This is a genomic window from Dietzia sp. NPDC055877 (genome assembly GCF_053615975.1).
Window position 1 is genome coordinate 57,672 of the sequence record NZ_JBSHCV010000004.1, and the last position, 57,230, is coordinate 114,901.

At 71.2% G+C, this 57,230-nt stretch carries 51 protein-coding genes and 1 tRNA gene (1 of these 52 only partly in view); 38 read left to right on the top strand and 14 right to left on the bottom strand.

Going from position 1 to position 57,230, the window contains the following annotated elements; genetic code table 11:
* From ACWGLC_RS06465 to ACWGLC_RS06480, 4 genes are all read left to right on the top strand, one after another.
* On the top strand, positions 1-498 hold the 3' portion of the coding sequence (locus ACWGLC_RS06465; RefSeq protein ID WP_295649165.1) for a hypothetical protein. It extends 63 nt beyond the left edge of the window; only the last 498 of its 561 coding nucleotides appear in the window; its start codon lies off the left edge, out of view; it ends in the stop codon at positions 496-498.
* 211 nt (positions 499-709) lie between these two features.
* Positions 710-2,140 carry an aldehyde dehydrogenase family protein gene (locus tag ACWGLC_RS06470; protein WP_452099121.1) on the top strand — a complete coding sequence of 477 codons (1,431 nt, stop codon included), beginning with the start codon at positions 710-712 and terminating at the stop codon, positions 2,138-2,140.
* Positions 2,141-2,255: 115 nt separating this feature from the next.
* Positions 2,256-3,371, top strand: a complete 1,116-nt coding sequence (locus ACWGLC_RS06475; RefSeq protein WP_452099122.1) for an NDMA-dependent alcohol dehydrogenase — start codon at positions 2,256-2,258, stop codon at positions 3,369-3,371.
* Between the two features lie 79 nt (positions 3,372-3,450).
* Positions 3,451-4,413 carry a tyrosine-protein phosphatase gene (locus ACWGLC_RS06480; protein ID WP_452099123.1) on the top strand — a complete coding sequence of 321 codons (963 nt, stop codon included), beginning with the start codon at positions 3,451-3,453 and terminating at the stop codon, positions 4,411-4,413.
* A gap of 27 nt (positions 4,414-4,440) precedes the next feature.
* On the opposite strand, the gene ACWGLC_RS06485 is transcribed toward ACWGLC_RS06480, so the two are convergent.
* Both ACWGLC_RS06485 and ACWGLC_RS06490 read right to left on the bottom strand, forming a co-directional pair.
* Positions 4,441-4,944 (bottom strand): hypothetical protein, encoded by a 504-nt coding sequence (locus ACWGLC_RS06485; protein WP_452099124.1) that lies wholly within the window; start codon positions 4,942-4,944, stop codon positions 4,441-4,443.
* A 57-nt stretch (positions 4,945-5,001) separates the two neighbouring features.
* The gene (locus tag ACWGLC_RS06490; protein ID WP_452099125.1) at positions 5,002-6,630 is read right to left on the bottom strand and encodes an NAD-dependent epimerase/dehydratase family protein; all 1,629 of its coding nucleotides are present in this window, start codon (positions 6,628-6,630) and stop codon (positions 5,002-5,004) included.
* Between the two features lie 239 nt (positions 6,631-6,869).
* On the opposite strand from ACWGLC_RS06490, the gene ACWGLC_RS06495 reads away from it, so the two are divergent.
* The 5 genes from ACWGLC_RS06495 to ACWGLC_RS06515 all read left to right on the top strand — a co-directional run bounded on the left by ACWGLC_RS06495 (position 6,870) and on the right by ACWGLC_RS06515 (position 9,827).
* Entirely contained in the window at positions 6,870-7,349 is a 480-nt protein-coding gene (locus ACWGLC_RS06495) for a cupin domain-containing protein (RefSeq protein ID WP_452099126.1), read from the top strand.
* 23 nt (positions 7,350-7,372) lie between these two features.
* Entirely contained in the window at positions 7,373-8,209 is an 837-nt protein-coding gene (locus ACWGLC_RS06500) for a YncE family protein (RefSeq protein ID WP_452099127.1), read from the top strand.
* Positions 8,203-8,442, top strand: a complete 240-nt coding sequence (locus ACWGLC_RS06505) for a hypothetical protein (protein ID WP_452099128.1) — start codon at positions 8,203-8,205, stop codon at positions 8,440-8,442. The genes ACWGLC_RS06500 and ACWGLC_RS06505 overlap by 7 nt, the downstream gene beginning before the upstream one ends.
* Positions 8,443-8,568: 126 nt before the next feature.
* Positions 8,569-9,288 carry an alpha/beta fold hydrolase gene (locus ACWGLC_RS06510; RefSeq protein WP_452099129.1) on the top strand — a complete coding sequence of 240 codons (720 nt, stop codon included), beginning with the start codon at positions 8,569-8,571 and terminating at the stop codon, positions 9,286-9,288.
* A 113-nt stretch (positions 9,289-9,401) separates the two neighbouring features.
* Positions 9,402-9,827 (top strand): organic hydroperoxide resistance protein, encoded by a 426-nt coding sequence (locus ACWGLC_RS06515; protein WP_452099131.1) that lies wholly within the window; start codon positions 9,402-9,404, stop codon positions 9,825-9,827.
* A gap of 6 nt (positions 9,828-9,833) precedes the next feature.
* On the opposite strand, the gene ACWGLC_RS06520 is transcribed toward ACWGLC_RS06515, so the two are convergent.
* Both ACWGLC_RS06520 and ACWGLC_RS06525 read right to left on the bottom strand, forming a co-directional pair.
* A complete protein-coding gene (locus ACWGLC_RS06520) occupies positions 9,834-11,309 on the bottom strand; it encodes an alpha-L-fucosidase (protein ID WP_452099132.1) in 1,476 nt (491 codons plus the stop codon).
* The gene (locus ACWGLC_RS06525) at positions 11,306-11,737 is read right to left on the bottom strand and encodes a hypothetical protein (protein ID WP_452099133.1); all 432 of its coding nucleotides are present in this window, start codon (positions 11,735-11,737) and stop codon (positions 11,306-11,308) included. The genes ACWGLC_RS06520 and ACWGLC_RS06525 overlap by 4 nt, the downstream gene beginning before the upstream one ends.
* A 158-nt stretch (positions 11,738-11,895) precedes the next feature.
* On the opposite strand from ACWGLC_RS06525, the gene ACWGLC_RS06530 reads away from it, so the two are divergent.
* Positions 11,896-14,427 (top strand): LuxR C-terminal-related transcriptional regulator, encoded by a 2,532-nt coding sequence (locus tag ACWGLC_RS06530; RefSeq protein ID WP_452099134.1) that lies wholly within the window; start codon positions 11,896-11,898, stop codon positions 14,425-14,427.
* 46 nt (positions 14,428-14,473) lie between these two features.
* Here ACWGLC_RS06530 and ACWGLC_RS06535 read toward each other — a convergent pair.
* Positions 14,474-14,546: transfer RNA gene (locus ACWGLC_RS06535), tRNA-Arg, on the bottom strand.
* Positions 14,547-14,746: 200 nt separating this feature from the next.
* Between ACWGLC_RS06535 and rplM the strand changes: the two genes are divergently transcribed.
* The 3 genes from rplM to glmM all read left to right on the top strand — a co-directional run bounded on the left by rplM (position 14,747) and on the right by glmM (position 17,312).
* A complete protein-coding gene (gene rplM, locus ACWGLC_RS06540) occupies positions 14,747-15,190 on the top strand; it encodes a 50S ribosomal protein L13 (protein ID WP_230930147.1) in 444 nt (147 codons plus the stop codon).
* Entirely contained in the window at positions 15,187-15,720 is a 534-nt protein-coding gene (rpsI, locus tag ACWGLC_RS06545) for a 30S ribosomal protein S9 (RefSeq protein ID WP_344987783.1), read from the top strand. The genes rplM and rpsI overlap by 4 nt, the downstream gene beginning before the upstream one ends.
* Before the next feature lie 221 nt (positions 15,721-15,941).
* Positions 15,942-17,312: a phosphoglucosamine mutase gene (gene glmM / locus ACWGLC_RS06550; protein WP_452099135.1), complete on the top strand. Its 1,371-nt coding sequence runs from the start codon at positions 15,942-15,944 to the stop codon at positions 17,310-17,312.
* 183 nt (positions 17,313-17,495) lie between these two features.
* Here the strand turns inward: glmM and ACWGLC_RS06555 are convergent, their stop codons facing one another.
* The gene (locus ACWGLC_RS06555; RefSeq protein ID WP_452099136.1) at positions 17,496-18,368 is read right to left on the bottom strand and encodes an alpha/beta fold hydrolase; all 873 of its coding nucleotides are present in this window, start codon (positions 18,366-18,368) and stop codon (positions 17,496-17,498) included.
* A 74-nt stretch (positions 18,369-18,442) separates the two neighbouring features.
* On the opposite strand from ACWGLC_RS06555, the gene glmS reads away from it, so the two are divergent.
* From glmS to ACWGLC_RS06615, 12 genes are all read left to right on the top strand, one after another.
* Positions 18,443-20,302: a glutamine--fructose-6-phosphate transaminase (isomerizing) gene (glmS, locus tag ACWGLC_RS06560; protein WP_452099137.1), complete on the top strand. Its 1,860-nt coding sequence runs from the start codon at positions 18,443-18,445 to the stop codon at positions 20,300-20,302.
* A 49-nt stretch (positions 20,303-20,351) separates the two neighbouring features.
* A complete protein-coding gene (locus ACWGLC_RS06565; protein ID WP_452099138.1) occupies positions 20,352-21,965 on the top strand; it encodes a bifunctional ADP-dependent NAD(P)H-hydrate dehydratase/NAD(P)H-hydrate epimerase in 1,614 nt (537 codons plus the stop codon).
* Between the two features lie 259 nt (positions 21,966-22,224).
* Positions 22,225-23,403: an alanine racemase gene (gene alr / locus ACWGLC_RS06570; protein WP_452099139.1), complete on the top strand. Its 1,179-nt coding sequence runs from the start codon at positions 22,225-22,227 to the stop codon at positions 23,401-23,403.
* Positions 23,400-24,752, top strand: a complete 1,353-nt coding sequence (locus ACWGLC_RS06575; protein ID WP_452099140.1) for an alpha/beta fold hydrolase — start codon at positions 23,400-23,402, stop codon at positions 24,750-24,752. Before alr ends, ACWGLC_RS06575 begins: the two co-directional genes overlap by 4 nt.
* Positions 24,749-25,258 carry a tRNA (adenosine(37)-N6)-threonylcarbamoyltransferase complex ATPase subunit type 1 TsaE gene (gene tsaE / locus ACWGLC_RS06580; protein ID WP_452099141.1) on the top strand — a complete coding sequence of 170 codons (510 nt, stop codon included), beginning with the start codon at positions 24,749-24,751 and terminating at the stop codon, positions 25,256-25,258. The genes ACWGLC_RS06575 and tsaE overlap by 4 nt, the downstream gene beginning before the upstream one ends.
* A 4-nt stretch (positions 25,259-25,262) precedes the next feature.
* On the top strand, positions 25,263-26,057 hold the full coding sequence (gene tsaB / locus ACWGLC_RS06585; RefSeq protein WP_452099142.1) for a tRNA (adenosine(37)-N6)-threonylcarbamoyltransferase complex dimerization subunit type 1 TsaB: 795 nt from the start codon (positions 25,263-25,265) through the stop codon (positions 26,055-26,057).
* Positions 26,058-26,143: 86 nt separating this feature from the next.
* The gene (rimI, locus tag ACWGLC_RS06590; RefSeq protein ID WP_452099319.1) at positions 26,144-26,662 is read left to right on the top strand and encodes a ribosomal protein S18-alanine N-acetyltransferase; all 519 of its coding nucleotides are present in this window, start codon (positions 26,144-26,146) and stop codon (positions 26,660-26,662) included.
* An 8-nt stretch (positions 26,663-26,670) separates the two neighbouring features.
* A complete protein-coding gene (gene tsaD / locus ACWGLC_RS06595; RefSeq protein WP_452099321.1) occupies positions 26,671-27,696 on the top strand; it encodes a tRNA (adenosine(37)-N6)-threonylcarbamoyltransferase complex transferase subunit TsaD in 1,026 nt (341 codons plus the stop codon).
* Between the two features lie 196 nt (positions 27,697-27,892).
* Positions 27,893-28,180 carry a co-chaperone GroES gene (gene groES, locus ACWGLC_RS06600; protein WP_017837219.1) on the top strand — a complete coding sequence of 96 codons (288 nt, stop codon included), beginning with the start codon at positions 27,893-27,895 and terminating at the stop codon, positions 28,178-28,180.
* Between the two features lie 122 nt (positions 28,181-28,302).
* Positions 28,303-29,925, top strand: a complete 1,623-nt coding sequence (gene groL / locus ACWGLC_RS06605) for a chaperonin GroEL (RefSeq protein ID WP_295649210.1) — start codon at positions 28,303-28,305, stop codon at positions 29,923-29,925.
* Positions 29,926-30,234: 309 nt separating this feature from the next.
* Positions 30,235-30,816, top strand: a complete 582-nt coding sequence (locus ACWGLC_RS06610; RefSeq protein ID WP_344987803.1) for a sigma-70 family RNA polymerase sigma factor — start codon at positions 30,235-30,237, stop codon at positions 30,814-30,816.
* Complete coding sequence (locus ACWGLC_RS06615; RefSeq protein WP_452099143.1) at positions 30,813-31,841, top strand: hypothetical protein; 1,029 nt, start codon at positions 30,813-30,815, stop codon at positions 31,839-31,841. Before ACWGLC_RS06610 ends, ACWGLC_RS06615 begins: the two co-directional genes overlap by 4 nt.
* Positions 31,842-31,988: 147 nt before the next feature.
* Here the strand turns inward: ACWGLC_RS06615 and ACWGLC_RS06620 are convergent, their stop codons facing one another.
* The gene (locus tag ACWGLC_RS06620; protein ID WP_452099144.1) at positions 31,989-32,414 is read right to left on the bottom strand and encodes a DUF5319 domain-containing protein; all 426 of its coding nucleotides are present in this window, start codon (positions 32,412-32,414) and stop codon (positions 31,989-31,991) included.
* Between the two features lie 134 nt (positions 32,415-32,548).
* On the opposite strand from ACWGLC_RS06620, the gene guaB reads away from it, so the two are divergent.
* From guaB to guaA, 4 genes are all read left to right on the top strand, one after another.
* The gene (gene guaB, locus ACWGLC_RS06625) at positions 32,549-34,084 is read left to right on the top strand and encodes an IMP dehydrogenase (protein WP_452099145.1); all 1,536 of its coding nucleotides are present in this window, start codon (positions 32,549-32,551) and stop codon (positions 34,082-34,084) included.
* 7 nt (positions 34,085-34,091) lie between these two features.
* Positions 34,092-35,231, top strand: coding sequence for a GuaB3 family IMP dehydrogenase-related protein (locus ACWGLC_RS06630; protein ID WP_452099146.1), 1,140 nt, complete (start codon positions 34,092-34,094; stop codon positions 35,229-35,231).
* A gap of 207 nt (positions 35,232-35,438) precedes the next feature.
* Positions 35,439-37,202, top strand: a complete 1,764-nt coding sequence (locus ACWGLC_RS06635) for an FAD-dependent oxidoreductase (RefSeq protein ID WP_452099322.1) — start codon at positions 35,439-35,441, stop codon at positions 37,200-37,202.
* A gap of 76 nt (positions 37,203-37,278) precedes the next feature.
* Positions 37,279-38,883 (top strand): glutamine-hydrolyzing GMP synthase, encoded by a 1,605-nt coding sequence (gene guaA / locus ACWGLC_RS06640; RefSeq protein ID WP_452099147.1) that lies wholly within the window; start codon positions 37,279-37,281, stop codon positions 38,881-38,883.
* A gap of 1 nt (position 38,884) precedes the next feature.
* Here the strand turns inward: guaA and ACWGLC_RS06645 are convergent, their stop codons facing one another.
* From ACWGLC_RS06645 to ACWGLC_RS06655, 3 genes are read right to left on the bottom strand one after another with little or no spacing between them, the layout of a single operon-like run.
* The gene (locus tag ACWGLC_RS06645; protein WP_452099148.1) at positions 38,885-39,697 is read right to left on the bottom strand and encodes a hypothetical protein; all 813 of its coding nucleotides are present in this window, start codon (positions 39,695-39,697) and stop codon (positions 38,885-38,887) included.
* Between the two features lie 59 nt (positions 39,698-39,756).
* Entirely contained in the window at positions 39,757-40,119 is a 363-nt protein-coding gene (locus tag ACWGLC_RS06650) for a hypothetical protein (protein WP_452099149.1), read from the bottom strand.
* Positions 40,116-41,354 (bottom strand): PspC domain-containing protein, encoded by a 1,239-nt coding sequence (locus tag ACWGLC_RS06655; protein ID WP_452099150.1) that lies wholly within the window; start codon positions 41,352-41,354, stop codon positions 40,116-40,118. The genes ACWGLC_RS06650 and ACWGLC_RS06655 overlap by 4 nt, the downstream gene beginning before the upstream one ends.
* A 123-nt stretch (positions 41,355-41,477) precedes the next feature.
* Between ACWGLC_RS06655 and ACWGLC_RS06660 the strand changes: the two genes are divergently transcribed.
* From ACWGLC_RS06660 to ACWGLC_RS06670, 3 genes are all read left to right on the top strand, one after another.
* On the top strand, positions 41,478-42,818 hold the full coding sequence (locus tag ACWGLC_RS06660) for an ATP-binding protein (RefSeq protein WP_452099151.1): 1,341 nt from the start codon (positions 41,478-41,480) through the stop codon (positions 42,816-42,818).
* Positions 42,819-42,963: 145 nt separating this feature from the next.
* The gene (locus tag ACWGLC_RS06665; RefSeq protein WP_452099323.1) at positions 42,964-43,698 is read left to right on the top strand and encodes a LuxR C-terminal-related transcriptional regulator; all 735 of its coding nucleotides are present in this window, start codon (positions 42,964-42,966) and stop codon (positions 43,696-43,698) included.
* A gap of 270 nt (positions 43,699-43,968) precedes the next feature.
* The gene (locus ACWGLC_RS06670) at positions 43,969-44,628 is read left to right on the top strand and encodes an SGNH/GDSL hydrolase family protein (RefSeq protein ID WP_452099152.1); all 660 of its coding nucleotides are present in this window, start codon (positions 43,969-43,971) and stop codon (positions 44,626-44,628) included.
* 87 nt (positions 44,629-44,715) lie between these two features.
* Here ACWGLC_RS06670 and ACWGLC_RS06675 read toward each other — a convergent pair whose 3' ends face one another.
* Positions 44,716-45,123, bottom strand: coding sequence for a DUF6157 family protein (locus tag ACWGLC_RS06675; protein ID WP_452099154.1), 408 nt, complete (start codon positions 45,121-45,123; stop codon positions 44,716-44,718).
* Positions 45,124-45,331: 208 nt separating this feature from the next.
* Here ACWGLC_RS06675 and ACWGLC_RS06680 point away from each other — a divergent pair, with 208 nt between their 5' ends.
* Positions 45,332-45,478, top strand: coding sequence for a hypothetical protein (locus ACWGLC_RS06680; protein WP_230930168.1), 147 nt, complete (start codon positions 45,332-45,334; stop codon positions 45,476-45,478).
* A 1-nt stretch (position 45,479) separates the two neighbouring features.
* Here ACWGLC_RS06680 and ACWGLC_RS06685 read toward each other — a convergent pair whose 3' ends face one another.
* Entirely contained in the window at positions 45,480-46,433 is a 954-nt protein-coding gene (locus tag ACWGLC_RS06685; RefSeq protein ID WP_452099155.1) for an L-lactate dehydrogenase, read from the bottom strand.
* Positions 46,434-46,699: 266 nt separating this feature from the next.
* Between ACWGLC_RS06685 and ACWGLC_RS06690 the strand changes: the two genes are divergently transcribed.
* Both ACWGLC_RS06690 and ACWGLC_RS06695 read left to right on the top strand, forming a co-directional pair.
* The gene (locus ACWGLC_RS06690; protein ID WP_452099156.1) at positions 46,700-47,602 is read left to right on the top strand and encodes a hypothetical protein; all 903 of its coding nucleotides are present in this window, start codon (positions 46,700-46,702) and stop codon (positions 47,600-47,602) included.
* The gene (locus ACWGLC_RS06695; RefSeq protein ID WP_452099157.1) at positions 47,599-49,251 is read left to right on the top strand and encodes a DNA polymerase Y family protein; all 1,653 of its coding nucleotides are present in this window, start codon (positions 47,599-47,601) and stop codon (positions 49,249-49,251) included. Before ACWGLC_RS06690 ends, ACWGLC_RS06695 begins: the two co-directional genes overlap by 4 nt.
* A gap of 35 nt (positions 49,252-49,286) precedes the next feature.
* On the opposite strand, the gene ACWGLC_RS06700 is transcribed toward ACWGLC_RS06695, so the two are convergent.
* On the bottom strand, positions 49,287-49,931 hold the full coding sequence (locus ACWGLC_RS06700; RefSeq protein WP_452099158.1) for an AMIN-like domain-containing (lipo)protein: 645 nt from the start codon (positions 49,929-49,931) through the stop codon (positions 49,287-49,289).
* A gap of 86 nt (positions 49,932-50,017) precedes the next feature.
* Between ACWGLC_RS06700 and ACWGLC_RS06705 the strand changes: the two genes are divergently transcribed.
* Positions 50,018-50,941 (top strand): sucrase ferredoxin, encoded by a 924-nt coding sequence (locus tag ACWGLC_RS06705; RefSeq protein ID WP_452099159.1) that lies wholly within the window; start codon positions 50,018-50,020, stop codon positions 50,939-50,941.
* Positions 50,942-50,995: 54 nt separating this feature from the next.
* Entirely contained in the window at positions 50,996-54,325 is a 3,330-nt protein-coding gene (locus tag ACWGLC_RS06710; protein ID WP_452099161.1) for an error-prone DNA polymerase, read from the top strand.
* A 21-nt stretch (positions 54,326-54,346) separates the two neighbouring features.
* Here ACWGLC_RS06710 and ACWGLC_RS06715 read toward each other — a convergent pair whose 3' ends face one another.
* Complete coding sequence (locus ACWGLC_RS06715) at positions 54,347-55,378, bottom strand: SLAC1 family transporter (protein ID WP_452099162.1); 1,032 nt, start codon at positions 55,376-55,378, stop codon at positions 54,347-54,349.
* A 139-nt stretch (positions 55,379-55,517) separates the two neighbouring features.
* On the opposite strand from ACWGLC_RS06715, the gene ACWGLC_RS06720 reads away from it, so the two are divergent.
* Complete coding sequence (locus ACWGLC_RS06720) at positions 55,518-56,939, top strand: FAD-binding oxidoreductase (protein ID WP_452099164.1); 1,422 nt, start codon at positions 55,518-55,520, stop codon at positions 56,937-56,939.
* Positions 56,940-57,230: the final 291 nt, after the last annotated feature.

A 57,230-nucleotide genomic window follows, 5' to 3' on the forward strand; every position in this document is an offset into this window, starting at 1 on the left:
TCGCAGATGGGCGGCGGCCAGGGTTACGACGACGGCTACGCGACAGGTAGCTACCCGGCCGATGCCGGCTACGAGCCGACCCCCGAACCCAGGCGCGGCCCGCCGGTGGACGTGGGCAAGTTCGTCGGCAGCGTGGTGGCCACCGCGCTGGTCGCGGCAATCGCCGGCTGGCTGATCGCCTGGGTGGTGGAGGCGGTGTTCAACCGCTTCGGCCAACCGTGGGCCAATGGCGGCAATACGCCCACCATGTACGCGATCTACGGTGCGGTGGCGGCGATCCTGGCCGGCCTGCTCTGGTATCTCCTGCTGGTGGGCACGGCCAACCCGCAGCAGTTCTTCTCCTGGACCGTGGGACTGCTGACCGTGGCCGCGGTGGCGCTGCCGCTACTACTGACGGTTCCGTTCCTCGACGGTGTGGCGGCGGCGATCGTCAACCTGTGTATCGGTCTGCCTATCCTGGCGCTGACGAGCGCGTTCTCGTCGACGATCAGGCGGTAGTAACCGCCGGCCGCCGAGCCCGGGGTCGGCCTCCTCGGGGACGTTCGAGCGCGGCTCAGCGCACCGCTGGGTCGCGCTCGCCGCGTGTCCCGGTCCTGGACCGCTGAACTTCTCATCTGCATCGGTTAGCGAATCGAGGCTGTTCACGGGGCCGAATCGCGGTATCGACGTTTTCCAGACACCTGTCAAACTCCGGTGCTACTTTCCGCTGATGACCCTCATCAACGCGGCCTCGGAGTCGCTGTCCGAGCCCCTTCAGCGGCAGCGCGCCGCCCACGTCGCCATCGACCCCGCCACCGCAGAGGAACGTCGCGCCCGGATCCAATCCGTGATCAACCTCGTGGTCGACCACCACGACGAGCTGGCAGAAACCATGGACGCCGACTTCGGCGGGCGTCACCACGGCTACTCGCTCATGAACGACATCGTGGGCTCCCTGGGCGCTCTCAAGCACGCGCGCGACAACCTCGAGACCTGGATGTCCGCCGACCGGCGTCCCGCCTTCGCTTCCTACGATCAGATGGGCGCGCGCTGCGAGGTGCAGTACCAGCCCAAGGGCAGCGTGCTCATCCTCGGCACCTGGAACGCCCCGCTGTTCACCCTGCTCAGCCCTCTCGCCGGGGTGCTGGCCGCCGGTAACCGGGCCGTACTCAAGCCGTCCGAGATCACCTCCCGCACTGCCGAGCTGCTCGCGCGCCTGGCCGCCGACGGGCTGGACCCAGACGTGGTGGCCGTGGTTACCGGCGACGCCGAGGTGGCCCGCGAACTCACCTCTCAGCCGTTCGACCACATCGTGGTGACCGGCAGCAGCGCCGTGGGCCGGGCCGTCATGGGCGCCGCAGCAGACAACCTGGTGCCCGTCACCCTGGAGCTCGGCGGCAAGTCTCCCGTGATCGTCGGCCGCAGCGCCGACCTCGCCGACACAGCCATGAAGATCGCCGTCGCCAAAGCCACCAACGGTGGGCAGATCTGCGTCAGCCCCGACACCGTGTACGTGGCGCGCGAGAGCGTCGACTCTCTGGTTGACGCCGTGGCCGAGGCGTTCACGACGTTGCACCCCACCGCCGGCGGGAACGCGGACGTGGTGGCCGCCGTCAACGACCGGCACGCCCAGCGCGTCGACGCCTACGTGCGCGACGCCGCCGATCGCGGCGCCCGCGTCGTCACGGCCCCGGCGGAAGAGTCGGTCGCGGGGGACCGCCGGCGCCCCCTGCGGATCGTGGTGGACCCGCCCTCGGGTACCGCGATCCGCGCCGACGAGATCTTCGGCGCCGCCATGATCGTGCAGCCCTACGACACGGTCGACGAGGTGGTGGCCGAGGTGGCCGCCGGCCCCACGCCGCTCGCGTTGTACTACTTCGGGAGCGACGACGACGAGCGCGACTCCGTCCTGGCACGCACCCGATCGGGCGGCGTCACGGTCAACAACGTGATGTTGCACCCCGGCATGAACGACGCCCCCTTCGGCGGATCCGGCGCTTCCGGGATGGGGCACTACAACGGGCGGGAGGGCTTCCTGGAGTTCAGCCACGCCCGCACCGTGTTCTTCGCACCTGACGCCGACCCGCGCGGGGAGTGGGGAATGCTGCCGCCGTACGGGGAGCACTTCACCGCCGCTATGCGGGCACAGATCACGCCCTGACCGGACCTGTTCCACTTTCGACCACCGCGGCGGTCTCCGTCTGATGCTGCTCGTTCATCGCGGTGGCGCCGAGCCGGCGCCGCCGCGGACCCACCCGTACCCCGAAGGGACACATATGAAGACCCGTGGCGCGATCATCCGCCAGGCACCCGGCACCTACGAGGTGGTCGACCTCGAACTCGACGACCCGCGGCAGGGGGAGATCACCGTCCGCATGGTCGCGGCCGGGCTGTGCCACTCCGACGACCACATCGCGAGCGGCGACCACGCCGTTGGCTCCTACCCGATCTGTGGCGGCCACGAGGGCGCCGGCGTGGTGGTGGCCGTGGGACCTGAGACACACGGCTGGACCGAGGGCGACCACGTGGTGTTCTCGTTCCTCGCCGCCTGCGGCCGCTGCCGCTGGTGCGCCCAGGGACTGCAGAACCTGTGCGACCGCGGCGCCGCGATCATGGGCGGAACCCGGCCCGACGACCCCACCAGCTTCCGTATGGACCTCGACGGCGCGCCCGTCGCGCAGACGTGCGGGCTGTCCACCTTCAGTGAATACACGACCGTGAGCACCGACTCCGCCGTCAAGGTGGACCCCGAGCTGCCGCTCGAGGTGCTGTGCCTGCTCGGCTGTGGCGTGGGCACCGGCTGGGGTGCCGCCGTGAATTCCGCCGAGGTGTACCCGGGGCAGACGGTGATCGTGCAGGGGATCGGCGGGATCGGAATCAACGCTGTGCAGGGCGCGGCCCACGCCGGGGCCTCACGGATCATCGCCGTCGACCCGGTCGAATTCAAGCGGTCCAGCGCGCTGGAGTTCGGCGCCACCCACGCCGTCGCCGGGATGGACGAGGCCACGGAACTGGCCCGATCGTTCACCAACGGGCAGGGCGCCGACGCCGCGATCGTCACCGTGGGCGTGACCACCGGTGAGCACATCGCGCAGGCGTTCTCCGCGATCCGTAAGGCGGGCACGTGCGTGGTGACCGGGCTCGGCTCGATGACCGACGTGGGGATCCCCATCAGCCCCATGGAGCTGACGCTCTATCAGAAGCGACTGCAGGGATCGCTGTACGGCTCGTGCGCTCCGACGTCCGACATCCCGTGGCTGATCGACCTCTACGGGGCCGGCAAGCTCAAGCTCGACGAGCTGATCACCCGGACCTACACGCTTGATGAGATCAACCAGGGCTTCACCGACATGCGTGAGGGTCGCAACCTCCGCGGCGTCATCAGCTTCTGACCCGTGCCCGCCCGGGGCGTATGACTTCCCGGGCGGGCGGCGGCCCCCTCTTATCCTCGACGCCTCTCGAAAGGCACTCGTGAACACGTCGTCCATCCGCACCGTCTCCGCGCTCGGATTCACCGCTGCACTGGTCCTGGCCTCCGGTGGCACTGCAGGCGCCGCCGATATCGCGACCAGCGCCGTCACCGCGTCGGGATCCGTCGAGACCGCCTCGGGCAGCATCGGCAGCTCCGAGCTGGTGGACGATCACGCGCGGCAGATCGTACTGAAGGGCGCCATCAACGTGCGCGAGCTCGGCGGGTACGCGACCGCGGACGGTCGGTCCGTCGCCTGGGGCGAGGTCTTCCGCGGCGGGGACCTGAGCGGCCTCACCACCACGGACGTCGAGAAGCTGCAGTCGGCGGGCTTGACGACGGTGGTGGACTTCCGCGGCGCCGATGAGATCGCGAAGGACGGCTCGGCCCCCGTGCCGGGCACCATCGATCTGGTCAACATCCCGGTGCTGGACGAGACCACCCAGGCACTGGCCGAGGCGCTGACCGGTGTGCTGCAGGGCGGAGACCCGGCGGTGGTCGAGGAGATGCTCGGTGGCGGCGAGTCCCAACGGATCAAGGACGAGAGCTTCGTGGCGCAGCTCGACCAGCCCGAGGCCATGGCCGGCTATGCCCGCACTCTCGAGTTGATCGCCGAGCGGCCGGGCGCGCTGATCTTCCATTGCACCGCGGGTAAGGACCGCACCGGCATGATGAGCGCGATCCTCCTGGGGATCCTGGGCGTGCCCGATCAGACGATCATCGACGACTTCGTCCTGTCCAACGAGTACCTCCGGGAGCACTACGCCAAGACGTACGCGTTCCTCGAGAGCAAGGGCGTGGACGTGGAGTTGATCCGCCCGCTCACCGAACAGTCGCCGAGCAACATCCAACCGGTGTTGGACGCCGTCCACTACCAGTACGGCGGGTGGGACGCATTCGCCACCGAAGTCATGGGGCTGGACTCGGCCACCCTGGACACGCTGCGGACCACACTCCTGGTGTGAGGGGGCGGGGCGAGCCCGGCGTGGGGACTACGACGGCGTGGGGTTGGTGAGCCACCAGACCACCACCTCGTTCGCCAGCTTTCGGATGGGGTCTTCGCCTGTCGAGCCGTCGCCCCATCGCGGGAGGTCCACCCAGAGTCGCATCGGTGCTCCACTGCCCGCCGGGAGATCGACGTGGGCGAGCGGGCGCGGCGTCGACCCCAGATCGTGTCGGCTATCAGTCCAGCAATTGATCACCGGCACGAAGCCGGTCAGGCAGATCACCTCATCGCGAGGGCCCACCGGTGTCAGGACCCGGGTGCCGGGGACAGCCGGATTCCAGAACGCCGGGTCCGCCGGCCCCAGCACATCGTTCACGGCCTGGGGCAGACCGCGGGCCGGGCCCGGCATCGGCGCCGCTGCGGTTACCGGAGCGGCCACAGCGGCAGCGGAGGCCAGAAGGCCCACCGCCGCGGCGGACGCCACGGCGATACGGAGTCGATTCCGCGAACGGCCGAGTGTGCGGGCCTGCGGCCCGGGGCGGTTTCTCATTCACCTACTGTCACAGAGTTGATCAGGCAGTGGGGCTGATTCCTTGACCAGCGATCATCACTCCGCAGAGATGCGGAAGGCGTCGCCGGCGACGTGATGGTGGAGTCGACCGAAGATGTCGGCGTGTTCACGGGCACGGTCGGCGAGGGAGGTGAACAGCTCCGCCGGCAGGCCCAGGTCCGGCGCGAGCGCGGCGAGGGTTTCCCAGCCGCCGAGCTTGCCCACCACGGCGCTACGCATGAGCTCCACCTCCAGCACGGGGGTCATGGGGGAGCTGGTCAGGCGCTCGTTGAGCTTGAGCCGCCCCGCCTTCTCCGCGACCGCGGCTACGGCCTGCCGGTGGGGGCGCCGGCGCAGGTGTAGGGAATCGATCAGCTCGGCCAGGAACTGGCGTTCGCTGGCGATGTCCTCGGCGACCGTGGCCAGGTCCGGGCCCAGGTCGGTGTCGGAGAAGTCCCGGGCCATCCGGCGGGCCCGGCCCAGGCCGGCCGTCGCGCCCGTGAGGTGGTCCGACAGGTACAAGGCCAGCACGTCGCGCTCCAGGTGTGCCGGCAGACGATGGGCCGAGGATTCCTCGCCAGGGCCCGTGACCCCGGACGGGTCGGCCCCGCCGGGCGGCGACTGATCCACCGGCCACTGCTCACGCGGCCGCATCGGCGGGCTCGCGGTGCCCTGTCCGTCAGCGATCCCGGTCAACAACTCACGCAGCGTCTCCGCTGCCTCGTGCCGCGGCTGCCACCCCAGCTCGTCGCGGGCCCGCGAGCAATCCATCAACGGAACCCGCATCCCCATGTCCAGCCAGCCCGGATTCGCGGCCACCGCCCGGGCCTTCCACGCGACCGCCACCGCGGGACGGATCAGCGCGGCAGGCACCTCGAGGTACCGGCCGCTGTCCACGACGTCGGCCAGCTCCTGCGCCCGGAGTACCGGCTCTGTCGCCACGTTGAACGCCCCCGTGGCCCCCTGCACCAATACCCGACAGAACGCGTCGGCCAGATCGTCCGCGTGTACCACCTGCACCCGGATCCCCGCCGGCACCGGCAACAGTGGGAGAGTGCCCGGCCGCAGCGCCGCCGCCGGCACCAACGCGCCCAGGAAGTAGCGGGTGATCTCGGCGCCGGCATCGGCATCGAACACCAGCGCCGGGCGAACCCGGGTGATCAGCAGGTCAGGGTGCTCGGTCTGCATCTCGTCCAGGACCCGCTCCTGCGCCGCCTTGTCCACCGCGTAGTGCGATGACTCCGCAGCGCCGCCCACGGGCCACGATTCGGGGCGCGGGTCGTCGTCGTCGACACCCGAGTACGCTCCCACCGACGACGACACCACCAGATGCCCGACATCCGCTCGCACGCAGGCCTCGGCTACGCGGCGCGTGCCCTCCACATTCACGCGGCGTAGCAGTTCGCGCTGGTGATTCGGCTGGATCAGCCACGCCAGATGCACCACCGCGTCGCAGCCCCGCAGCACCTCGGCCAGGTGGTCGACCACCCGGTCCTCGTCCCGGTCGTCGCGCGTGGGGACGGCCAGATCCACCGACTCCCACCGCGCTTGGTCGTACGGCGCACGGCCTGCATCCGGCAAACGGCGGGCCACACCAAGCACCTCCGTGACCTTTGGCTCCTGGCCCAACGCCCGCACGACCGCCGTACCGACGTTGCCCGTTGCCCCGATGACCGCGACCTTCATGACCGCCACCCCTCACGAAGTTGGCTGTTCGTTGCTGCGCGTGGTTTCAGTGTGCGGGCGGCCGGGCTGATGAGCATCCGGTCGAGAGGGCGCGCACTCGGTTCGGCAGAGCCCTAGGCTCCGGGTTCGGATCCATCTCGCCTTTCGTGACGTTTTCTTTACGCTATGCGGCGACCTGCACTAATGTTTGACCGAGCTGGCCAAACCTAGTCAGTCCGAGCGGACGCGAGGAGTCGGCCATGCCGCACCCACCGATACGAGTCGGCGTCGCGCTGGCCGGCGGGGCTCTCGCGCTGGCTCTGGCCGCGTGCAGTCCCGAACCCGTTCCGGACCCCGCGGTGGGGCTTGAGCCCGTCCGAGTCCTCGACATCGCCGAGGGCGACCAGGACCAGGCCGTTGAGGTGGACGTAGACGGCGGCACCGACGGAGTGCAGGTGATGTTCCGCCAGATCACCATCGAACCGGGATCCGGAACAGGCCTGCACTGCCACCACGGACAACTCGTCGTGGTGGTGGAAGAGGGCCAGCTCACCCACTACGCCGACGTCTATCCCGGCGGCGTCCACGTCTATCGCGCCGGCGACTCGGTGGTCGAAGGCGCCCGCTACGTCCACGAGGGGATCAACGAGGGGCCTGAAAACCTGGTCCTGATGGTCACCTACATCACGCCCGAGGGAAAGCCGCTCGCGGAAACGGATCTGACGCAATGCGAGGGGTGAGAAGGCGGCGGTGCCGCTCCGCAGTGCTTGCCGCCGCCGTGGCTCTCTCGCTCGCTCTTGCTCCCATGGCGTCCGCCGCCAGACTCATAGGGCCGGTTGAGGGATCGCCCGGGGGCTACTACGTCGATACTGCGGTATCCCCGAACGGGGCGTTTGTCTATGCCGCCCACGGTGACGAGGGACAGCCGCGGATCTCCATGGTGGAGACGGCCACCGGACGGGTGGCCTCGCAGCACTCCTACCCGGGTTGGACAACCAGAAAGCTGCGCGACCTGGCCGTCTCGCCAGACGGCGCCACCGTTTACGCCACTTCCTTCGGGCAGCAAGGCGAGCTTCTGAAACTCGACGCCACCACTCTCGACCTGATCAACGACGTCAGTGTGATCAGTACCGAGCCCACCGGCGTAGTGATCTCTCCGGATGGTGCAGAGGCCTATGTTTCGAGCCCGACCGGGGTCACAGTGGTGGACACCGCGACCATGAACCAGGTCGGCTACATCAGGACGGCCGGGTCGGTTTACGGCACGGCCATTTCCCAAGATGGGAATCGACTGTTTGTCTCCTCCCGTCGCGAACGGGGGTCCCGCACCTCGATCCTCGAGATCGCCGACACCCGGACCCGAGACGTCGTCAGCACCGTCGACGGCCCACCCTCGCCGCCGTTCGACCTCGGCTGGAGGTTTGATTACTTCCGAGAATCCGTAGCGCTGAGCCCCGATGAATCGCTGGCGTACGTCGCGATCGACACCACCGTGCTGGCGTATGACGTGCGGTTCGGAACGGTGACCGCCCTGGACACCGCGGGTTACACTACCTTTACCTGGCGATCCATCCCGGGGGAGACGAGCTCTATGTGGTGACTGACCAGGGTCTGCGGATTGTTGATGCGGTGACCGGCAGCGCCGAGGTTATCGGGGAACTGGGAGTCCGCGATGCGGGCACGATTGCGGTGACCCCCAGTGGGCAGCGCGCGTACGTCTCTACGGGGCACCAAGGCGCGATCATGGAGTTCGCGCTCGATCACGCGCCGGAATTTGGAGACGGCCATGCATCCGCCGGATCACTCGATCGAATCTTCACATTAGGCAGTTGATCTTTCGGCTCGTGTCGCTCTGACGGAGTGAGCGGGATGCGGGTGACGGCGTCGTCGTACTCGCAGGGCCACCGGAGCGTGCGCGGCCGGTGTCCCGAGAGATGTGTCCCGCGTAGGGTCCCGGGCATGACCGAGCTCGTCCTTCTCCCTGGCCTGCACGGCGATGCGCAATCGTGGTCTCCCGTGATCCATGCCCTGCCGAAGGACCTCACGGCGAGGGCTCTGGACCTGCCAGCGGCGCCAGACCTCGACGTACTCGTGGACGAGGTGGCAGGACAGATTGCGCCCGACAGTGTGGTGGTGGGGCATTCGCTCGGCGCAGTGGTGGCCATGCACCTCGCCGAACGGCACCCGACTCTGGTGGCCGGGCTCGTGCTGGTGACCGCGCCCGTGGGGGCGGAGGATCCGGATGCGGCTGCCTCCCGGGCGGCTCGAGCGGCGGCGTTGAGCTCGGACGCGTATGAGGAGATCGCCCTCGACGGCATGGAACTTGTGTACTTCGACGACCGTGGCCTGGACCCGCAGGTGCGGGCCGAGCGGCTGCGCGCAGCACGCGGGTACGGCCCGGCGCGATTTGCGGCCCACTCAGTGGCGCTGGGGGCGCGGGCAGATCGCAGCTCGTTCCCCGCGCAGGCTCCGTGCGCCGTGCTGATCGTCGGTGCGTCCGACGACCAGGTGGTGCCGACCGCCGCGCAGCGCGCGTGGGCAGTGGCCAATGACGCTTTTGGCGGGGACGGCCCGGTCTCGTACGTGGAGATCCGCGAGACCGGGCACATGCTGCCGGTGGAGGCGCCGGAGGAACTGGCTCGCGAGATCCACGCATGGGTGCGCGAGGCAGTGGGCTGAGCCCGGCGGTTGCTCGCCGGTGGTCGCGGGTTCCGTCCTAATCCGGTCGGCGACCCCACCTGCCGCCGCGGCGTACGTTTGGCGGCAGCACACCCATCACGAAGGAGACTGTCATGGCAGACGCGTTGTACTCCGTCGAGGCATTGTCCACCGGCGGAGGCCGGGACGGGCACGTGGCCACCGCCGACAAGGCCGTGGACCTGGAGATGGCCCCGCCCACAGAACTCGGCGGGTCAGGCAAGGGCAACAACCCCGAGCAATTGTTCGCCGCAGGATTCGCCGCCTGCTTCCACTCGGCGCTGCAGAGCGCCGCGAGGACCAGGAAGGTCGCTATCGACGGCTCGTCCGTGGGAGCGTGGGTCTCGCTCCTTCGCTCCGGTGAAGCCAGCATCGACCTGGCCGTGGACCTCGAGGTGATCCTGCCCGGGGTCGAGACCGAGCAGGCGAACGAGCTGGCCAAACTCGCCCATGAAATGTGCCCCTACTCCCGGGCCACCGCCGGCAATATCGAGGTCTCCGTGAGCGTCGCCGAGGACTGACTTCAATCAAGCCGGAGCGTTTGCGTTCACCTGCCCCGACAGCCGGATCACGTGCGCCGGCGACACCGGCAGACGCTCCGGCAGCCGCACGCGGACACCATCGTCGTTGGCGGTGATCTCCAGCGGCTGCCCGGTCGACACCAGCAACGCCGAGGCATCCGGCCCGGCAGAGACACCCGGCACCACCAGCTCACGGGAGGTGGGGGTTCCCAGGGTGATCACGTTGACGTCCGTGCCGGTGAGGGTGAACCGCAGCTCGGTGCCCCCGCTCGCGGTGGCGGCGGGACGGACCCACGGGCGGCTGCCGCGAATCGCGCTGCCGTTCTCGTGCAACCACCGCCCCAACGCCCGTAGAGGGGCCTGCTGCTCGGGCGGCACCGACCCGTCAGGCAAGGGACCCACCCCGATCAGCAGGTTGCCGTTCTTGCTCACCACGTCCACGAGCATGTGGACCAACTCATGCGCCGGCACGATGTCCGCCGGATCCTCGTTACGGTTCGCGGCGAAGGAGTTGCCGATCCCGCGCGTGGTCTCCCACTTCTTGGCCACGATCTCCTCGTAGCGGGCGTACTCGGGAGTCGTGAAATCGTGGTGCGGGGTCGCGGGGAAGGTCAGCTCGCGGTGCTCGGCCGGGATCAGCTTCCACACCAACTGCACCAGGCCGGCCACCCCGCGGACCACCGCCTCGGTCCCGCCGCCGCGCTTGAGATCCGTCTGCGCCCAGCGGTCGTTCACCACCCCGTCGGGCACCGCGTCGTAGAAGTCGGAGAACAGGCTCGGCAGGTCGGTTGTGGCCGGCCAGCCGATGTCGTTCCACAGGATGGCGGGGGAGTAGCGGTCGATCAGCTCCCGGACGTGGTCCTCGGCGTAGCGGGCGTAGCCCGGATCGGCCGGCACCGCGAGCACCGAGTCGGCCGGGCCCGTCAGGACCGCATCGTTGAACGGCCAGTCGTACCCGCCCGAGTAGTACAGCCCCGTGCGCATGCCGCGGGCCCGGACCGCCCGGTCTACGTCGCCCACCAGGTCGCGCGGCGAACCGTACGTACCGAGCTTCGGGTGCGGATGGTCCGACGGCCACAGCGTGTAGCCGTCGTGATGCTTGGTCGTGAGCACCACATACCCGGCGCCCGCAGCCTGGGCCAGCTCGGCGATCTGGTCCACGTCCGCCGTCTCGGCCTGACGCGAGAACTCCTCCGAGAAGCGGCGGTAGCTGTAGTCGGCGCCGTACGTGGCCTGGTGATGCTCCTGGGTAGGACTGCCCGGGATCTGCATCGTGTTGAGGTACCACTCGGCGTACGGGTTCTCCTTGAGCATCCGGCTCGGCCCGCCGTCGCGCAACAGTTCCTGGATGTCCGGCACCCGCGGCGCCCACTGGGGCACCGAATACGGGCCCCAGTGGATGAACACGCCGAGCTTGACGTCGTCGTACCAGGCAGGAAGCCTGCGGCCCTCGAGCCGCTCCCAACCGGCGGCGTCACTCATGCCGACACGAGGGTGTTGAGGCGCTGCTCCAGGAACTCCGACGCCGACTGTCCGTACGCCAGCACCAGCGCCACCACGTTGGCGGCCAGGAGCAGCCACGCCGAGACCATTGTGAAGTCCGCGAGCACGCCCAGCAGCGAGAAGAACGCGAACACCGACAGAACCAGCCGGGCCCAGCCCGCGCCGTCACGGAGCTTGACCGCGGCCACCACCTGGACGGCCATCGCGATCATCGCGGCGATCGCCAGCATCCAGCCGAACCAACTGAACGCCTCGCCGGGCGGGAGGTCGTCCATGCCGGCGTTGAGGTCGGCGAAGACCACCAGGATCTCGGTGGCGGTGAGGATGTTGGCGACGGTGAATGTGGTGAACAGGGCGGTGAACATCCAGATCCAGGACGCTGCGGAGACGGAAGAGGGACGTGCCATGAGAACTCCTCGAGAGGGGAAGGGGTCGCGCCGGGCCCGGGTCGGTCGTCTCGATCGCCGGACCTGGCGCGGTAAGAGTGAACTCATCGTGCGTGGTGGGGCGGGCACGGGTATAGAGTGCGACACACCTGTTTTTTCGCCGGACGGGAGAGCCGACTGTGACCGCGTGGAAGAGGACCCGTGCGGTACTGCGGCAGGACACCGTGTCGCGGGCGGTCACCCTGGCCGTCGAAACACGCCGTGGCGTGCTGGTGGTGGGCCCGCCGGGCACCGGCGCCAGCGGATGTGCGGCCGACATCGCGGACGGCCTGCGCGCCGCCGGCGTCCCCGTGGTGCTGTGGGACGACCTCGACCGCCGTGCCCCGGCTTCGCCCGAGCTACCCGACCGCGCCGTGGTCGTGGGCTCCGCGCGGCTGGGCGCCGCGCTCCCGCCGGGCCTGGCCGACCAGGTGTCAGCCCGCACCACGCGCCTGCCCCTGCGCGCCCTCACGCGCGGAGAATCCGAGGCCGCGGTCTCCGCGGCCGTGGGACGATCCCTCTCGACGCGCCTGGTCGAGGCACTCTGGGCGGGATCACACGGCAACCTCACCGCCCTCCGCGTGACGTTCGACGACCTCGCCGCCCGCGGCCTCGTCCGCCGCGCGGGTGATCGCCTGGACCTGACGCTTGATCCCACCGCAGCCGTCGCCGGCGTCGCCGCGGATCCACGCCTGTGGGTCGACGACGACAACCTCACCACCACGACCACCGCTGCACTCGCCCGGCGGATCACTCTCGCCGATCTCGAGGCGATTCACGGCGAGAGCGCGGTCAGCGACGCGGTGGCCCGCTCTCTGCTCGTCACCCGCACCGATGACGGCGTGGAGATGCTCACAGTGCAGCCGCCGATCCTGGCCGGTGCGCTGCGGGACGGGGCCGATGGTCTTCGTCGTCGTCAGGTCTACGACGCCGTTCTCCGCGGCGCGGCGATCGGCGGCCGGGGTGGCACCCGCAGCGAACACGGCGACGCCCGCGGTGACCACGGCAGCGCTCTCGGCGCGCTCCTGCGGCCGGGCCGTGCGCTGCCGGACCCGCGGATCATCCTGTGGGCGCTCGCGCAGGGGCGCGACGTCGACGCCGCGGCCACCCTCGCCGCCGCGCGCGCCGCGCTCGACGCGCACGACTATCGCACCGGCGTCGACCTCCGCCCCGCCGCCCGCCGCGCGGGGCTCGCCATGACCGCACTGCAGGAGGCCGAGCTCGCGCTGGTCGGCGCCTCGTGCCTGCGACTGCTCGACCGGCTGCAGGAGACCGCTGCCGCGCTCGACGAGGCGCAGGTGTTACTCGAGGGGATCACCGGCACCGGCACCGGCCCCGACGCCAGCGAATACGTCCGCGTGCTGATCGGCACGGTCACCGCGCGTGCCGACCTGGCCCACTACCGCGACCGTCACCCCGACAACGCCCTGCCCATGATCCGCGACGCCCACCGCCTCCTCCCGCCCGGACATGAGGCCCACGCCGTGCTCGACACCCTCACCGTGGTGCACCTGACCTACTCGGGGCGGCACCGCGAGGCGGCCCGCGCCTACGCCGAGTTGACCTCCCCGCCGCCGGCCGACTGGGAGCGGCGTCTCGAGGCGGTCCACGCGCTGGCGCTCGACGCGCTCGGCAGGCCCGACGAGGCGCGGGCCGTCCTGCGTCGGCTCGCCCGCCGGGCCCGCACGATGGACCATCATGCGTGGGCGTCGGAGGAGTACTTGTCGGCGCTGTTGTCCGTGGTGCTGCACGGCTACGGGGTCACCGCGCTGCTGGCCGAGCTCGCGCCGTTCTACGAGGTGGAGCAGGACGCTTCAGTGCGCATCGACCACGGCATGCGCCGCGTGGCCGAGGCCGAGATCGCGCTCAGTGCCGGCGACCTGACCGGCGCCGTGGCCGCCGCTGCCGACGCCGTGGACACCATGGAGGTCGACGGCCCCGAGGACTTCCTGCCCCGCGCAGTCTCCCTGTACGCACTGGCCTGCGCCCAGTCCGGCCGGGGCGCCGACGCGCGGGCGGCGCTGCGCCGGGTGCACGCCGTGCCCTCGTACACCAACTCGCCCGTCGGGCCCGAGATCCGGGCGGCCGAGGCGGGGGTGCTCTACTGCGAGGGGCGGGCGGACGACGCGCGCGGAATCGTCCGCGAGCTCATCGCCGACGGGGTCCACGGCGCAGCGGTGCGGGCCGCGTGGATCGGCGTCCTGATGGGCGATCCCGAGACGTGCCGGATGGTGGGGGAGGTGGTCGTCGGCGGTGATGTGGCGCCGCTGATGCAGGACCTGGCGGCGATGACGCTGGCCGCGAACCCCCGGCGACTCCTCGACGTGGCCCAGCGGGCCCGCGGATTCGGGCTGCTCATGGTGGCCGCGGCGGCCGCCGAACGTGCCCGCACGCTCGCGACGCCGGGATCGCAGACGTGCACTCTGGCCGAGCGGATGTTGGCGACCACCGAGATCCGCAGTCCCCACGCCGGCCTCGTCGGGCTGGGCGGGCTGGCCGCGACGATTCCCGCTGGCGTCTCGCTGACGCGCCGCGAGTCCGAGATCGCCGACCTCGTGGGCGGGGGCCTGACCAACGCCGAGATCGCAGCGGAGCTGCATCTGTCCAAGCGCACGGTCGAAGGGCACCTCAACCGCATCTACGCCAAGACGGGGACGCGGCTGAGGGGGTGACCGGCTGGGGAGTTCTCGCGCGGCCGACCTGGTACGTCCAACAGAGTGCCCTCGAGAGGAATCGAACCTCCGACACCGGCTTTAGGAGAGCCGTGCTCTATCCACTGAGCTACGAGGGCGGGAACCGGGGAGAGTCTAGCGGATTCACGTGACGACTTGGAGGTGGAGGCCATCGGTCGGTAAAGTGAACCCTCGGCGTTCGTGTCGGTCCCGCTTGTCGGGTCGGTCGATCGCCTCGCGCGGGTCACCACCGGCCGCCGCGCGAGGGGGAGAGCGCCCGCCCGGCCGGCAGCCCACTAGACAGACAGAGGTATCGCCTGTGTCCACGTACACCCCCAAGCCCGGGGACGTGACGCGCGCCTGGTACGTCATCGACGCCACTGATGTGGTGCTCGGTCGACTTGCCGTCCAGGCCGCGAACATCCTCCGTGGCAAGCACAAGCCGCAGTTCGCCCCGAACGCCGACACCGGCGACTTCGTCATCATCATCAACGCCGACAAGGTCGCGATCTCGTCGAACAAGCGCGAGCGCGTGAACCAGTACCGCCACTCGGGCTTCCCCGGTGGCCTGAAGTCGCGCACCCTCGGTGAGGCCATGGACTCGCGTCCGGACCGCGTCGTCGAGAAGGCCATCAAGGGCATGCTGCCGAGCAACAAGCTCGGCCGCTCCGTCGCCTCCAAGCTGAAGGTGTACGCCGGTGCCGAGCACCCGCACGCCGCCCAGCAGCCCGTGCCCTACGAGATCAAGCAGGTGGCCCAGTGACCGACGAGAACATCACCCCCGAGGCCGACGTGGCCGATGATCTGGTGGCCGACCTCGCCGCCGAGGTCGCCGAGGACTACTCCGAGGCCGACTACGCCGGTGGCACCGAGTTCGTCGCCGACGTCGAGACGCAGCTCGTCTCCAGCGGGCCCGCCCAGGCCGTCGGCCGCCGCAAGGAAGCCGTCGCCCGCGTGCGCCTGGTTCCCGGTTCCGGTCAGTTCACGCTCAACGGCCGCACCCTCGAGGAGTACTTCCCGAACAAGGTGCACCAGCAGCTCGTCAAGTCGCCGCTGGTTCTCGTCGAGCGCGAGGAGCAGTTCGACATCGTGGGCCTGCTCCACGGTGGCGGCCCGTCGGGCCAGGCCGGCGCGATGCGCCTGGCCATCGCCCGCGCCCTCACCGAGTACTCGGGCGAGGACCGTCCGGCCCTGAAGAAGGCCGGCTTCCTCACCCGTGACGCCCGCGCCGTCGAGCGCAAGAAGGCCGGCCTCAAGAAGGCCCGTAAGGCCCCGCAGTACTCGAAGCGCTGATCTCCCCGAGATCACACACTCCAGAGCAGGTTTCCGCAGCTTCGCGGGGGCCTGCTCTGGGGCGTTTCAGGGAGGGGAGCCGAGCGCTCACCGCGCAGTGGTTATCCTGTCTGGACGTCTCGACCAGCCCGGTCGAAAGCCGGCGGCCGCACCTCTGCGGTCGCACACCAGTGGCCGCGTCTCAGCGGTAGGGCACCCACGACCCCGGAGGAATCCACCACATGACCCGACTGTTCGGCACCGACGGCGTCCGCGGACTCGCCAACCGGACGCTCACCGCCGACCTGGCCCTGCGTCTCGGCGCCGCGGCCGCAGCGGTCCTGGCGGCCGAAGCCGACCCCGCCCGCGCGGGTGGCGCCTCCACCGGATCCCCCCGCCCCCTCGCGGTGGTCGGCCGCGACCCGCGGGTCTCCGGCGAGATGCTCGAAGCCGCCCTCTCCGCCGGGCTGGCCAGTCAGGGAGTCGACGTCCTGCTCGTGGGCGAGCTGCCCACCCCGGCCGTCGCCCACCTGACAGCCCAGCACGGCGCGGCCCTCGGCGCGATGATCTCCGCCTCGCACAACGCCATGCCGGACAACGGCATCAAGTTCTTCGCCGCCGGCGGCCACAAGCTCGGCGACCACATCGAGGACGCCATCGAGTCCGCGCTCACCGACGAGCCCATCACCGGACCCACCGGGGACGCGATCGGCCGGATACGTCGTGCCCCGTCCGCAGACGCCCTGGACGGCTACGTGCGGCACCTCCTGACGTCGACGCCGGGCCGGTTGGACGGTCTCGTCGTCGTCGTGGACTGCGCCAACGGTGCAGCCAGCGAGGCCGCGCCCCGCGCCTACCGCGAGGCCGGTGCCAGGGTCATCGAGATCCACGCCGCGCCCGACGGCTACAACATCAACCACGAGTGCGGCTCCACCCACCTCGGCGCCGTGCAGGCCGCCGTGCGCGAGCATGACGCCGACCTGGGTCTGGCGCACGACGGCGACGCCGACCGCTGCCTGGCCGTCGACGCCGACGGGAACGTCGTGGACGGTGATCAGATCATGGCCATCCTCGCCCTCGCCATGCGCGACGCCGGCGAGCTCGCCGAGGACACGCTCGTCGCGACCGTGATGAGCAACCTGGGCCTCAAGGTGGCCATGCGCGCGGCCGGGATCGAGATCGCCGAGACCAAGGTCGGCGACCGGTACGTGCTCGAGCGGCTGCGCGACGGCGGCTACAGCCTCGGCGGCGAACAGTCCGGACACCTCGTGCTCCCCGGGCACGCCACCACGGGCGACGGACTGCTCACCGGGCTGCGGATCATGGCGCGCATGGCTGAGACCGGCAGCTCGCTCGCCGAGCTGGCCGGGGTGATGACCGTGCTACCGCAGATCCTCGTCAACGTCCCGGTCGATGACAAGGCCGCCGTGGCCGCGTCCGGCTCGGTCGCCGAGGCCGTCGCCCAGGAGGAGGGCGCGCTCGGCGCGACCGGCCGCGTCCTGCTGCGGCCCTCGGGTACCGAGCAGCTCGTGCGCGTCATGGTCGAGGCGCAGGACCCCGACCTGGCGCGCGAGGTGGCCGAGCGGCTCGCCGGGGTCGTCGCGGCGGTCTGACCGGGCCAGGGCTCCACCCGGCTGCTCACCGCCTCCACACGGCCCGGCGATGCTGGGGCCGGCCCGAGCCGGTCGGTTGCAAGACCTCCCAACCCGATTGCACGACGATCTGTGCGAAGTTCTAGCCAGAAATCGCACCTGAGGTCAGGCATCCGGCGACGCGTGTCTTGCAACCGCCGTGGGTCAGCCGCCGGTGAACCCCTTGACCAGCTTGAGGAGCGGGGGAGTCGAGGGAACCAGATCGTCGGCCTCCTCGGCCAACATCTCCTCGGTGACCAAGACGGAGTTCTTGAACTTAGCCTCCGGATCGGCGAACGCCGCGTAGTCGTCGTCGCCCCCGAGGGTGGCCAACAGGTAACCCGCCAGGAGCGGGCGGACAGTACGGTGCGTCCGGCGGTCCGGATCGGCGAGGCCGACGCCCTGGAGCCATGAGTTGCGCTCCACCAGACCTGTCTCGATGGCCTTCTCCAGGCGGCGGTGCACCAGCTCGCCGCGCCAGGCCTCGTGCAGTGCGCGGGCGTCCTCGCCGTGCACCCCACCCGCTGCGGACAGCAGCAGCGCGGGGGAGTCGATCAGCATCGCGCGCTCGGCGGCGGAGGGCACCGTCTCGGTGGGGAAGACCATGGCCACCGCATCGATGTCCGTGCGCTGGGAGGCGAGCAGTGCGGCGATCCCGCCACCGAGGCCGTGCCCAGCCAGCGCGATGCGACGCGGATCGGCGCGGACCTTCCCGCGCCCGAGCCGGGCCTGAAGGACGTCCTCGATCGCGTTCGACACGTGATCGGCGAAGTGCTGGTGGTTCGGCCGGCCGCCGTGATCGGTGGCCGGCGCCACCACCACGAAACCCCAGGACGCGAGGTGCTTGAGAGTGTCGGTGTAGTACCGCGGCCCCTTGGTCCAGTCGTGGGCCCAGCCCACCACCGGGGCGGGCGACGGGGCGCCTCGCGGCACGAAGACCGCGCCCGGGGTGCCGGTGAAGCCGAGATCGCCGGTATCCACCCCGTAGGGGCCGCGCCGACCCACCTTTGCGTGCAGTTCCTTGGTCTTGATGGCCACGGAGGTAACAGTATCCCCTCTCGGAGGGTTGAGGGTGTCAGGGCGGGCGACCGGGCTGGCTACACTTGGCGACCATGTGCGGAATCGTCGGTTATGTGGGCCAGCAGGCTGCTCTTCCTGTCGTCGTCGAGGCCCTGCGGAGGATGGAATACCGCGGCTATGACTCGGCGGGAGTCGCCATCCTCGACGGCGCCGGCGGGGTGCGGGTCGAGAAGAGGGCGGGCAAGCTCGCCAACCTCGAGGAGGCGCTCGACGCTGACGGCGGCGAGGCCGGATTCGTCGGCACCACCGGTATCGGCCACACGCGCTGGGCGACCCACGGGCGCCCCAACGACCGGAACGCGCACCCGCACGTGTCCGGCGACGTGGCGATCGTCCACAACGGGATCATCGAGAACTTCGCGCCGCTGCGCGCCGAGCTCGAGGCCGCCGGCGTCGAGCTGGTCTCGGACACCGACTCCGAGGTGGCCGCGCACCTGCTGACGCGCGCGATGGAGTCAGGCGTGACCGCTGGCGACTTCGTGGCCTCGTGCCGTGCGGTGCTGGCCCGCCTGGAGGGCGCGTTCACCCTCGTTTTCAGCCACGCGAAGCACCCCGACGTGCTGGTGGCCGCCCGCCGCTCCACCCCGCTCGTGCTGGGCGTCGGCCAGGGCGAGATGTTCCTCGGCTCGGACGTGGCCGCGTTCATCGAGCACACCCGCGACGCGGTCGAGCTGGGCCAGGACAACGTCGTGGTGATGCGCGCCGACGGCTACGAGGTCACGAACTTCGACGGCGAGCCCACCGAGGGGCGCCCGTTCCGCATCGACTGGGACCTCGAGGCCGCCGAGAAGGGCGGATACGACTACTTCATGCTCAAGGAGATCGCCGAGCAGCCGCAGGCCGTCGCCGACACTCTCCTGGGCAAGTTCCAGGACGGCCGGATCGTGCTGGACGAGCAGCGCATCTCCGACCAGGAGCTGCGCGACATCGACAAGGTGTTCATCATCGCCTGCGGCAGCGCCTACCACTCGGGGCTGGTCGCCAAGTACGCGATCGAGCACTGGACCCGGCTCCCATGCGAGGTCGAGATCGCCTCGGAGTTCCGCTACCGCGACCCGGTTCTGGACCGCTCCACGCTCGTCGTGGCGATCTCGCAGTCCGGTGAGACGGCCGACACCCTGGAGGCCGTGCGCCACGCCAAGTCGCAGAAGGCGCGCGTGCTGGCGGTGTGCAACACCAACGGTTCGCAGATCCCGCGCGAGGCCGACGCCGTGCTGTACACCCACGCCGGCCCGGAGATCGGTGTGGCCTCCACCAAGGCCTACCTCGCCCAGATCACCGCCAACTACCTGGTCGGCCTGGCGCTGGCGCAGGCGCGCGGCACCAAGTTCCCCGACGAGGTGGCCGCCGAGTTCCGCCAGCTCGAGCGCATGCCCGAGTCCATCCAGCAGGTCGTGGACTCCCTCGAGCCGGTGCGTGAGATCGCCCGCGAGCTCGCCGACTCCAAGTCGGTGCTGTTCCTGGGCCGCCACGTCGGCTATCCGACGGCACTGGAGGGCGCGCTCAAGCTCAAGGAGCTCGCGTACATGCACGCCGAGGGCTTCCCGGCCGGCGAGCTCAAGCACGGCCCGATCGCCCTGATCGAGGACGATCTGCCGGTCTTCGTGGTGATGCCGCCGGTCGAGGGCCGCGGGGTGCTGCACTCCAAGCTCGTCAGCAACATCCAGGAGATCAAGGCGCGTGGGGCGCGCACCATCGTCATTGCCGAGGAGGGCGACGAGCTGGTCAAGCCGCTGTCGGACTACTTCATCCCCATCCCGCCGTCGACCACGTTGCTGCAGCCGCTGCTGGCCACCATCCCGTACCAGGCGTTCGCCGCCGAGGTCGCGGCCGCGCGGGGGTACGACGTGGACAAGCCGCGCAACCTGGCTAAGTCCGTCACGGTGGAATAGGAACCGTGGGCGTGGCGGTCACCGTGGACTGACGGGAGGGACGACGACGATGCGACGTGCGCACCCGGTCGAGGTCATTCGGGCCGCGGAAGCACCACTCCTCGCGGCCGCCGAGGCCTCCGGCGACCCGGACGTCGTCATGCGCCGGGCCGCCGCTGGCGTCGCCCACCACACCGCGGCCCTGCTGGGCGAGCGCACGGGCGGCGTCTACGGCCGCACGGTAGAGCTGCTCGTGGGCGCCGGCGACAACGGGGGTGACGCCCTCTACGCCGGCGCCATGTTGCGGGCCCGCGGCTGCCGCGTCGACGCGGTTCTGCTCGACCCCGACCGCGCCCGCCCCCGGGGATTGGCCGCGCTACGCCGTGCGGGCGGGCGGATCCACCGCGCGGAGGATTTGGGTTCACGCGTTCCGGTCCCGGACGTGGCTATCGACGGCGTGGTCGGACTGGGTGGGCGCGGCCCGTTGCGTGCGCCTGCCGATCGGATCGTGACCGGCCTGGCCGAGGCCGGCGTCCCGTGGGTGGCCGTCGATCTGCCCAGTGGCGTGGATGCCGACACCGGCACCGCCCACGACGCCCACGTGCCCGCCACCCTCACCGTCACCTTCGGTCTGCTGCGCCGCGCGCATCTATTGGCCTCGCCGGTGTGCGGCCGAGTCGAGGTGGTGGACATCGGACTGTCCGACCCGCCGGCCGGCCCCGAGACCGTCTACGCCCCGGACCCCGCGGACGTGGGCCGCAGGTGGCCGGTGCCCGGACCCGCCGACGACAAGTACACCCAGGGCGTGGTGGCCATCCGCGCCGGCTCGGAGCGCTTCCCGGGCGCGGCGGTCCTCTGCACGAGCGCCGCCGTGGCCGCGACCTCCGGCATGGTCCGCTACGTCGGCTCCGGCGCCGATCCGGTGCTCGCCGCGCGGCCCGAGGTCGTGTGCCATCCGTCGGTCGCGGAGGCCGGAAAGGCGCAGGCATGGGTGGTAGGCCCGGGCGCCGGCACCGGTGCGGAGGCGATCGCCGACATCGACGCGGTCCTGGCCCGCGGCCGCCCCACGCTGCTGGACGCCGATGCCCTGACCTGCGTCGCCTCCCATCCGGTGCTCCTTCGCAGCGCCACCGCGCCCGTGCTGCTCACCCCGCACGGCGGCGAGTTCGACCGACTCACCGGTGGCTGGGACCGCGCTGATCGCCCCGGCGCGCTGCGCCGGTACGTCGCCGGACTGCGCGAGCGCGGGATCGAGGCGACGGTGCTGCTCAAGGGTCGCGTCACACTGATCGACGACGGCGAGACCACCTACTCCGTCGACGCAGGGTCGTCGTGGGCCGCCACTGCGGGCTCCGGGGACATCCTGTCGGGGATCACGGGAGCTCTCATGGCGCACGCCGCGGCCGTGCATGAGGCGGCTGCCCCGGAGACGACGCTGGATCTGGCCCGCGCCGCTGCCGCCGCGGCGACGCTGCACGGCGAGGCCGCCCGCCTGGCCGCGCACCGCTTCGCCCCGGGCCGGCTCGGCCTGCACCACCTCGGCGAGAGGCCCGGTGCGGACGTCGATGCAGCCCGCGGTGGCGGTGGGCGGCCGTGTGCCGAGGGGCCCGGCGCACCGATCGGCGCCTCGGATCTGCTGGCCGCCGTGCCCGCAGCCGTTGCCGCCCTGCGCTCTTCGCGGTAGCCCCGAGGTCGTCTGCGCGGTCAGGGCCACGCTCGCCTATCCGATGTCGCGCCACCTACCGGATCACGTAGGCGGCGCGACATCCGATAGGTGAATCGGGGGCGGCCGACCGGTCCAGCGGGCTCGGCCGACACGGGGGCGGCCCCGCGTGGCGGCCCCGCTCTGCACGGCACCCCCGACGCGGCACCACGGCCAGCGTTGCCGACGTCGCGGGGCGCGGAAATCGCCCCCCGTCGGCCCGTTTGGCAGAATTGACGAAATGGCTCCGATTGTCCCCCCGGCTCCGTGCCGTGCCGAGATCGATCTGGACGCGGTCGAGCACAACGCCCGCGTCCTGGTCCGGCATGCAAGCGGCGCCCGGGTCATGGCCGTGGTCAAGGCTGACGCCTATGGCCACGGCGCCGTTCCCGTCTCCCTCGCCGCCCTGCGCGGGGGCGCGACCGCGCTGGGCGTCACCACGATCGGCGAGGCGCTGGAACTCCGCTCGGCCGGCATCGATGCCGAGATCCTGGCCTGGCTGTACCTGCCGTCCGACGACGCGCGTGCGGCCGTCGAGGCCGACGTCGACCTGGCGATCCCCAGCCCCGCGCACCTGGACACGGTGCTGGAGGCGGCGCGCCGCTCGGGCCGCAGGGCGCGCGTGACCCCCAAGATCGACACCGGCCTGGCCCGCTCCGGCATCTCTCTGGAGGAGTGGCCAGCGGTTCTCGAGCGGCTGGTCGCGGCCACCGCCGGCGGTCTGGTGGAGGTCACGGGCCTGATGGCGCATTTCGCGCACGCCGATGACCCCGGCAACCCGGTCATCGACCTGCAGGTCGCGCGCCTGCACGAGTGCGTGGCTCAAGCCCGGGCCCGCGGCCTGGAGTGCCCGGTCAACCACCACGCCAACTCGGCGGCCACGTTGACCCGGCCCGAGGACGGCTTCGAGATGGTCCGCCCCGGGATCGCCCTGTACGGGCTCGACCCGGTCGGCGACCTGGGTGCGGATCTGATCCCGGCCATGACCTTCTCGGCCGACATCCTCATGGTCAAGCGGCTGGCGAAGGGGCAGGGCGTGAGTTACGGCCACACCTGGTACGCGCCGCACGACACGACGGTGGCGCTCATCGCGGCCGGGTACGCGGACGGTGTCTGGCGGATGCTGTCGGGACGCCTGGACGTGGGCATCGCCGGCCGCCGCTACCCGAACGTGGGGCGGGTCTGTATGGACCAGTTCGTCGTCGACCTCGGACCCGACCCCGACCGCACCATCCGCGCGGGCGACACCGCCGTTCTGTTCGGTACCGGCGCGGGCGGGGGGCCCACCGCCGCCGAGTGGGCCGACGAATTGGGCACCATCCACTACGAGGTCGTCACCGCTGTGCGGGGGCGCGCGAGCAGGGACCACGTGCTCCGGGGGCGCCACGCCACCGGGGACCGACAGGGGGACGCACGATGACGGGGTTCGAGGGGGCCGACGGCGATGCCGCCGGAAAAGCTGCCGATGAGGCCGCCCGCCAGGGCGGGATAGAGAACGACGACGACAACGCCCACACCGAGGGCGCGCCCAAGCGCGGTCGGCCGCGGCTGCGGTTCCCGCGGCGCCCGTCGCGGTCGTCGACGCGGACCCCGGTCGAGGTCCGGCCACCGGAGGTTCTCGGCGGCGACCCGGACGAGGTCGAGGCGGTCGCGAAGAAGATCCGCACCCCCGGCGGGCTTGCGGCGGGGGTGAGCGCGCTCGGCGCCGCGACCCTCGGCTCGGTCGGCACGCTCATGCCGGGCAGGAGGGCGAGCGACCCGTGGGCCGGTGAGGACATGGATGAGCTCGGCGTCGACCGCGGTTCGATGGTCGCCGCCACCGACGGCGTGCCGCTGGCGGTCCGTGAGGCCGGGCCCACCGACGCGCCCATGACCGTCGTGTTCGTGCACGGCTATACGCTCACCATGGACACCTGGCATTTCCAGCGCCGACACCTGGCGGACCGGTTCGGCTCCGAGATCCGCATGGTGTTCTACGACCAGCGTGGCCACGGGCTCAGCGGCAAGAGCTCGATCGAGAACTCGACCATCGACCAGCTGGCCCGCGACCTGAGCACCGTCATCTCGGCGACCGCGCCGACCGGGCCGGTCGTGGTGATAGGACACTCGATGGGCGGCATGACCGCCATGGGCTACGCGGCGCGGCACCCCGAGGCCGTGCGCGACCGCGTGATGGGTGTGGGGTTGGTGGCCACCGCCATGGCGGAGCTGTCGGAGTCGGGGTTGGGCTCCGTACTGGACAGCAAAGCAATGGCCCGGGTAGCCGCGCTGATCAATCGCTCGCCGGGCGTGTTCACCAGCGGCCGCAAGGCGCTCGGCGCGATCATCTCGCCGTTCATCTACGGCGGCTCGTTCGGTGATCCGGCCTCGATGAGCCCCACGGTGGCACGGTTCGTCGACAAGACCATCAACTCCACCGACGTGCTGACCATCGCGAACTTCTTCGAGACGCTCACGCAGCACGACGAGTCCGAGGCGATGCCCATCCTGCGGAACGTGCGCACCACCGTGCTCTGCGGCGACCGCGACCTGCTCACCCCGCTCGACCGATCCGTCGACATCGTCGAGGAGCTGCCCGACGCCGAGTTCGTGGTGGTCCCGGGGGCCGGCCACATGGTGATGCTCGAGGAGCCCGCGCACGTGTCCGAGGTGCTGGGCGATCTCGTGGCCGACGCGATCGTCGAGTCGCGCGAGCGTGAACGACTCGCGGACGCGGGCGGAAGCAGCCGCGCCGCCGGCGCCGCCGGCCGGAGCGCGAAGGCCTCGTGACACTCCAGGTGCCCGGCCGACGCGAGCTGACCACCGTCGACGACACTCGCGCGCTGGGCGAGGAGATCGCCGGCCTGCTCTCGGCCGGTGACGTGGTGGTCCTCGACGGACCGCTCGGCGCCGGCAAGACCGCGCTGACCACCGGCATCGCCGCCGGACTCGGGGTGCGCGGGCGGGTCACCTCGCCGACCTTCGTGATCGCCCGTCGGCACGCCCCGGCCACCCCCGGCGGCCCCGGACTCGTGCACGTCGACGCCTACCGGCTGCTCGGCCAGGACCCCGACGGCGAGCAGCCCACCCGCCGCGACCTCGCCGACGAACTCGAATCCCTCGACCTGGACACCGCGCTCGAGCGCGACGTGGTGGTGGTCGAGTGGGGCGCCGGGTTCGTCGAGTCGCTCGTCGAGGCCCCGCTGATCGTCACCCTGCACCGCGGAGGCGAGGGCGACGTCCGCTCCGCCGCCTGGCACCGCGTCGGTGGATCCGCGGCCCCGGCGGTACCCTGACCTCGTGCTGGTCCTCGCCCTCGACACCTCCACCCCCGCCGTCACCGCGGGGGTGTGCCGCCTCGAACCCGCTGACCAGGGTCACGCCGAAGGCAGGTCCGAACCCGCAGGCGAGACCGAGCGCGCAGGCGAGACCGAACCCGCAGCCGAGGCCGGCCCGCAGGTCACGACCCTGGCCGCGCGGGTCACGGAGGACGCCCGGGCCCACGCCGAGCTGCTCACCCCGCACATCCTCGAGTGCCTGGACGTCGCCGGGCTGACGGCCGCCGAGCTTGACGCCGTGGTGGTGGGGGTCGGGCCCGGCCCGTTCACCGGACTACGCGTGGGCATGGCCACCGCCACGGCGTTTGCCGATGCGATCGGAAAACCCGTCCACGGGGTCTGTTCGCTCGACGGGCTCGCGGCCCGGGCGCGCGCCGCCGGGGTGGAGGGGGACCTCGTCGTCGTCACCGATGCCCGGCGCCGCGAGGCGTACCACGCCCGCTACGACGGTGAGGGCGTGCGGACCTCGGGGCCGATCGTGGGCCCCGCCGCCGAGATCGCGTTGGACGGCGCGCGTGCGGTCGGGGACCAGGCGCGCTTGGCCGAGATCCCGGACGGCGGATCCTTGACGGACTCAAAGGCCGCGGTGGCCGCTCTGACCTCCCCGGACCCGGCCGGGCTCGTCTCGGTGGCGGCCGCGGGCCTGCTCGCCGACGACACGCCCGACCCGCTCGAGCCTCTCTACCTGCGGCGACCCGACGCCGTCCCGCCCAAGCGCGTCGAGCCGTCATCCGCACTACGCGGGGTGCAGCGATGAGCGCGGGGGACACCGGCGCCGGTGGGCCGCGATACGGCTCCACCCCGACCGGCGTGCAGTACGGGCGGCTCGTCGCGGACGACGCGATGCGCTGCGCCGAGCTCGAGACGATCCTGTTCGCCGGGGACGGGCCGTGGTCGGCGGTCGCGTTCGTGTCCGAGATCTCCTCGCGGCACAACACGTGCTTCGCGGCGAGGCTGAACGGCGAATTGGTGGGCTACGCGGTGCTCGCGGGGCTCGGGCCGGTCGGCGACCGCGACTTCGAGGTGCACACCATCGGCGTGGACCCGCAGCGGCAGGGCCTCGGCATCGGGCGGACGCTGCTGCGCCAGATGCTGGACGTGGCCGACCGCGAGGGCGCGCCCGTCGTACTGGACGTGCGGACCGACAATGTGCCCGCGCGGACGCTGTACGAGGCGCACGGATTCGAGATCGTGGGGGTCCGGCCGCGGTACTACCGGCCGAGCATGGCCGATGCGTATCTGATGACGCGGCCGGCCCGGCCTGCTGCCGCCGCGGGCCCGGGCGCAGGTGCCGGGACGAACCCGGGTGCTGGGCCGGCGCCGGGTGCGCGCGAGAACAGGGGAGAGGTGGGCGGCTCGTGAAGACCGTCATGGGGATCGAGAGCTCCTGCGACGAGACCGGCGTGGCCGTGGCGCGGATCCACGACGACGGGCGGGCCGAGCTGCTGTCGGACATGGTCGCGTCGTCGATGTCCGAGCACGCGCGGTTCGGTGGGGTGGTGCCCGAGATCGCCTCGCGTGCGCACCTGGAGTCGCTCGTTCCGACCGTGCGCGCGGCGCTGGCCGAGGCCGGGATATCCCGGCCCGACGCCGTGGCCACGACGATCGGGCCGGGGCTGTCGGGCGCACTGCTCGTCGGCTCATCCGGGGCCAAGGCCTACGCCGCCGCGTGGGGAGTGCCGTTCTACGCCGTCAACCACCTGGTCGGGCACGTGGCCGTGGCCGCCTTCGACGGCGACCCGCTGCCCGAGTGCGTGGCGCTGCTCGTCTCCGGCGGCCACACGCAGCTGCTGCACGTTCGATCCCTGACCGAGCCGGTGGTGGAGCTGGGCTCGACCGTCGACGACGCGGCGGGGGAGGCCTACGACAAGGTCGCCAGACTGCTCGGGCTCGGATACCCGGGCGGGCCGGTCATCGACCGGCTCGCGGCCACCGGCGATCCGGCCACGATCGCGTTCCCGCGCGGGATGACCGGGCCGCGTGACGCCCGGCACGACTTCTCCTTCTCCGGCCTCAAGACCTCCGTCGCCCGGCGGATCGAGGCGGCCGAACGCGACGGCGTCCAGCTCGAGGTGGCGGACGTGGCGGCGTCGTTCCAGGAGGCCGTGGCCGATGTGCTGACGATGAAGGCCGTGCGGGCCTGCACCGACCTCGGGGTCGACACGCTGCTCATCGGCGGCGGCGTGGCGGCCAACTCGAGGCTGCGGGAACTGGCGGGCCAGCGCTGCGCCGACGCGGGCATCACCCTGCGCGTGCCGCGGCCCCGGCTGTGCACCGACAACGGTGCGATGGTCGTGGGCGTGGCGTCCGCGCTGCTGGCCGGCGGAGTGGCGCCCAGCCCGTTGACCGTGGCGGCCGACCCGGGGCTGCCGGTCGAGACGACGCAGGTGGTCTGACGACGACGTCGTCCGGGGGCGCGGTTGCGTGTTCGCCGATCGCGAACGCGTCCCGATCGGGCACACGGGACACTTGAGTGCTGGCACTCGCGCATATAGAGTGCCAATAGGCATGGAACCGGCGGCGTCACCCGCGACGACGCTTCTCCGGACCCCGCCGCACATTCATCAGCCATCTACACACGGAGGATCCATCGTGGCGATCAAGCCGCTTGAGGACAAGATTCTCGTCGAGGCCACCGCTGCCGAGACCACCACGGCGTCCGGCCTCGTCATTCCGGACACCGCCAAGGAGAAGCCCCAGGAGGGCACCGTCGTCGCGGTCGGTAAGGGCCGCTTCGACGAGGACGGCGACCGCATCCCCATGGACATCAAGGAGGGGGACAAGGTCATCTACTCGAAGTACGGCGGCACCGAGATCAAGTACGAGGGCAAGGAATACCTGATCCTCTCCTCGCGTGACGTTCTCGCAGTCATCGACTGACGTGAGCTGCTGAACCCCGCCCCGACGGCGCCGGCCAGAAGGCCGGTCCCGCCGGGGCGGTGGTGTCTCACGCCTGCCGAACCGTCTGATCAGACCCCTTCTTCCTCCCAGGAGTTCCATCCATGTCCAAGTTGATCGCATTCGACGAGGAGGCCCGCAAGGGCATGCTCGCCGGTGTCGACGAGCTCGCCGACACCGTCAAGGTCACGCTCGGCCCCAAGGGCCGGCACGTCGTCCTGTCCAAGGCCTTCGGCGGCCCGACCGTCACCAACGACGGCGTCTCCATCGCCCGCGAGATCGAGCTCTCCGATCCGTTCGCGAACCTCGGCGCCCAGCTGGTCAAGAGCGTCGCCACCAAGACCAACGACGTCGCCGGCGACGGCACGACCACCGCCACCGTCCTGGCACAGGCACTCATCCGTGAGGGGCTGCGCAACGTGGTGGCCGGCTCCAACCCCATGGCCATGGGCAAGGGCATCGAGAAGGCCGCTGCCGCCGCCGTGGAGTACCTGCGCTCGGCCGCGACCCCCGTCTCCGGTTCCGAGGCCGTCGCGCAGGTCGCCACCGTGTCCTCGCGTGACCCTGAGATCGGCCGCATGGTCGCCGAGGCCATGGACGCCGTCGGCGTCAACGGCGTCGTCTCCGTGGAGGAGTCGCAGGGCCTGCACACCGAGGTCTCCGTGACCGAGGGCATCGCCTTCGACAAGGGCTACCTGTCGCCGTACTTCGTCACCGACCCGGACGAGCAGAAGGCCATCTACGAGGATGTGCTGATCCTGCTGCACCGCGAGAAGATCAGCTCGCTGCCGGACCTGCTGCCGCTGCTGGAGAAGGTCGCCGAGACCGGCAAGCCGCTGCTCATCGTCGCCGAGGACGTCGACGGCGAGGCGCTGTCGACGCTGGTGGTCAACTCGATCCGTAAGACCATCAAGGTCGTCGCGATCAAGGCGCCGTACTTCGGTGACCGCCGCAAGGCGTTCCAGGAGGACCTGGCGATCGTCACGGGCGGCCAGGTCATCAGCCCAGACCTGGGCATGAAGCTCGCGGAGAGCGGCCTCGAGGTGCTCGGCGGTGCCCGTCGCGTGACCGTCTCCAAGGACGAGACGATCATCGTCGACGGCGCCGGCGAGCAGGCCGACGTCGACGCCCGCGTCGCCCAGCTCCGTCGCGAGGCCGAGGCCACCGACTCGGACTGGGATCGCGAGAAGCTCGAGGAGCGGATCGCCAAGCTCGCCGGCGGCGTCGCGGTTCTCCGCGTCGGTGCCGCAACCGAGACCGAGCTGACCGAGCGCAAGCTCCGCGTCGAGGACGCCGTCAACTCCGCCAAGGCGGCCGTTGAGGAGGGCGTCATCGCCGGTGGCGGATCGGTGCTCGTGCAGGCCGCGGCCGCTCTCGAGCGGCTCGCCGCCGACACCACCGACTCCGATGAGGCAGTCGGCGTGAACGTCGTGCGTAAGGCGCTGGTGGCGCCGCTGTTCTGGATCGCCGCCAACGCCGGCGAGGACGGCGCCGTGGTGGTGAGCAAGGTCACCGAGCTCGGTGCCCGCGACGGGTACAACGCCGCGACCGGCGAGTACGGCGACCTGATCGACCAGGGCGTCATCGACCCGGTCAAGGTCACCTCCTCGGCCGTCGTCAACGCCTGCTCGGTGGCGCGCATGGTGCTGACGACCGAGACCGCGATCGTCGAGAAGCCGGCCGAGCCGGCCGCCGACGCGCACGGCCACCACGGTCACGCGCACTGAGCCAGACGCTCGCGTCAGTCGGCTCACCCGACATGGCCTAGTGAGGATCCCGGGCCCCGCCCCCCGTGTGTCGGGGAGTGGGGCCCGGTGCCGTTCCGGGGCTGTTGTGTGGTCGTCTGACACCCCCAGCAGTTACGCTTGGCGCTCAGCAGTACTCCTACGACACAGGGGTCACGTGCCTCACGCCAGGCACCCACCACGTCGATCGCTCCAGCGTTCGACGAGTCCCCGCCGCGACCTGCGTCGCGTCTACGAGAGAAAGGCCGTGCCCCGCAACACACCCGTGTAACGCGAGGCCCCCCGAATTCGATGACAGGTACAGCAGACGAGTTGGAACTCTCCGTCGCCGCAGCGGTCAAGGGAGACCGGACCGCGGCTGCACGGGTTCTTGAACTCGTTCAGCCCGGTGTGGTGCGGTACTGCCGTTCCCGCGTCGGCGGCTCGGAAAGAGCCAACCTGTCTGCTGACGATGTCGCCCAGGAGGTGCTGATCGCGGTTCTCTCGGCTCTGCCGGGATACCGGGATCAGGGACGCCCCTTCATGGCCTTCGTGTACGGGATCGCGTCCCACAAGGTCGCGGACGCCCACAGGGGCAACGCACGGAACAAGTCCGATCCCGTGGAGTACCTCCCCGAGGTGCTCTCCGATGACACGGGGCCGGAGGAGTACCTCCTCGACGGCGAGGTCTCCAAAGCGGTCAGGTCGCTTCTGGAAACCCTGCCGGAGAAGCAACGGGAGATCGTCCGGCTACGAGTCGTAGTGGGACTGTCTGCGGAAGAGACCGCGGAGATCGTCGACAGTACGGCCGGAGCCGTGCGCGTCGCCCAGCACCGGGCGATGAAGCAGCTTCGCGCAACGATCGAGAAGGATGGAGAGGAGCGATGGCGATGAACGACGACGATGTCGTCCGGGGCACCCGTGACGATGCCGCCTCGCTCGACGCGCATGACGTCGACCCCGCCCGGGTCGACCATGACGACGAGCTCCTCGATCTTCTCGGCAGTGGCGAACGACCCGGCGGTGATGACCCCCTTCTCGCGCTGCTCGCCGACTGGCGCGCCGAGACCGGGGCAGCAGAACTGCCCGCGCTCCCGAGCGCCGAAGAGATCGAGGTGGCACTGGCCCCGAACGTGACGCAGTTGCGGCCGCGTCGGGGATGGACGCGCAACGGTGATCACCACCACGGCAAGCGCCCCGCCCTCTGGCAGGCAGCGACCGGCGCGGCCGCTGTCGCCGCCCTGATCGTCGGCGGACTGTCCGTGGCCGCGCACAGCGCGATGCCCGGCGACCCACTGTGGGGCGTGTCCAAGACGATTTTCTCGGACCGCGCCGGCGAAGTGGAGCTGGTCAACGACCTGAGCGAGTACCTGGCCAAGGCCGACGACGCCGCCCGTGGTGGCGACCACGGGGAGGCCGAGCGTCTCCTCGACGAGGTGAGCCAGCGGCTCGATGAGGTCTCGGATGCGTCCGAGCGTGTCGAGTTGATGAAGCGTCGGGACGCGATCCGGCGTGACCTGAGCAGGGTCACCCCGAGCGCCGTGCCGTCGCCCGCGCCGGCCCCCGAGTCCGCGCCACCGGCGGGCCCGGCCACGCTGGTGCCCGGTGCGCCGGTGCCGCTGCCGACGCACCTGATCCCCACGGCGCCCCCGGGTGCTCCGGTGATCCCGCTCCCGCTCGACGGTCTGCGGATCTCCACGACGCTGCAGATCCCGATCGACACCCAGCGGCTGCAGGACTTCCTGGCACCCACCACGGGCCAGCAGGACCAGCTGGATGAGCGGACGATGATGCACCAGCAGCCGTCGCAGTCGCGCACCACCATCACCCAGGTGCCCACGACCACGCAGCAGCAGCCGAAGTCGACCAACAATCAGCAGCCGGCGCCCACGAGCCCGCCCACCTCGGGCGGCAACTGAGCGACCCACGGGTGCCGACGCCCTGAACGTCGGGACCCTCCGGTCACGCTGACCGGGCGCAGACGGGCACAGAGAAACGGACCGGCCCCAGCTCCTCCTCATGAGGGCTGGGGCCGGTTCGGCGTATCGGGCGCCGGTCCGAGCGGATCAGCGGCGCCAGTTCAACTTGCGCGGGGGCCGCAGCGCGCGAGCCGCATCCGCGTAGCCGCGGCAGTACTCCCACGTCACATAATCGTCCGGGACGGGATCGAAGGCCGGCTCGTGCGGCAGGAGAGAACCGTCCTGGAGGAGCTGCATGAGGTTCGCGCGCAGCATGTCCCACTCGTGGTAGTGCTCCTCGGCGCAGTCCTCGCACTGCACGGCCACGCCCTTGACCCCGATCGGGGCGAGCAGGCGGCGGAACTCCACGAGATCCGCCAGGTCCTCCTCGATGGCCAGTCGCTCATCCGGATCGAGAGGGCCGGCCGGGATCTCGTCGTCAACCGGGTCGAACTCGGCCAGCTCCGCGGCCGGATCATCCGGGTCGCCGGCGAACGGGTCGGGCGGCATGCCATGCCGAAGGGGATCGTCCACGACTCCACCGTACCCGTGCTCACCGGCCTGTGGGGACCACGGACCACGCGCAACGGGGTCGACGGTTCGAGCCTGGGGCCCGGAAGCCACTATCCTCGGAACGACTACCGAGACGACCCCCAGGAGGACGGCAGATGAGCGAGTCGCATGGCCCCGTGCGCACCGGCGGCGACGACCCGACCAAGGTCGCGATGGTCGGCCTGACCTTCGACGATGTGCTGCTGCTCCCGGCCGCTTCCGAGGTGGTCCCGAGCGAGGTCGACACGAGCACCCAGTTGACGCGCGAGATCACTCTGCGGGTACCGCTCGTCTCGTCTGCCATGGACACGGTCACCGAGGCGCGGATGGCCATCGCGATGGCCCGACAGGGCGGCATCGGCGTGCTCCACCGCAACCTCTCGGTCGCGGACCAGGCAGCCCAGGTCGACACCGTCAAGCGGTCCGAGGCGGGCATGGTCACTGACCCGGTCACCTGCAAGCCCTCCGCCACGCTGGCGGAGGTCGACCAGTTGTGTGCCCGTTACCGCATCTCCGGCCTGCCGGTGACCGACGAGCGCGGGGAGCTGGTGGGCATCATCACCAACCGCGACATGCGTTTCGAGGTGGACAAGTCGCGCCGGGTGGACGAGGTCATGACGCGAGCGCCTCTCGTCGTCGCCCGTGAGGGGGTCACTGCTGAGGCCGCACTGGGCCTGCTGCGCCGCCACAAGATCGAGAAGCTCCCGATCGTGGACGGCGACGGCCGTCTCACCGGCCTGATCACCGTCAAGGACTTCGTCAAGACCGAGAAGCACCCTGACGCCACCAAGGACGCCGACGGCCGCCTGCGTGTGGCCGCCGCGATCGGCACCGGCGAGGACGCCTGGCAGCGCGCCGGCGCCCTCGCGGAGGCCGGTGTCGACGCCCTCGTCGTGGACACCGCGCACGCCCACAACCGCAACGCGCTCGACATGGTCGCCCGCGTCAAGCGTGAGTTCGGCGACCGTGTCCAGGTCATCGGCGGCAATCTCGCCACCCGCGGCGCCGCGCAGGCCATGATCGACGCCGGCGCGGACGCCATCAAGGTGGGCATCGGCCCCGGCTCGATCTGCACGACCCGCGTCGTGGCCGGCGTGGGGGCCCCGCAGATCACCGCCCTGCTCGAGGCGTCGGTGGCGGCCAAGGCGGCGGGCATCCCCGTGATCGCCGACGGCGGCATGCAGTACTCGGGCGACGTGGCCAAGGCGATCGCCGCTGGGGCGTCGGCCTGCATGTTCGGCTCGCTCCTGGCCGGTTGTACCGAGTCGCCAGGAGAGCTGATCTTCGTCGACGGCAAGCAGTTCAAGGTCTACCGGGGCATGGGCTCGCTCGGCGCGATGCGCGGACGCGGGAAGCCGGGCGCCGAGCAGTCCTTCTCCAAGGACCGCTACTTCCAGGACGATGTGCTGTCCGAGGAGAAGCTGGTGCCGGAGGGCATCGAGGGACGGGTGCCGTTCCGCGGCGATGTGGGGCAGGTCCTCCACCAGCTCAACGGCGGCCTGCGCGCGGGCATGGGCTACACCGGCTCCGCCACGATCCCCGAGATGAACCGTGCACAGTTCGTCCAGATCACGGCCGCGGGGCTCAAGGAGAGCCACCCGCACGCGATCCAGATGACCGTCGAGGCACCCAACTACAACGTCAAGGACTGAGACCACCGTGCGAGATGTCGTTGAGATCGGCCTGGGCCGCGAGGCCCGCCGCATGTACGGGCTGGGCGAGGTCGACCTCGTCCCGTCGCGACGCACCCGCAGCTCCAAGGAGGTGTCGACCTCCTGGCAGATCGACGCCTATCAGATGGACATCCCCGTGATGACCCACCCGACGGACGCGGTCGTCTCGCCGTCGTCGGCGGTGGCCTTCTCCAACCTGGGTGGACTGGCCGTGCTCAACGGCGAGGGCCTGTGGGGCCGCCACGCCGACCCCGAGGCGGCCATCGCCGAGCTGCGCGACATCGCGCTGGAGGACAGGACCGGCCACCGCGCCGTCGCGCGCCTGCAGGAGCTGCACCGGGCGCCCATCGACCGGGAGCTGCTCGCCGGCGCCGTCCAGAAGATCCGCGACGAGGGGGCGACGGTCGCCGTGCGCGTCTCGCCGCAGCACGCGCGTGAGCTCACGCCGGGCCTCATCGCGGCCGGTATCGACATGCTGGTCGTGCAGGGCACGATCATCTCCGCCGAGCACGTCAGCGGCGAGGACGAGCCGCTCAACCTCAAGGATTTCATCGGCGGGCTGGACGTGCCGGTGATCGCCGGCGGCGTGGTGGACTACAAGACCGCGCTACACCTCATGCGCACCGGTGCGGCCGGGGTGATCGTGGGCTACGGCGGTGTCGAGGGTGTCACCACCACCGGACCCGTGCTCGGCATGGAGGTTCACATGGCCTCCGCGATCGCCGACGCCGCCGCCGCCCGCCGCGACTACCTCGACGAGACCGGCGGGCGCTACGTCCACGTGATCGCCGACGGCGACATCTACACCTCCGGTGACATCGCCCGCGCCGTCGCGTGCGGTGCCGACGCCGTGGCGCTGGGCCCGCTGCTCGCCGGAGCCTTGGAGTCCCCGGGCCGGGGCGTGTACTGGGACGCCGTCTCCGCGCACCCCAACGTGCCCCGCGGCCACGTGGCCGAGACGGATGACGAGAACCACCTCGCGCCGCTCACCGAGGTGCTGGAGGGACCCACGAACGTGCCCGACGGCACCCGCAACCTCATGGGCGGTCTGCGTCGAGCCATGGCCAAGTGTGGTTACACCGACGTCAAGGGCTTTCAGAAGGCGGACCTGTCGGTCCGCACCTGACACCCCGGTCGACTTCGCGCACCCCGCAGCCGCCACGGCTGCGGGGTGCGGTCGTTCGCGCGGCGTAGGGGAGGGCCGAGCCGAAAATGGTCGTGTGTCCAGTTGACCGCAGGGCGCCTGACAAAAGGCGACCTACTGTCGGGTAGGTTCAGGTGACCGGGTAGTAATGTGACCCACACCATTGATCTCGATCCGGAGAGTTTCGCCATGACGTCGTCCCCACAGCAGCCAACCGATCCCGCGGCCACCTCGCCCACCGACACGGACGTGATCGTCGTCGGCTCCGGCTTCGGTGGCAGCGTCACCGCGCTGCGGCTGACGGAGAAGGGTTACCGGGTCACGGTCGTGGAGGCCGGCCGACGGTTTGCCGACTCCGACTTCGCCAAGACCTCCTGGCGGCTCAACAAGTTCGTGTGGGCCCCCAAGCTCGGCCTGTTCGGGGTGCAGCGCCTGCATATGCTGCGCGACGTCCTGGTTATGGCCGGGGCCGGCGTGGGCGGCGGCTCGCTCAACTACGCCAACACCCTGTACAAACCGTCGGAGCCGTTCTTCACTGATCCCCAGTGGGCGCACATCACCGACTGGGACGAGGAACTGTCCCCGTTCTACGACCAGGGCCGCCGCATGCTTGGCGTCGTCACCAACCCCAGCCACACGCACTCCGACACGGTCGTCAAGGAGGTCGCGCGCGACATGGGGGCCGAGGACACGTTTGTCTACACCCCGGTCGGCGTCTTTTTCGGCGAGAAGACCGGCGGCCAGGGCAAGCCGGGCGAGACCGTCCCCGACCCGTTCTTCGGCGGCGTGGGCCCGGACCGCACGGCCTGCATCGAGTGCGGCGAGTGCATGACCGGTTGCCGGCACGGCGCCAAGAACACGCTCGTCAAGAACTACCTCGGCCTGGCAGAGCGCGCCGGCGCCCGCATCCTGGACCGCACCACGGTCAGCGGGCTGCGCGAGCGCGGCGACGGCACGTGGGAGGTGACCGTCGAGCGCACGGGCGCCTGGACCAGGCGAGGTAAGCGACCCGGCACCATGACCGCGGCCCACGTGGTGGTCGCCGCGGGAACCTGGGGCACCCAGCACCTGCTGCACTACGCCAAGGACGACGGCTCGCTGCCGCGGCTGTCGGGCGCGCTCGGCGGGCTCACCCGCACCAACTCCGAGTCGATACTCGGGGCGATGGGTGACGAGTACATCCCGGAGCGGGACTTCTCCGAGGGCGTGGCCATCACCTCCTCGTTCCATCCGCGCCCCGACACCCACATCGAGCCCGTCCGCTACGGCAAGGGCTCCAACGCCATCGCGATGCTGCAGACCCTGCTCACCGACGGCAAGGACGGCGTCCCGCGCTGGCTGTCGCTCCTGCTCGAGATCGTGCGCAACCCCCTGCGGGCCGCCAAGATGTTCAACTACCGCCGGTGGAGCCAGCGCACGGTGATCGTGCTGGTCATGCAGAACCTGGACAACTCGCTGCAGACCTTCGTCAAGCGCTTCGGGCCGTTCCGGTACGTCTCCAGTAGGCAGGGGCACGGCGAGCCCAACCCGACCTGGATCCCCCAGGGCAACGAGGCCACCCGGCGGATCGCGGACAAGATCGACGGCACGCCCGGCGGCACTGTCGGCGACATCTTCAACATGCCGATGACCGCGCACTTCCTCGGCGGCTGCGCCATCTCGGACTCGCCCGAGAGCGGCGTGGTGGACCCGTACCACCGTGTGTGGAACTACCCGACCATGCACATCGTCGACGGCTCCGCGATCTCGGCGAACCTCGGCGTCAACCCGGCGCTGAGCATCACCGCGCAGGCCGAGCGCGCCATGTCGCTGTGGCCCAACAAGGGCGAGGCCGACGCGCGGCCGGCGCAGGGCGAGGCCTACCAGAGGATCGCGCCGGTGGCGCCGAGGTCGCCGGTCGTGCCCGAGGCGGCACCGGGCGCGCTGCGGCTGCCGATCGTCGGGGTGAGCTGAGCTCCGAGCGTGACGTGGGGGCGGGCGGGGACGGCCTGAGTACGACGACGACGACGTGGCGCATAGACTCGGGCGCGTGGCCGAGAACGCAACGACCGATTCCCAGCTCACCGCAGAGGCGGCGGCACCGCGACCGGTGCTCGTCGTCGACTTCGGCGCCCAGTACGCGCAGCTCATCGCGCGGCGCGTGCGTGAGGCCCGCGTCTACTCCGAGGTGATCCCGCACACCGCGACGGTGGAGGAGATCCGGGCCAAGAACCCGGTCGCCCTGATCCTGTCCGGTGGGCCGTCCAGCGTGTACGCCGAGGACGCGCCGTCGCTCGATCCGGCCGTGTTCGAGCTGGGCCTGCCGGTGTTCGGCATCTGCTACGGCTTCCAGGCGATGGCCCGGGCGCTCGGCGGCGAGGTGGCGCAGACCGGGAACCGCGAGTACGGCCGCACCGACATGACGGTGGACGGGGGCGTGCTGCACGCGGGGATGCCCGGGCACCACCCGGTGTGGATGAGCCACGGCGATGCCGTGACCGCCGCGCCCGAGGGCTTCGCCGTGACCGCTTCCTCGCCGGGCGCTCCGGTCGCCGCCTTCGAGTGCCCCGAGCGCCGGATGGCCGGGGTGCAGTACCACCCCGAGGTGCTGCACTCGCCGCACGGCCAGCAGGTGCTGAGCCGCTTCCTCACCGAGGTCGCCGGACTCGAGCCCTCGTGGACCGCGGCCAACATCGCCGAGCAGCTCATCGAGGCCGTGCGCGAGCAGGTCGGCGACGGCCGCGCGATCTGCGGTCTGTCCGGCGGCGTGGACTCGGCCGTCGCGGCCGCGCTCGTGCAGCGCGCGATCGGCGATCGCCTCACCTGTGTGTTCGTCGACCACGGACTGCTGCGTGCGGGGGAGCGGGAGCAGGTCGAGACCGACTTCGCCGCCGCCATCGGCGCCCCGCTCATCACGCTGGACGATGCGGACGTGTTCCTCGGCCACCTGGCCGGGGTCACCGATCCCGAGACCAAGCGCAAGATCATCGGCCGCGAGTTCATCCGGTCCTTCGAGCGCGCCGTCGCCCGGGCGCTGGAGCTCCAGGGGGACGACGCCGAGTCCGTCGACTTTCTCGTCCAGGGCACCCTCTACCCGGACGTCGTGGAGTCCGGCGGCGGCTCCGGAACGGCCACCATCAAGAGCCACCACAACGTGGGCGGCCTGCCCGACGACGTGGAGTTCACCCTCGTCGAGCCGCTGCGACTGCTGTTCAAGGACGAGGTCCGGGCCGTGGGCCGGGAGCTCGGCCTGCCCGAGGCGATCGTCGGCCGCCACCCGTTCCCCGGCCCGGGGCTGGGGATCCGCATCGTCGGCGCGGTGGACGAACAGCGGCTCGACACCCTGCGAGCGGCCGATGCGATCGCGCGCGAGGAGATGACCGCCGCCGGCCTGGACTCCACCGTGTGGCAGTGCCCGGTCGTGCTCCTGGCAGACGTGCGCTCGGTGGGCGTGCAGGGCGACGGCCGCACCTACGGGCACCCGATCGTGCTGCGGCCGGTGAGCTCCGAGGACGCGATGACCGCCGACTGGACCCGGGTGCCGTACGAGACGCTGGCCCTGATCTCGAACCGCATCACCAACGAGGTCCCGGACGTCAACCGCGTCGTGCTGGACATCACGAGCAAGCCGCCGGGGACCATCGAGTGGGAGTGACTCAGGCGTAGGAGAGCGCCCTGCGCCCCTCGCCGGAGAGCCGGACCCAGCTTGCGGTGGCGAGGGCGTGGACCTCGGTCGCCGGGAGTTCGAGCCAGCGCCGGCCGCGGGCGATGCGGTCCCGGATGTCGGCGGCGTCGGTGCCGAGGACGTCAGCGCACCACGAGATGCGCCGCTCGCCGGTGTGGTGTTGCAGGACGAGCAGCTCCAGCACGTCCGTCGCGAGCGAGCCGTCGGAGAGAGCGGCCGCGGTGTCAGCCGTCAGTTCGGGCGGATTCTGCAGCCGGCTCCCGGCGATGTGGTCGGCGGTCTCGTACCGGGGGAAGGTGCGCACCAGAGCGATCCCGACGAGGACCGCGGTGGCGACGAGGATCGGCCAGTGGTCAAACGCGCCGACGAGATTGCCGAGGAAGACCACGGTGAACACGGCGGGGCCGGCGAGCGCGGGGCTACGCCACCACCGGTGTCCCGGCGGCTCCGGCATCTCGATGCTGCCGCTGTGGCCCCGGAGGCTCGCGCGTCGAACAGCGATGACGGCGGCGATGACCGCCGCCGCCACGATGACGACCAGACCGGTCAGGGACACCGCGAGGCCACCGGGAAGCAGAGCCGGATTGGCGATCAGCGTGAACCCGGTCGCGGCCAGGACACCCACGGCCGGCCGTTGCCACCAGGGCCGTTCCTCCGCCCGTCGCCGCAGCTCCCAGACCCGGTCGACCGTCGCCGCCGCGTCGGCGGACGCCTCCTCGGGTGACGGACCGCCTGACGCCGGGTTGTCGGACTCGGGACGCGCGGGGTCGGACGGGACGGGCATCGCCCGACCATATCGGGCCGCGGATCCGGACCAGGGACCGGCCGCGGCCACGGAGTGGGTCAGCGCCGGACCACCATGATGAGCCCCACGAGCACGGTGAGCACGAGCCCACCGGCCAGCAGGATTGTCGGGGTGATGACCGGCCCGCCGAGGATCGCCCACACGGCCACCGCCATCGAGAGGAGACCCGCCACCGCCAGGATCGGCGACCCGGCCCGCTTGCGGTCGGTCACCTCCACGGCGCTCCCGGTCGTGCCCGCGGCCGCCACCCTGAGCTCCACCGGCCCGACACCGAAGCCCAGCGGCTGCGGGTTCGAGAACCCGGTCCCGTACGGCAGCGGCTCGTACAGCGGTTGCTCGGGGAACGGTTGTTCGCGGAATGGCTGCTCGGGGAACTGGTCTTGCGGGTTCATGGTGTTCATCGGGTCACCTTCACGCTTCCCATCTCGGTGGAGACATCCAGGGTCAGTACGGGGCCGTCGGGGTTCTCGGACGGGGCGGGGCAGTCGATGCTGCCCACCTCGACGCGGCAGTTCGCGTCCACCTCGAGGCCCTCGGGCAGTTGCACGCGCACCTCGCCGACCTCGTTGGAGATGCTGTAGGTGCGGTCGCGGTCGAGTTCGAGTCCGCGCAGATCGACACGGACCGAGCCGAGCTCATGGGCGACCGGGACGTTCAGCTGCTCGGGGGAGGTGATCGCCACCCGCTTCTCGCCGATCGTCTCCCAGCCGCCCTCGGGCACCTGGACGAGCGAGGCCAGCAGCACGAACCCGGCGAGCGGGCCGGCCACCACCAGCAGCCCGTGACCCCGGCGGGTGAACGCGCCGATGAGCAGTCCACCGGCCACCACGGCCAGGGCGACCGCGGCGATGCGCGTCGCGTCCAGCCAGGCCAGACCGCCGATCGTGGACAAGCCGGCGGCGACTGCCGCGGCGATGAGCGCCAGACCGAGCGTGATCTTGGTCAGCCGCGACCTGCGGGCGGGCTGCGCCTTGTCGGCGATGTGGATGCCGGGCTCGGGCAGGTCCCACGCGAAGGGGGCGGCGCCGAGCGGATCCCACGACGGCGGGACCGGCGGGCCGTGCGGGGCGTCGGGGCCGGAGCCGGGCTCCTGCCACGGGCCGGGGGCGGCGCCCGGGTGGGTCGCGCCGGCCGGACCACCGGCGCCGTACCCTGCGCCCGGGGCACGCGGCGCCGACACGTCGGCCCAGCCGACCGGCGGCTCGGGGGAGCGTCGGAACAACCCGTACCAGCCGACCAGCATCGCCGCGGTCATGAGGAACCCGGCGCCGAGCAGGAAGGTCTGCCCGGAACCGCCGAAGGTCGGAGCCGAGATGAGGACGACGACGACGAGCGCCACCGCCGTCAGCTTGGACCCGGACGCCCGGCCCCGGCCGATGAGCGCCTCGCCCTTGGACGCCTCGTCTCCGGCGGCACGGAGCAGCAGCCACATCAGCGCGTAGAGGAACACACCCGCGCCACCCCAGAGGGCGGCGATGACGAACGCGACGCGGATGAGCACCGGGTCGATGCCGTAGCGCCGACCGAATCCGCCACAGACGCCGGCGATCTTGGAATCATCCGGGGTCCGGACGGGACGGGTCCGCCACAGGGAGCGGAGTTCTGCTGACAGGTCGTGGGTACTCGTGCTGGACATGACTCACATCGTGCTCGGCCGGGGGCCCGGGCACATCGGGGACCGACCCTGATATCCGGACCCCGGGAATCTCAGGGTCGGCCCCCGATGCGGACCCCGGGACGATCTGTGACCATTGGTTTCATGAGTGAGAACGCGACCGACCCCGCGCCGGTCGAGCCCGTGCGTGCGTCGGACGCCGAATCCGCGGGCCCGCCCGCTCCGGCAAACGGGCCCGCGACGCGCCCGGGGCCGCGCGGCCCGGTGCCGCCGGGTGCCCCGGCGCTGCGTCCGCCCGGCACGGTTCCGGCCGGCTTCCGGTGGTACCCACGGCTGACCCGGGTCACCGACGCCTCCGTCGTGGGCGGCGTGTGCGCGGGCCTGGCCGAGCACCTCGGCGTCAAGGTCACCCACGTGCGGCTGGCCATGGTTCTGTTCGCCATCCTCTCCGGTGCCGGCGTGGTCCTGTACTCGGCGCTGTGGGTGCTCCTGCCGTCCGCCCCCGCCCGCGTGGACGCGCCCCCCGTCGATCCGCGCGAACGCCGACACGGCAAGGCGCTGGTCGCGGTCGCGATGGTGGGCGCGGTGCTGTCGTTCATGCTGACCACCGCCACGGGACTGAACGTCATCGTCCCCGTCCTCGTGGTGGCCCTGGGCGCCGGGCTCGTCTGGCAGCAGTACGACCGCGGGGGAAAGGTCTCACCACGGTCCGCCTTCGACTGGGCCCGTGTCACGGCAGGGGCGACCCTCGTCGTCGTCGGACTCGCGGTCGTCGTCCTGGGACAGGTCGAGTTCGCCGCACTCCGGTCGTCTCTCCTCGCGGTGGTCGCGACGCTGGTCGGCGTCGGACTGCTGTCGGTCCCCGTCGGGCTGCGGCTGTGGCACTCGCTCGAGGAGGAACGTGCTGCGCGGATCCGGGAGGCCGAGCGCAGTGACATCGCCTCCCACCTGCACGATTCCGTCCTCCAGACCCTCGCCCTGATCCAGAAGCGCTCCGACGACCCCGCGCAGGTCACGCGCCTGGCCCGACGCCAGGAACGCGAACTGCGGCAGTGGCTCTTCGGCGCCGGCTCGCGCATGTCGTCCGGGGCGACCACCGTGGCCGGGGCGGTCGAGGTGATGGTCGGCGACCTCGAGGACGCGTACGGACTGCGCATCGACCAGGTGGTGGTGGGGGGCGACGGCGCGGTCGGCGACACGGAGGAGGCCGTCCTCGGCGCGGTCCGCGAGGCGCTGGTCAACGTCGCCAAGCACGCCGGCGTCGACACCGCGGACGTCTTCGTGGAGAACGACGGGCGCGTGCTGAGTGCGTTCGTCCGCGACCGCGGCGCCGGCTTCGACCCCGACGCGGTCTCCGCCGACAGACACGGACTCGCGCAGTCGATCCGGCACCGCGTGGAGAGTCGCGGGGGCGCCGTCACCGTGCGCAGTACGCTCGGGCGGGGGACCGAGATCGGGATCGAGATGCCGCTGGAGGGCGAATGATGCAGGTGCGCAGGTGACGGGTGAGCCGGTGGTGGGCGGCGTGGCCGGTGCGGCTTCGGCCGGGGAGTCTGGCGCGGCTGCGGTCGGTGGGGCCGGCGCGGCCGGCAGTAGGGCGTGCCGCGTCTTCCTCGTCGACGACCATGCGGTGTTCCGCAGCGGCGTGCGCGCCGAACTGGGTGGCCAGGCCGCGATCGAGGTAGTCGGCGAGGCCGGCTCCGTGGCCGAGGCGGTAGCCGGGATCGGGCGCGTGCAACCTGATGTGGTGCTGCTCGACGTCCACATGCCCGACGGTGGCGGCATGGCCGTGCTGCGATCGGTGCTGGCGTCCGGTGCTGCTGGCTCGAGCTCGGTTGGTTCGGGCTCTGCTGGCTCGGCGGCTTCTGGCTCGAGCGCTGTGGGCCCCGGCGCGACGTCCGGCGGTGCGCAGGCGGAGGCCGCGCACGTGCCGACCTTCCTCGCGCTGAGCGTCTCGGATGCAGCCGAGGACGTGATCGCCGTGATCCGCTCCGGCGCCCGCGGCTACGTCACCAAGACCATCTCCGGCGACGAGCTGGCCGATGCCGTGCGCCGGGTGGCCGACGGCGACGCCGTGTTCTCCCCGCGACTGGCCGGCTTCGTGCTGGATGCCTTCGCCCGCGCCGCCCCCGGGCCCGAGGATCGCGGTGAGCCCGTGCACGACCCCGAGGTCGACTCCCTCACCCCGCGCGAGAAAGAGGTGTTGCGGCTGCTCGCCCGCGGCTACACGTACAAGGAGATCGCCGAGGAGCTGTTCATCTCGGTCAAGACCGTGGAGACACACGCCTCGAACGTGCTGCGCAAGACCCAGCAGTCGAACCGGCACGCGCTGACCCGCTGGGCGCAGTCCCGCCACCTCGACTGATCGCGGGTCGGCCGCCCGCTCGCCCGGCGCTCCCGGTTTCGCTCGGTTCGCAGCCCGGACCGCTGAGGTGAGGCCGACCAGTTGCCCGGCCCGCCCTGCCTGCTCCGCACGTACCCGCCGCCTCCCCGGCGAGTGGTCCGACCCGCTCACGTTCTCCCAGGTCGCGGAATGGGTTTCGTCGTATTGACCGCTCGCCGCCGCGGAGCGCAATGTGACTCATCGGCCGAGTGACCGTGCACGAATTCCTGTCGACGACGCTACTGTGACGTCGTGACCGAACCCCGCGACCTGCCCGTGTGCATCATCGGCGACTCGTTCGTGGCCGGTTACGGCGACGAGACCGGCCGCGGCTGGACCGCGCTCCTGGTGGAGGCAGCCGCCCGCGAGGATCTGCACCTGCACGCCACGGTCGCGGGGATCGGCGGGGACACCTCGGAGATGATCCTGGCCCGCTGGGATGAGGTCGACCGGCGTCGGGCCGCGTTCCCGACCACCGCCGTGATCGCCGAGTTCGGGGTCAACGACGTCATGCATGTCGCGGGGGCCGAGCCCGGTGTCGAGGTCGAACGGGTCGATGAGCAGGGAACGGTCGCGGCGCTGCGCGGCATGATCGGCCGGGCGCCGCGAGGGCGGTTCCTGGTGGTCGGCCCGCCGCCGGTCCTGTGGGACGAGGTCAATGCGCGCACCGTGGCCCGCGCGGAGGCGATCGCGTCCGTGTGCGCCGAGGCGGGTGTTCCATTCGTGCCGACCTTCGATGCGCTGCGGCCCGGCGGGGCGTGGATGCGCGAGGTGGCCGCGGGGGACGGCGCGCACCCCGGCCCAGGCGGATACGCGCAGTTCGCGGAGGCGATCACCCGCCCGGTCCTGGACTGGCTGCGCGCTCTCCCGGACGCCGAGCCCGGCTGGAACCAGCGCCAGGTTAGAAGCTGAACCCGGCAACCCGGCAACCCCGCAACCCGGCAACCCGGCAACCCGGAACCGTCCGCCAGAACCGAGCCCGTCCCGATCCACATCGGGTCAGCGCGAGCTCCTCATCGCGGCTTTGACGGTCACTGCCGGATCGGCTTCCAGGTCGGCCACGCGCTCGGAACCCATGGGCACCAGCGCGATCCGCCCGGCGGAATCGAAGTGCAACGCCCAGCCGTAGGTTTTGGCCAGCGGCGAGGTGCGCAGGCACGGCTGCCCTGTGGAGAAGAACTGCGCGCGTGCAGCGGGCCGGTCGGCTTCGGCGATCCCCTTGCGCTGGCAGTGCACATCGAAGATCAGGTCGTCGCTGGTCCAGACGTAGTCGCCGGCCGAGAGCCGCTCGTACTGCAGCTCGGCGATCGATCCTTTACCGGCCGGCGGGGCCGTCGCCGTCTGCGTCTTGGTGTCTGGCGCGGGAAGGATCAGGGTGTCGGTGTAATCGGTGGTGTGCACGGTCATCTCCCTCTCTCGGTCCCATCGTTCACCTGATCGCGTCGGACTGCCCCCGAATCCCCGGATCGAGCCGGGCCGCCGAACGTCCGACCAGCTTCTCCCGTCCGCTGAACGCTTCCTGAATCCCGCCCGAGTCCATTCGGTTGAAGCCACCGCGCTGACCGGTAGCGTGGACCACGTCGCACGCCCCGGTGCGGCGGGAGGAGAGTGGTGCATGTCGAATCCGCAGAACTCTGACCACGCCGAGAACAAGTCGGAAGAGAAGGACGAGCGGGACAACCGCCCGAACTCGAAGGACGAGTTGGCCGACGAGTGGGGCGAGGAGTCGTTCCCGGCCAGCGATCCGCCCGGAGCTCCCTGACTCAGCGCAGGACCTCGAACTGCTCCGACACCGCCCGCAGCGCACTCGCGCTGCGGGCGAACTGTTGCCGTTCGGTCTCGTCGAGTTCCAGTTCCACCACCCTCTGCACGCCGGTCCGCCCGATCACGGCGGGCACGCCGATGTAGATGCCCTCCTGCCCGTACTCGCCCCGAAGCAGGGTTGAGACGGGCAGTGACACCTGCTCGTTGCGCAGGATCGCGCGCGTGATGCGGGCCAGCCCCATACCGATGCCGTAGCTGGTCGAGCCCTTGGAGTCGATGATCCGATAGGCGGCGTCCCTGGTCTCGGTGAAGATCTGGGTGAGCCGCTCCCGCTTGGCCGGGTCTCCGTCGAGATCGCGCCGCAGGGGCACCCCGGAGACGTTGGCGGAGGAGAAGACGGGCAACTCGGTGTCACCGTGCTCGCCGATGATCGAGGCGTGCACGCTCATGGGGGCGACGCCGTAGTGCTCGCCGAGCATGAACCGGAACCGTGCGGAGTCGAGAACGGTGCCGGAGCCGATCACCTGGCTCGCGGGCAGCCCGGAGTAGCGCCAGGCGGCCTGGGTGAGGATGTCGACGGGGTTGGTGGCGACCAGCAGGATGCCGTCGAAGCCGGTCGCCATCACGTCACCGACGATCTTTTCGAACAGTGTCATGTTCTTGCCGACGAGGTCGATTCGGGTCTCGCCGGGCTTCTGTGCGGCGCCGGCGCAGATCACGACCATGGTGGCGTCGGTGCAGTCGGAGTAGGTGCCCTCGGTGACGAGGGTGGGGGAGGGCGCCCAGACGACGCCGTGGTTGAGGTCCATGACCTCGCCGACGAGCTTGTCGTGGTCGATGTCGATGATCGCCAGATGGTCGGCCAGGCCCTGGTTGACCAGGGCATACGCGTACGCGATACCCACGTCCCCGGCGCCGATGAGCACGATGCGATTCCCGATGGAGGCCTTCATGGTCACCGAGGGTAGGCCCCCGGTACGACATCGTGGGTGGAGTCCGGATGAACAGCAGGATCGACGACGACAACGACGACGACAACGCCCACACCGGGCCCTCCCGCATCACCGGAAACAGCCACCCCGGGGGCGATAGCGACAGGAACCGCTATCGAACAGGCGTTCTTGCGCAGTGTCGTACCCGTAGTGTTCACTGTTCGTCACGGTCGAAAAATAGTTCGATTTAGGCGTTGGCGGCGTGTCGCCCGTGGCGGAAGGTTCTGATGATGGTAGTGCGCGGTTCTGCTGTCGACCGTTCGGGTGCGGACCTGTCGGAGCTCGGTACTGCTGATCGGGTGGCTGAGCTGCGGCGTCGACTGGCGTCCATGCCCGGTGGCGGACTTCCGGCCGCAGCTCGGTCGGTCCCGGGCGCCACGGACTTCCCGTCGTCCGGGGGTGCGGAGATATCTGAAGGTACAGGGGCCTTCCCCGAGGCTCCGGGGGCCCCGTCGGATTCGTCGTCGGCGGCGGCGGCGGTGATCTCGGCGGGGCGGTCTGCTGCTCCCGGGGATCTGCCGGTTTCCCCGCCGCTCGCGGTGTCGGTGGCATCGGCGCCGCCGGTGGTTCCCGCAGTGCCCGGGGTGCCCGGGGTGCCCGGGGTGCCCGTGCCGGGGTCCGTGGCCGGGCTTCTGCCAGGCGGTGTGCTGCCCGCGGGGCGGGTCACGGCGGTCGGCGGTAGCGCCACGCTGCGGGTCGGGTTGTTGGCCGCGGCCACGGCTGCCGGGGTCCGGTGTGCGGTCGTGGGGTGGCCGGAGTTCGGGGTGGCGGCGGTGGCGGAGCAGGGCGGCCGGCTGGACTGTCTGGCGCTGGTCCCGGACCCCGGGCCTGACGCCGCGGCGGTCGTGTCCGTGCTGATCGACGGACTGGATCTGGTCCTGCTCGGGCCCGGTGTCGCGGCTGTGGCCCCCTCACGCGCGCGAGTGATCGCCGGCCGGGTGCGGGCCGCGGGCGCGGTGCTGCTCGTGGGCCCCGGCTGGCCCGGGGCGGAGCTCACGCTGGCGGGCCGGCACTGCCGCTACGGAGGGCTGGGCGCGGGGGCGGGCCGGCTGGCCTCGGTCTCCACCGTGGTGCGCTGCTCCGGCCGCGCGGCCCCCGCCCGGACCGCGGAATGGGTGGCGGCGGGATGAGTGCCCGGGTCATGGCGGTGTGGTGCCCGGACTGGCCGGCGGTCGCGGCGGCCCGGGCCGAGGGGCACGGCCTGCATCTGCCGCTGGCGGTCGTCGGGCCCCGTGGCGTGCTCGCGTGTAACGCCGTCGCGCGGGCGGTCGGGGTGCGTCGCGGCCTACGTCGACGTGAGGCGCAGTTCCGGTGTCCCGAGCTCGTGGTGGTCGCGACGGATGAGGCCCGCGATGCCGCCTGGTTCGAGCCCGTCGTGCAGGCGTTGGACGCGGTGGTTCCGGGCATCGAGGTATTGCGGCCCGGGTTGTTCGTGTTCTCCGCCGCCGGCGCACTGCGGTTCCACGGCGGGGTGGAGGAGGTTGTCACCCGGGTCATGGACGCGGTTGCGGCGGCCGGGGTGGAGTGCCAGGTCGGGCTCGCGGACGAGCTGCCCACGGCGGTGCTCGGAGCCCGTGGATCGGCGTTGCTCGAGCCGGGCGCGGACGCCGAGTACCTGGCGGACCTGCCCGTGGGGGCTCTCGTGGTGGAGCCCGCGCTGGGGGATCTCGAGGTGCTGTCCGAACTGGTCGGACTCCTGCACCGGCTCGGCGTGCGGACGATCGGTGACTTCGCCGCGATCGCGCCCCGGGACGTGGCCACCCGCTTCGGTGAGGCGGGCACCGTCGCGCACCGAATCGCTCGGGCTGTGCCGTGGCGTCCGCCGTCGGTGACCCCGGTGCCGGCCGGGTCCGCGATCGAGCACCGGTGCGACCCGCCTCTGGAACGCGTCGACGAGGCGGCATTCCTCGGACGGCGGTTGGCGGGCGAATTGCACGAGACGCTCGCGGCGGCAGGGGTGTCCTGCCTGAGGCTGTCCATCACTGCACACGTGGAGGACGGGCGGGAGGTCAACCGCGTGTGGCGATGCTCGGCGCCGCTGACCCCGGAGGGCACTGCCGACCGACTGCGCTGGCAGCTGGAGGGCTGGCTCACCGGTACCGCGATCTCCGGCGGGGCCGGGGGAGCGGTCACCGCGCTGGCCCTCGAGCCGGTGGAGGTCGTCCCCGCCGGTCACGTGCAGGAAGGGCTGTGGGGTGAGGCGGGCCTGGCTGAGGCCCGGGTCCACCGCGCGCTGGTGCGGGTGCAGGGCCTGCTCGGGCCGGAGGCGGTACGCATCCCCGTGGATGCGGGCGGGCGTGGGCCGGCCGAGCGCGTGCAGTCGCTGCCGTACGGGGACGCTCCCGCGGAGCCCGTCGCCCGGGGCCCGTGGCCGGGCGCGCTACCGGCGCCGTCACCGTCGGTGGTGTGGCCGGGGCCGGGTTATCTGCTGGAGATCCGCGAGAACGGTGACCCGGGAGCCGCCGTCGCTGCGCGGGTTCCGCTGTCCGGGGGAGTCATGCTGCGCACCGAGGTCGGGACCGCCGTGGGGGTGACCCTGCGGGGCCTGCTCAGTGGTCGGCCCGCCGTCGTCGAGGTGGGCGGGCGGCGCTGCCCGCTTCTGGGCTGGTCACGCCCGTGGACCGTCGACGAGGCGTGGTGGGAGCCCGCACCCGGGGGCGCGTCGCGTCGGCCCCGGGCCCGGATGCAGGTCGTCCCCGAGAGGGCGGCGGCATTGCTGCTGTGCCGCCCGCTCGGGGACGAGCCGGGGGGATGGGCTGTCGAGGGGGTCTACGAGTGAACGGTCAGACAGTTGTCCCCGAGGCGTCCGGGGACTCAGCGCTCGATGTCGACCACCAGGCGGGTCGGGTTCTGCAGCAGGAACGCGGAGAATCCGCGGTCCGTGCCCTCCAGTCCGATCACGGACTGGGCCTGCCCCTCGAACTGCCCGGCAAAGGCCACGCCGGTGACCCCGGCCGCGGCATCGCCGGTCATCACACCCACAGGGGCCTCTTCCATGTCGGTCTCGGTGGGCAGGACCTGACCGTGGATCATCACCTGGAGGAACGAGTCGCCGGAGACCTCTATGGGGAAGCCGCTGCCCTGCTGGGCAGGTGCGTCCACGTAGTCCACCGTGTAGCTGGGGGTGCCGCTGCCGTCGAGCTCGAAGACCACGCGGTCCTTGCCCTGGAAGTCACCCATGCGGATCTCGGAGACGACCAGCTGCGTGCGATCGGGGGAGGACTCGTCCGCCTCCGCGCTCTTGGGCGAGGAATCGGACGGGCCGTTCGACGGGTCGGCGGCCTCGGTCTCGTCCGGCGACAGGATGTCGGCCAGTGCGGCGGGAGACGAACCCGCGGTGGTGGTCTGACCGGAGACGGGGGCATCGGTCGAGGAGTCGGCCCCGCACCCCGCCAGCCCCAGCGACGCGGCGGCGGTGAGAGCGGCGGCCGCGGCAAGGCGGCGATGTCGAATACGCATACTCCCAGGCTAGATCCCTCCAGTCACTTTTGTCCCACAAGGTGGCTACAGTTACACATCCTTGTCCCGTGGGGCACCATGGGGGCGTGTCAATCATCGATTCCGCCGCACAGCCGAGCTGGTGCTCCTTCCAGTCCGACGACGAACCGCCGGCAGGGACCGCCGCCCACGAGACCTCGTGGATCCTGTTGGAGGTTCCCGGACGCTGGGGACGCGACATCTTCGACGGTGAGGCATTGGGCGAGGAGCTGTCCGAGCGGCTCAGGAAGCACGTCGCGGACTGCGGATCCCGCATGCTGTTCATCCGGCGCCCCGGACGCGAGGGCCAACGCATCGACCGCCACCGCTTCTATCTCTGCGACACCCGGCCGGGTAGCCGCAGCATCCGCGTGGGCAGGGTCGAGGGACCTGAGGACATGCTCGATCTGGATCTCTCGCCCGGCGGAGACGTGCCGGGAACCCGCGAGGTCATGGCGCCGGTCCCGCTGGTGTGCACCCATGCCAAGCGCGATCAGTGCTGTGCCGTTCGCGGTCGACCCGTCGCGGCCGTACTCGACGAACAGGTGGGGGAGCGCCTGCGCGATCTCGATCCCGAGGCCGCGGTGTGGGAGTGCTCGCATACCGGAGGGCACCGCTTCGCACCGGTCCTGCTGCTGCCCGGCACCGGTTACACGTACGGCCCCGCGGAGACCGACCTGGCGGTCCGGATCGTCGAGGCGGAGTTGGACGGCAGGGTCGTCACCGAGCATCTGCGTGGTCGCAGCACGTGGCCGCCGGCCGGGCAGGTCGCGGAAGTGGCGGTCCGGGACGCCGATGTGGATGCGGGGATCGACGACCTCGTCGTCGACATCGACCCCGATAGCCCCCACGTCGCGGTTGTCCGGCACACCGACGGGCGTGCGTGGCGCGTCGAGACCGGCACCCGGCCCCTCCCGGCCCGCTCGCAGAGCTGCCGCAAGCCGCCCACCGATGCCAAGGCATGGGTCGTGGAGTCCCTCACCGCGCTCTGACCACGGGCACTCTTCCCGCCGCGGGCTGCACCCGCAGCGGGCAGGTGGTGCACGGTGAACTGGTACCACGGACCCAAGAGCTGGTCGGAACTCGAACGGGTGCTGTCCGGCCGGCCCAACCCGCGCGGGCCCGAGAATCCGCATCCGGGTGACGGCGGCGACACCCCGGCCTGGTCGCGTAAGCGGGGCGCGTACAGGGCCCCGGACCCGGCGGAGTCGAACGGGCAGGACCGCGTGCCGTACGCGGAACTGCATGCGCACACCGCGTTCAGTTTCCTCGACGGGGCCTCCTCTCCCGAGGCCATGGTCGAAGCCGCCGTCGAGCAGGGGCTCACCGCGCTCGCGATCACCGACCATGACGGGATGTACGGGGTCGTGCGCTTCGCCGAGGCAGCCGCGGAGCTCGGGCTGCCCACCGTGTTCGGGGCGGAACTATCCCTGCCCGGAGACGAACACCTCCTCGTCCTGGCCCGAGGGCAGGAGGGCTACCGACGGCTCTCGCGTGCCATCGCCCACGCCCACCTGCGCGGCGGGGCCAAGAGCGAACCGCGATACGAGATCACCGAACTCGCCGAGGCCGCCGGCGGGCACTGGTACATCCTCACCGGCTGCCGACTCGGCCGGGTGCGACGTGCCCTCGAGAGAAACGGCGCCGCAGCCGGCCACCACGACGTCGCGGCGGCCCGCACGGCGCTGGGCCAGCTCGTCGACCTGTTCGGACGGGACCGGGTGATCGTCGAGCTGACCTGCCACGGCGTTCCAGAAGACACCGAACGATGCGACGCGCTGGTCGGGCTCGCCGAGGAGGCGGGTCTTGTCGTCGTCGCCACCACCGCCGCACACTGCGCCGGCCCCCGGGACGCGCGTCTGGCCTCGGTCATGGCCGCTCTCGGCGCTCGTGACGCGCTGGAGAGCCACGCCGCCCACCTGCCCGCCGCCGGGGGTGCCTACCTGCGCTCGGGAGAGGAGATGGCCGACCTGTTCGAGCGCTGGCCCCACGCCGTGTCCGCCGCTGACCGGCTGGGCCGGGAGTGCGCCTTCGACCTCTCCCTCATCGCGCCCGAGCTGCCGCCCTTCGACGTCCCCGCAGACCACACCGAGGACAGCATGCTCGCCCACCACGCCTACGCCGGCGCCGCCCGCCGCTATGGCACCCGGGAACAGGCCCCCCAGGCGTACGCGCAGATCGATCGCGAACTGGAGGTGATCGCCGATCTCGGCTTCCCCGGGTACTTCCTCGTGGTCCACGACATCGTCGAGTTCTGTCGACGAGAGGGCATCCTCTGTCAGGGGCGGGGCTCGGCCGCCAACTCCGCCGTCTGCTATTCCCTGGGCATCACCAACGTCGACCCCGTGGGCGCCCACCTGCTGTTCGAGCGGTTCCTGTCCCCGGAACGCGACGGTCCACCAGACATCGACGTGGACATCGAATCCGGCCGGCGAGAAGAAGCCATCCAGTACGTCTACGCCCGCTACGGGCGCGAGCATGCCGCGCAGGTCGCCAACGTCATCACCTACCGCGGCCGGTCGGCAGTACGCGACGTCGCCCGCGCGCTCGGCTACTCCACCGGGCAGCAGGACGCCTGGTCCAAGAGCGTCGATCGCTGGTCAGGGCTGAAGAACCATGACCGGGAGACGGCCGAACGCACCATCCCCGAGGATGTGCTCGCGCTGGCCCGCAGACTCGTCGGCCTGCCGCGGCACCTGGGCATCCACTCCGGCGGCATGGTCATCTGCGACCGGCCCGTGGCCGATGTGGTGCCCGTCGAATGGGCGCGCATGCCCGGGCGGACCGTCCTGCAATGGGACAAGGACGACTGCGCTGCCGTCGGGCTGGTCAAGTTCGACCTGCTCGGGCTCGGGATGCTCACGGCCCTACGCCACGCCATCGACCTCGCGGCCGAACACAAAGACCTCGACGTGGATCTCGCCCAACTCGACCTGGCCGACCCGGAGGTCTACGAGATGCTGTGCCGCGGCGATTCGGTGGGCGTGTTCCAGGTGGAGTCCCGGGCCCAGATGGCCACCCTGCCCCGACTCAAACCGCGCACCTTCTACGACCTCGTGGTGGAGGTCGCGCTCATCCGACCCGGCCCCATTCAGGGCGGCTCCGTCCATCCCTACATCCGGCGGCGCAACGGTCTCGAGGAGCCGGTCTTCGACCACCCCGCGCTCAAACCCGTCCTCGGCCGGACCCTGGGCATCCCGTTGTTCCAGGAACAACTCATGCAGATCGCCACCGAGATCGCCGGCTTCACCGGAGCCGAAGCCGACCAACTGCGCCGCGCGATGGGCGCTAAACGCTCACCCGAGAAGATGGCCCGGCTGCGCGAGCGGTTCTTCACCGGCATGCGCGACCGGCACGGTATCGGTGCCAGCCCGCCCGGAACCCCAGACACCGGGCCCGAGGTGGGGGAGCGGATCTGGGAGAAGATGTGCGCGTTCGCCAACTACGGCTTCCCCGAGAGCCACTCGCAGTCCTTCGCCGCGATCGTCTATTACTCCGCGTGGTTCAAATGCCATCATCCGGCGATCTTCTGCGCCGCCCTGCTGCGCAGCCAGCCCATGGGGTTCTACTCGCCCCAGTCACTGGTCGCCGATGCCCGGCGGCACGGGGTCACCGTGCACAGGCCGTGCGTCAACCGCTCCCTCGGCGGCGCCACCTGCGAGAACCAGGGAACCGAGGTGCGGCTCGGACTGGAATCGGTGCGGGCCATCGGCTCCGACCTGGCCGCCACCATCGCCGACCAACGCGACACCCACGGCCCGTACACCTCCGCCGGTGACCTCGCCGGACGCACCGGTCTGAGCGTCCGGCAGATGGAGGCCCTGGCCACCGCCGGCGCACTCGACTGTCTCGGTACCGGTGGGCGGCGGGCGGCACTGTGGTCGGCGGCCACCGCGGCCCGTGAGAAGCCCGGCATGCTGCCCGGTCTCAGTCAGGTCGACGCCCCTGCTCTACCCGGGATGAGCGTCCTCGAACTCACCTCCGCCGACCTCACCGCCACCGGCATCAGCCCCGAGGAGTACCCGACCATCCACGCCCGCCCCTGGCTCGACTCCCAAGGCGTGTCCACCACCGCCGGCCTCGCGCACGTCCCCGACGGCAGTCGTGTCCAGGTGGCCGGGGCCGTCACCCACCGGCAACGGCCCGCCACCGCAGAGGGGGTGACCTTCCTCAGCCTCGAGGACGAGACCGGCATGACCAACATCGTGTGCTCGGTCGGGCTCTGGGCGCGCTACCGGCCCGTCGTCTCCTCGGCCCCGGCGCTCATCATCCGCGGCACCGTCGAGAACCGTTCCGGAGCGGTCAGCGTGGTGGCCGACAAGGTCGAACGGCTCCATCTCGGGCTGGCGATCGGGCGCAGCCGGGACTTCCGGTGACGGGGCAAGAGCGGCGCGGGGTCAGGCGTGGCGGGGCGCCGCGATCGCGCGCACGCTGGCGACCGCACACAGCAGCCAGATGGCGATCAGTACCGCCACCGTCAGCAGGCTCGCCCACTGCCAGCCCAGGAAGTACGAGCCCAGCCCGCACGTCGACAACGGATAGGCCATCGCCCACCAACCGGTATTGAACGGCATCCGCGCCACGAACCCGCGGATCGTCACGAACACCGCATATGCGCCCAGGCCCGCACCCGCGACCAGCACCACCGCGCTGTACACGCGGGCGAGGCCGGACAGTGACGGGCCCGACAACACCTGCGCCGCAGCCGCCGATTGGCCGATGATCCCCAGCGGAATCCACGTGGTGGTCGACAGTGCCACCGGCACGGGAGTGCGGAACCAGGCGTGGTGGTAGGCCAACACGATCACCGCGACCCCCAGAACCAGGGCCACCACGAAGCAGACCACGCAGGCGCCGACCAGGATCGACCGGATCGCCTCGGACTTGACCTGCTTTGCGATCACCCCGCCGGCGGTCGCCGAGACCATCGGCGGCACCATCGGCAACGCCCAGGTGGGGAGCGGATGGGCAGGGCGTCTCGAGATCAGCCACACCGCGAAACCCAACGCCGTGGCCAGACCGAGCACCGTGCCGGCGCCCCAGAGCGCGGCATCCACCCCGAACGCGACGGACGCCAGAGACGGAACCCGGGTCTCGGTCACGACGAACGTCGCCGACCCCACCGCCAACAGGCCCATCGAGACCATGCCCCACAGCGGCACCATCGTGGCGTCCCGAACCGACCGTGACCACTCTTGCGGATCGCGGGCGATCGAGCGGGCGAACCCCGAGCCCAGGCCGATGAGCATCACCCAGCCGAGGACGAGCATCACGACGGCACCCGTCGCGAACCCCGGCACGGCGTCCGCGTGCAGCTGCAGCAGAGTCGACAGGCCGCCGGTGCCCATGACGGCCCCGAACCACGCGGGGCCGGGCCCGGGTACAGCGGTCCCCGGGGCTGACTGTCCTGCTCCGGGGGTCGAGGGCACCAGGACACTATGCCTGCATCGCGTCGTCGTCGGGAAACCGGGGGCGGTAGGCGGGATCCACGCGTGAGGACGCCTCGGTGGGGGAGAAACTCGTCGATGAGACAGTCGACGCCAGCGCGCCGGCGTAGGTTCACACGGCATGAGCGCCTCCACCGCTGACAGTGCCGCCGACCATGACGCCGCGAGTCATGGCGTGACCGCCGCCGAGCTCGATGAATTGCGTGCCCGACTGGGCTCTACCCAGCTACTCACCGACCCAGACGTGCTCGAGGGCTATCGCCAGGACTGGGCCAAGGCGCCCCACCCGGGCATGCCGCTGGCGGTCGTCCGAGCCCGCACCACCGAGGACGTCCGGGAGGTCATGCGCTGGGCCAGCACCCACGGCGTGCCCGTCGTTCCCCGGGGTGCCGGCTCGGGCCTGTCCGGCGGTGCGACGGCTGTAGAGGGCGGGATCGTGTTGTCGACGGAGCTGATGCGGGCGATCGAGGTGGATCCCGTCACCCGTACCGCCACCGTGCAGCCGGGCCTGTACAACGCCGAGGTCAAGGCGGCCGTCGCCGAACACGGCCTGTGGTACCCGCCGGACCCGTCGTCGTACGAGATCTGCTCGATCGGCGGCAACATCGCCACCAACGCCGGCGGCCTGTGTTGCGTGAAGTACGGCGTGACCACCGACTACGTGCTGGGAATGACCGTCGTCCTGGCCGACGGCACCGCGGTCCGTCTCGGCGGCGCGCGCCTCAAGGACACCGCCGGACTCAGCCTGACCAAGCTGTTCGTCGGTAGCGAGGGCACGCTCGGGATCGTCACCGAGATCATCGTGCGACTCCTCCCGGAGCAGCCGCCGCGCTCCACCGTCGTGGGGATCTTCCCCGACGTGGTGGCGTGCAGTGAGGCGGTGCTGGCGATCACCAGCCGCATCCGCCCGGCGATGCTCGAGTTCATGGACAACGTCTCGATCCGCGCCGTCGAGGCCGACCTGCGGATGGGGCTCGACACCTCGGCCGGGGCGATGCTGCTCGCGCAGTCCGACCTCACCGGCGCCGACCGTGCGGCCGAGACCGAGCTCATCTCCGAGGCGTTCCGCGCGAACGGCGCAACCGAGGTGTTCGCCACCGACGACCCGGATGAGGGCGAACAGTTCACCGTCGCCCGCCGCGCCGCGTTCACCAGCCTGGGCAAGGTCGGCTCGCTGCTGCTCGAGGACGTCGGCGTGCCGCTGCCTGCGCTTCCGCAGCTCGTCGCCGGCATCGAGGAGATCTCCGCCCGCCGCGACATCCCGATCGCGCTGGTCGCCCACGCCGGTGACGGCAACACCCACCCGATCATCGTTCTGGAGGACGACGACCCCGACCGGGCCGCCCGCGCCCAGCTGGCGTTCGGCGAGGTCATGGACCTGGCGATCGGCATGGGCGGAACCATCACCGGTGAGCACGGCGTCGGCCGGCTCAAGGCCCTGTGGCTGCCCGTCCAGCTCGGCGAGGACGTCATGGACCTGAGTCGGCGCATCAAGACCGCACTCGACCCGCAGGGCATCCTCAACCCTGGTGTGATGTTCTAACCGGGACCGCCCCCGAGCCGCAGTGCCGCAGTGCCGCAGGGCCGACTGGCCGACGGACGGGGCCGAAAGCCGAGTTGCAAGACATGCACACGAAGCTGCAAGACCGCAGGTGCGATTAGAGGAGCAGAGAACGCGCCAGAAGTCTTGCGACCGGGATGGGACGTCTTGCAACCGGGTGGCGTGGGGCCGGGCTGCAGGGCCGGGCTGCAGGGCCGGGCAATGCTGGGCCGGGCAATGCTGGGCCAGGCCGGGCGGCGTCGTGCGAATGGCGGGAGAACCGCCGACCGCAGC

What these genes read in the sequence shown, in the direction of transcription:
- ACWGLC_RS06650 (WP_452099149.1), bottom strand. Translation starts at nt 40,119, where the DNA reads ATGAACACCATGAACCCGCAAGACCAGTTCCCCGAGCAGCCATTCCGC.
- ACWGLC_RS06485 (WP_452099124.1), bottom strand. Translation starts at nt 4,944, where the DNA reads ATGAGAAACCGCCCCGGGCCGCAGGCCCGCACACTCGGCCGTTCGCGG.
- ACWGLC_RS06520 (WP_452099132.1), bottom strand. Translation starts at nt 11,309, where the DNA reads ATGAGTGACGCCGCCGGTTGGGAGCGGCTCGAGGGCCGCAGGCTTCCT.
- guaB (WP_452099145.1), top strand. Translation starts at nt 32,549, where the DNA reads ATGAGCGAGTCGCATGGCCCCGTGCGCACCGGCGGCGACGACCCGACC.
- ACWGLC_RS06675 (WP_452099154.1), bottom strand. Translation starts at nt 45,123, where the DNA reads ATGACCGTGCACACCACCGATTACACCGACACCCTGATCCTTCCCGCG.
- ACWGLC_RS06495 (WP_452099126.1), top strand. Translation starts at nt 6,870, where the DNA reads ATGCCGCACCCACCGATACGAGTCGGCGTCGCGCTGGCCGGCGGGGCT.
- ACWGLC_RS06660 (WP_452099151.1), top strand. Translation starts at nt 41,478, where the DNA reads ATGAGTGAGAACGCGACCGACCCCGCGCCGGTCGAGCCCGTGCGTGCG.
- ACWGLC_RS06685 (WP_452099155.1), bottom strand. Translation starts at nt 46,433, where the DNA reads ATGAAGGCCTCCATCGGGAATCGCATCGTGCTCATCGGCGCCGGGGAC.
- ACWGLC_RS06525 (WP_452099133.1), bottom strand. Translation starts at nt 11,737, where the DNA reads ATGGCACGTCCCTCTTCCGTCTCCGCAGCGTCCTGGATCTGGATGTTC.
- ACWGLC_RS06720 (WP_452099164.1), top strand. Translation starts at nt 55,518, where the DNA reads ATGAGCGCCTCCACCGCTGACAGTGCCGCCGACCATGACGCCGCGAGT.
- rimI (WP_452099319.1), top strand. Translation starts at nt 26,144, where the DNA reads ATGCGCTGCGCCGAGCTCGAGACGATCCTGTTCGCCGGGGACGGGCCG.
- groL (WP_295649210.1), top strand. Translation starts at nt 28,303, where the DNA reads ATGTCCAAGTTGATCGCATTCGACGAGGAGGCCCGCAAGGGCATGCTC.
- ACWGLC_RS06695 (WP_452099157.1), top strand. Translation starts at nt 47,599, where the DNA reads ATGAGTGCCCGGGTCATGGCGGTGTGGTGCCCGGACTGGCCGGCGGTC.
- ACWGLC_RS06655 (WP_452099150.1), bottom strand. Translation starts at nt 41,354, where the DNA reads ATGTCCAGCACGAGTACCCACGACCTGTCAGCAGAACTCCGCTCCCTG.
- ACWGLC_RS06645 (WP_452099148.1), bottom strand. Translation starts at nt 39,697, where the DNA reads ATGCCCGTCCCGTCCGACCCCGCGCGTCCCGAGTCCGACAACCCGGCG.
- ACWGLC_RS06700 (WP_452099158.1), bottom strand. Translation starts at nt 49,931, where the DNA reads ATGCGTATTCGACATCGCCGCCTTGCCGCGGCCGCCGCTCTCACCGCC.
- glmS (WP_452099137.1), top strand. Translation starts at nt 18,443, where the DNA reads ATGTGCGGAATCGTCGGTTATGTGGGCCAGCAGGCTGCTCTTCCTGTC.
- ACWGLC_RS06690 (WP_452099156.1), top strand. Translation starts at nt 46,700, where the DNA reads ATGATGGTAGTGCGCGGTTCTGCTGTCGACCGTTCGGGTGCGGACCTG.
- ACWGLC_RS06510 (WP_452099129.1), top strand. Translation starts at nt 8,569, where the DNA reads ATGACCGAGCTCGTCCTTCTCCCTGGCCTGCACGGCGATGCGCAATCG.
- ACWGLC_RS06635 (WP_452099322.1), top strand. Translation starts at nt 35,439, where the DNA reads ATGACGTCGTCCCCACAGCAGCCAACCGATCCCGCGGCCACCTCGCCC.
- alr (WP_452099139.1), top strand. Translation starts at nt 22,225, where the DNA reads ATGGCTCCGATTGTCCCCCCGGCTCCGTGCCGTGCCGAGATCGATCTG.
- ACWGLC_RS06575 (WP_452099140.1), top strand. Translation starts at nt 23,400, where the DNA reads ATGACGGGGTTCGAGGGGGCCGACGGCGATGCCGCCGGAAAAGCTGCC.
- ACWGLC_RS06490 (WP_452099125.1), bottom strand. Translation starts at nt 6,630, where the DNA reads ATGAAGGTCGCGGTCATCGGGGCAACGGGCAACGTCGGTACGGCGGTC.
- ACWGLC_RS06680 (WP_230930168.1), top strand. Translation starts at nt 45,332, where the DNA reads ATGTCGAATCCGCAGAACTCTGACCACGCCGAGAACAAGTCGGAAGAG.
- ACWGLC_RS06565 (WP_452099138.1), top strand. Translation starts at nt 20,352, where the DNA reads ATGCGACGTGCGCACCCGGTCGAGGTCATTCGGGCCGCGGAAGCACCA.
- ACWGLC_RS06475 (WP_452099122.1), top strand. Translation starts at nt 2,256, where the DNA reads ATGAAGACCCGTGGCGCGATCATCCGCCAGGCACCCGGCACCTACGAG.
- ACWGLC_RS06515 (WP_452099131.1), top strand. Translation starts at nt 9,402, where the DNA reads ATGGCAGACGCGTTGTACTCCGTCGAGGCATTGTCCACCGGCGGAGGC.
- ACWGLC_RS06615 (WP_452099143.1), top strand. Translation starts at nt 30,813, where the DNA reads ATGAACGACGACGATGTCGTCCGGGGCACCCGTGACGATGCCGCCTCG.
- ACWGLC_RS06610 (WP_344987803.1), top strand. Translation starts at nt 30,235, where the DNA reads ATGACAGGTACAGCAGACGAGTTGGAACTCTCCGTCGCCGCAGCGGTC.
- glmM (WP_452099135.1), top strand. Translation starts at nt 15,942, where the DNA reads ATGACCCGACTGTTCGGCACCGACGGCGTCCGCGGACTCGCCAACCGG.
- ACWGLC_RS06470 (WP_452099121.1), top strand. Translation starts at nt 710, where the DNA reads ATGACCCTCATCAACGCGGCCTCGGAGTCGCTGTCCGAGCCCCTTCAG.
- tsaD (WP_452099321.1), top strand. Translation starts at nt 26,671, where the DNA reads ATGGGGATCGAGAGCTCCTGCGACGAGACCGGCGTGGCCGTGGCGCGG.